Source organism: Bradyrhizobium ferriligni (assembly GCF_056837965.1).
Map to the genome: position 1 here is coordinate 55111 of NZ_JBXEJO010000032.1, position 44342 is coordinate 99452.

The window sequence follows — 44342 nt, forward strand, 5'->3', positions numbered from 1 at the left end:
TCGCTCGACGGCACCAGGATCATCGGCCGCAAAACGCTCGAATTCATGGCCTCCGATCACCTCGGCGCCGGCGTCACGATCCAGGGCACGCTGGTGTCGCCCGGCCACAGTTTCGGCCTCGGCTTCGCCGTGCGCATGCAGCAGGGCATCGCGCCGTTCTCCGGCTCGGTCGGCCAGTATTTCTGGAGCGGCATGGCCGGCACGTTCTTCTGGATCGATCCGAGCGAAGACCTGATCGCGGTCTTCATGATGCAGGGCCCGGGCCAGCGCGAATATACCCGCTCGCTGGTGCGCAACGGGGTGTACGCGGCGGTGGAGTGATTGGGACACTACTCGCTCCGCATCCAAGGCTGTCATCGCCCGGCTTGTCCGGGCGATCCAGTACGCCGCGGCCTCTCGGCTCAAGCACTGCCGTCTCTGGAATACTGGATCACCCGCTTTCGCGGGTGATGACGAGTTAAGTGTGTGGCGCGCTTTGCGCGCCAATAACGCGCGTCAGCTGATCGTCGCGCCGCCGTCGATCACGATGGTCTGGCCGGTCATGAAGTCGCCGGCCCGCGAGCCCATCATCACGGCGGCGCCCGCGATCTCGTCCGGCACGCCGATCCGCAGCAGCGGCGAGCGCGCGGTCGAGGCCTTCAGATTGTCCGGATTGTCCCACAGCGCCTTCGCAAAGTCGGTCTTGATCAGGCCGGGCGCGATGCAGTTCACGCGGATATTATGCTTGCCGTATTCGCAGGCGAGGTTGCGCGCGAGCTGCATGTCGGCGGCCTTGGAGATCGCGTAGGCGCCGAGGATGGTCGAGCCCTTCAGGCCGCCGATCGAGGACACGATGATGATCGAGCCGTCCTTGCGCTCGATCATCTGCGGCACCACCATCGAGATCAGCCAGTTGTTGGCGACGATGTTGTTGTCGAGAATCTTGCGGAACTGATCGTCGGAGATGCCGGCGAGCGGACCGTAATAAGGATTGGACGCGGCGTTGCAGACCAGCACGTCGATCTTGCCGAAGGCGCGGTTGCTCTCGTCGACCAGGTTCTGCAGGTTTTCCTTCGACGAGATGTTCGCCGCGATGGCAACCGCGGTGCCCTTGCCGTAGCTGTCGTTGATCTCCTTTGCCACCTGTTCGCAGACGTCGGCCTTGCGCGAGGAGATCACGACCTTGGCGCCGTGCTCGGCCATGCGCTCGGCGATCGCGCGCCCGATGCCGCGCGTCGAGCCGGTGATGACGGCGACTTTTCCCTTCATGTCGAACAAGGTCATGTTTCTCTCCCTGATGTTACGATGTTTGAATTCTGCGTTGAGCTTAAGCAGCGTCGTGGTGTTGCGATAGCAGCAATCACGCAAGCTTGCTCGCCGGCCTGACTTCGGGTCCGGACGGCTGATGCATCGCGGCGTGGCGCGGATCGGCGATCCACGGCTGCTGGTTCACCATCGGCAAGCGCCAGGTCGACAGGCCCGCACTCGCAATGTGATCAAGTCGCGTCACCGAGACGTTATCGATATCGAACGACAGCCCCCTGTCCGGCTGGCCGCCGAGCGCCAGCCCGACCGCGGCCTTGATCACGCCGCCATGGCCGACGGCGATGATATTCCTGCCCGCTTCCGCCGCGGTGATCCGCACAATGGTGCGGCAGACGCGGGTATAGAGATCCATGTAGCTCTCGCCGCCGGGCGCGGGCTCGTTGACATCGGCGAACCAAGCCGTGCCCGGCGGACGGCTGGCGAGAAACGCGGCGCGGTTCATGCCCTGCCATTGGCCGAGATGCTGCTCGGCGAAGTCGCGTTCCTGCGTCATGTTTTCCGGCTTTGGAAACCCGGCAGCCCAGATCGCGTCGGCGGTCTTGTGCGTGCGTTTCAGATTGCTCGAATACCAGACCGCATCGCGCGGTAGCATCTTGGCGACCGCCTCGAACACTTCGGTGTCGCCGGTGTCGCAGTCGATATCTTCTTGTCCGTAGATGTTGCCGCCGTCGCTGCGCACCGGCGCGTGGCGAACCCACCACCACCGCGTCACCTTCACGTCAGGCTTGTCTGGATTGGACATCGGATGAGCCCTTCAATAGTGTCCCGTCTCGCTGTACGTCACGCGGCACATCGCCTCAAGTGCTTCGGACGTTTGAAATTTTGTTTGAATTCCGTCGCGCGGCAGACGCGTCGGGGATCACGTGAACAGGGAGAAAATCATGGGCCGCCTCGAAGGCAAATCCGTCATCATCACCGGCGCTGGCAGCGGCATCGGCCGCGCCGCCTCGCTGCTGTTCACCAGGGAAGGCGCCAAGCTGATCGCGGTCGATCGCACCGAAGGCGTGAACGAGACCGCCAAGCTGGTGCGCGACGCCGGCGGTACCGTCGAAGCCGTCACCGCCGATGCCGGCTCGGAGAGCGACGTGAAGGCCTTCATCGAGAAGGCGGTTTCGAAGTACGGCAAGCTCGATGCGATCTGGGCCAATGCCGGCGTCAGCGGCGGTCTCGTCCCGCTCGCCGACCAGACCGTCGAGCATTGGCAGGAAGTGCTGCGCGTCAATCTGATCGGCCCGTTCCTCGCGATCAAGCACTCGATCCCGCACATGACCAAGCAGGGCTTTGGCTCGATCGTCTGCACCGCCTCCGTCGCGGGCCTGAAGTCGGGTGCCAGCGGACATCCCTATGGTGCGAGCAAGGCCGGCGTCATCAGCCTGGTGCAGACCACCGCCTATTCGCTCTCCGGCACCGGCGTGCGCATCAATGCGGTGTGTCCGGGCCTGATCGAAACCGGCATGACCAAGCCCGTGTTCGATCGCGCCAAGGAGCGCGGCACCCAGGACAAGATCGGCCAGCTCAATCCGCTCAAGCGCGCCGGCCAGCCGCACGAACTCGCCGCGATGGGATTGTTCCTGGCGAGCGATGAAGCGTCCTACGTCAACGGCCAGGCCATCCCGGTCGACGGCGGCCTGACGGCGTCGATGCCGTATACGGGCAAGCCGATTTAGCAGGGGCTCTCCAAGCCATCGTCCGCGGTGGCGCCGCATACACCAGCGTCGTCCCGGCGAAGGCCGGGACCCATACGCCGTGGCCGGGGTTGTGAACAGGACTCGTCGTTCCAGCAACTGCAACAATGACCACTTGTGGTAATGGGTCCCGGCCTTCGCGGGGACGACGGCGGTGGATGGTCCTCGATTCATGATGACAAACACGCGGTGTCATCACCCGCGCAAGCGGGTGATCCAGTATTCCAGAGACGTCTGTGCTTGAGCCGAAAGGCCGCAGCGTACTGGATCGCCCGGTCAAGCCGGGCGATGACAGCCGAGAATGGGGATACAGTTTCGCATTCTCGCGACATGAATCATCCGAGTCTTGCCTTTCGTTCCGCCCTAGGTCCGCGCAACACGCGCGACCCGATGATAAACTCCACGAAACCAATCATCTCACCGCGCGGACATATTTGATGGGTTTCGCTTCGCTCTACCCATCCTACACGCCAGTGCCGCGCAATAACCGCCGGCAACGGTCCGAATATTGCTTGGCCTCGGCAGGCCAACCAGCTGTTATACTTCGCTGGCAGGATCGCCCGCACACTCGTCATTCCTCGCAAGTCCCTCGCAAACGAACAGGCAATGCAAAATCAACGTCCCGACCGCATCCGCAAGCTCTTGGCCGACCTCGTCGCCTTCAACACCGTCAGCGACCGCAGCAATTTGCCTCTGATCGACTACATCGAGCGCTACCTCGCCTCGGTTGGCCTCACGGGCAACGCATCGTCGATGAGACCGGACAGAAGTCCTCGTTGTGGGTCACGATCGGCCCCGAGGACAAGGCCGGGCTGGTGCTGTCGGGGCATACCGATGTCGTGCCGGTTGTGGGACAGGACTGGAGCCACAACCCGTTCGAGCTCGTCGAGCGCAATGGCCGGCTCTACGGCCGCGGCACCACCGACATGAAAGGCTTTGTCGCCGTCTGCCTCGCGATGGTTCCCGAGATGCTCGCGGCCGATCTGAAGACGCCGATCAATCTTGCCATCTCCTATGACGAGGAGATCGGTTGCGTCGGCGTGCGGCCGATGCTGCGCGAGGTCGCGCGGAGGCCGATCAAGCCGCTCGGCTGTTTCGTCGGCGAGCCGACCCAGATGCAGGTGATCATCGGGCACAAAGGCAAGCACGGCGTGCGCGCCACGTTCCGCGGGCTCGCCCGCCACTCCTCGATCGCGCCCGACGGCGTCAACGCCATCGAATATGCCGCCGACCTCATCACCGAAATCCGCCGCCGCGCCGCGTCGCTGGCCGCGGATGCCGAACAAGGCAGCCTCTACGATGTCCCGCACTCGACCCTGCTCACCAGCATCGTACATGGCGGCGCCGCGCTGAACATCGTGCCCGACAGTTGCGTGGTGGAATTCGAATGCCGCGGTATCGGCATCACCGAGTCGAGAGAAGTGACCGATGCGATCATCGCCTGGGCGAAGGCCGAGATCGAGCCGGCGATGCGCAAGCGGCACCCCGACTGCGGGATCGACTTCGAGGAGATCCTCGACTACCCCGCGCTCGACACCGCCGCCGACGCTGCGATCGTCACGCTCGCCAAGCAATTTGCCGGCCGCAACGACCACGCCAAGGTCGCCTTCGGCACCGAGGCCAGCCTGTTCGTCAGCATGGCGGATGTGTCCTCCGTCGTGGTCGGCCCCGGCTCGATCGCACAGGCGCATACGCCGGACGAGTTCGTCGAGATGTCGCAGCTCGAGGCGTGCGGCGCATTCGTCGCGCGGCTGATCGCACATTGCGCGAAGTGATTTGCAAATGACTGCGTAGGATGGGTAGAGCGAAGCGAAACCCATCATCTCGTATCCGCGGCGCCATGATGGGTATCGCTGCGCTCCACCCATCCTACGGATCACGGATGCCTCACAAACCGTCCGGCGGCAATCCCGGTCCGGTCGCGGCCGGACGAAGCTTGTCGCGCTTGCGCTCGCGGTAGAAGGCATAAAGACCCGAGGCGACGATGATCGCGGCGCCCGCGAGCATTGGACCGTCGGGCTTGTGGCCGAAGGCGAGATAGCCTGTCAGCATTGCCCACGGCAGCGCGGTGTAGCGGAACGGCGCCACCGCCGAGATATCGCCTGTGCGCAGCGACACGATGATGCATTGATAACCGATCAGGATCAGCACCGCGGCGAAGGTGAGCAGGCCGAGCGCATTGCCGGACGGCGGCCGCCAGCCGCCGAGCGGGACAAGGACCACAGCACCCGCCGTCGTCACGGTCACGGTGGTGAGCAGCGTGATGAACACGGTCGGCAAGTGCTTCGGGATGCGGCGCGTGGCGAGATCGCGTACCGCGCAGAAGCCGACCGACGCCAGCGCCAGAAGCGCAGCCTGGCTAAAGCCTTCCGCGCCGGGCCGAACAATGACCAGCACGCCGATGAAGCCGGCGGCGATCGCCAGCCATCGCCGCCAGCCGACCGGCTCTCCGAACACCAGCGCGGCGCCGAGCGTGATGACCAGCGGCAGCGCCTGGAAGATCGCCGAGGCGTTGGCGAGCGGGATCTGCGCGATCGCCGAGAGATAGGTCAGCGTGCCGCCGATCTCGCCAAGGACGCGCAGTCCGACCGGCCAGATCAGCAACGCGCCAAAACTACGCAGCGCGTCGCGGTACCAGGCGAGCGCCGCCACCAGCACCATCGCGACCAGGCCGCGGACGAGCAGGATCTCCCCGATGTTGAGCTCCGCCGACACCGCCTTGGTGATGGTGTCGTTGACCGTGAAGCTGGCCATGGCCGCAGCCATGAACAGGCTGCCGCGAAGGTTCGAGGAGAGGGTCAAAATGAAAATGTCCGATCAGGACCAGGGCGGGCGTTGACCGGACTGACTTGCCAAAGCGGCAGCGCGAACTCAAGTCACAGATGGCTACAATGCGGAAACATGCCGCACCTTGCAGCGGCGGCGCCGCATCAACGGCGACAGATGTGTTTGCGGAGACTCCCCCTCACCCGGATCGCATCTGGCGATGCGACATAGTCTAAGCTGCGCTTCGGCGTTCTTGAAGACGGCCGCCGCAGGCGGCCTCTGCCTCTCCCCGCAGGCGGGGCGAGGTGAACGCAAAGCGGCGCGAACCCTATGGGATCGCGCCGCGTTCCTGGATCAGGTTGCGCCGGCCTTCTGCGCGTATTCCCATGACGCCTGCGACAGCGGCACGGTGCGCTTGGCCGACTCGAGGGCCTTGGCATTCGACGCGGTGCCGTCGCGGACCCGCCCCGCAATGCCCTGCGTGATGCCCGCGAGGCGGAACAGATTGTAGGAGAAATACCAGTTCAGATCCGGCACCGGGATGCCGGTCACGTCGCAATAGATCTGCGCCGCCTCATCCTGGCTCGGAATGTTCAATGCCTTGAGGTCGGCATTGACGAGGCCCGGCATGGTCCACTGCATCAGCAGATAGGTGAAGTCGGCCATGGGATCGCCGAGCGTCGACAATTCCCAGTCGAGCACCGCCTGCACCCGCGGCTCGGTGGCGTGGAAGATCATGTTGTCGAGGCGATAGTCGCCATGCACGATCGAGACGCGCTTCTGCTCCGGAACGGTTTTCGGCAGCCACTCGGCGAGCTTCTCGAATTCGGGAATGTGCTGGGTTTCGGAGGCGCGGTACTGCTTGGTCCATCGATCGACCTGTCGCGCAAAATAATTGCCGGGCTTGCCGAAATCGCCGAGGCCGATCGCCTCGGGATTGAACAGATGAAGCTTGGCCAGCGTCTCGATCTTGCTGGCGAAGATCTTGCGGCGCGCGTCGGGCTCCTGGGTCGGCAGCGTCGGATCCCAGAACACCCGCCCCTCCTCCATCGACATGATGTAGAAGGCCGAGCCGATCACCGCGTCGTCGGTGCACAGCGCATAGGCTTTCGCGACCGGGAAATTCTGCTTGCCGAGCGCCGCGATCACGCGGAACTCGCGATCGACCGCATGCGCCGACGGCAACAATTTACCGAACGGCTTGCGCCGCATCACATAGTTGCGGCCGGGGGTCTCGAGCTTGTAGGTCGGGTTGGATTGGCCACCCTTGAACTGCAGGACCGTAAGCGGGCCCTGATAACCCTCGACGTGTTCCCTCATCCAGGCGTCGAGACTGGCCTCGTTGATACGATGGCGCTCCTCGACTTCCCTTGTGCCGGAAAATTCTTCGTCTTTCCTGACGCCGTCCGCCACGATGACGCTCCCTCAACTCGATTTTTCAAGGAGCACGTCGGGGCGCTCCCTCAATCAGGCTGGCACGCCAGCCTGATCTCTCTTTTTCATTCTGAGCACGTTGTGCGCGCGAACGCCATGCGTTCCGCATCATGCTCAGTGCGACGTGTTTGCATACTTCCGAAGTTCAAGTCTGGCAATGGCGCGATTGTGCACCTCGTCCGGACCGTCGGCGAGACGGAGCGTGCGGATGTGGGCATAGGCGCGGGCGAGGCCTGCGTCGTCGGAGACGCCGCCGCCGCCATAGGCCTGGATCGCCTGGTCGATGATCTTCAGCGCCATGTTGGGAGCCGCGACCTTGATCATCGCGATCTCGGCCTGCGCGGTCTTGTTGCCGACCTTGTCCATCATGTCGGCGGCCTTGAGGCAGAGCAGACGGTTCATCTCGATGTCGGTACGGGCGTCGCCGATGCGCTGCTCCCAGACCGAATGCTCGATGATCTTCTTGCCGAACGCGGTGCGCGAGGCGAGCCGCTTCACCATCTTCTCCAGCGCCTCCTCGGCCTGGCCGATGGTGCGCATGCAGTGATGGATGCGGCCCGGACCGAGACGGCCCTGCGCGATCTCGAAGCCGCGGCCTTCGCCGAGCAGGATGTTTTCCTTCGGCACGCGCACATTCTCGAGCAGCACCTGGGCGTGGCCGTGCGGCGCGTCGTCGAAGCCGAACACCGGCAGCATCTTCTCGACCTTGATGCCGGGGGTGTCGAGCGGCACCAGGATCTGCGACTGCTGCTGATGCTTGGCGGCGTTGAAGTCGGTCTTGCCCATCAGGATCGCGATCTTGCAGCGGGGATCGCCGACGCCCGACGACCACCATTTGCGGCCGTTGATGACGTAGTGGTCGCCGTCCTTCTCGATGCGGGTCTCGATGTTGGTGGCGTCGGAGGAAGCGACCGCCGGCTCGGTCATCAGGAAGGCGGAGCGGATCTCGCCGTCCATCAGCGGGCGCAGCCATTTGCGCTTCTGCTCCTTGGTGCCGTAGCGGATGAACACTTCCATGTTGCCGGTATCGGGGGCGGAGCAGTTGAACACTTCGGACGCCCAGGAGATGCGGCCCATCTCTTCCGACAGCAGCGCGTATTCGAGATTGGTCAATCCCGCGCCGTGGAATTCATCGTTCTCATGCGAGGACGGCGGCATGAACATGTTCCAGAGCCCTTCGGCCTTCGCCTTCTTCTTCAGATCCTCGAGGATCGGGATCACCTTCCAGCGCGGGCCTTCGGCGTCCTGCTTGTCGTAGATCGGCACGGCGGGGCGAACATGCGTTTTCATGAAAGCCTGAACGCGCTCCAGCCATTCCTTCTGCTTGGGCGACATCGTGAAATCCATGGGACGCTCCTCGTTTCCTAGACTTGGGCCGCTGACCTGGGCGGATGACCTGGGCCGTAGCCATTTGTCGACATTGTTGTCCCCGCCTCCGCGGCTCGCAAGGGCGTTCGCGGAAGGGCGGCGGTGGTGTGCCAGAAGACCGCCCGCGATCAGCGGATTGACATTTCCGGCTCTTCAAACGATAGTTTCATACAAATGTTTGAAATGCAACTCCCTGTCGTCTTCGTCATTCCCCGGCGTACCGCGGAATAACGGAAAGGCTCTCAGCCATGGCCAGCGACCAGACCCGATCCGCCATTCTCGCCGCCGCCGAACGGCTCTATGCCGACCGCGGCTTCGGCGACGTCACGCTGCGCGACATCGTCGCGGAGGCGAACGTCAACCTCGCGGCGGTGAACTATCATTTCGGCTCCAAGGACGAATTGATCGCGGAGCTGTTCGTCACCCGCAGCATCCAGACCAACCGCGAGCGCCTCAACGAACTGCGCGCGGCGGAGGAAAAAGGCGGCGGCCGCGCCGCGATCGAGGACATCATGCGCGCCCTCGTCGGCCCCACTTTGCGCGGCTGCCTCGGGCCGGATCGCGAGGGCTCGACCGCGGCGCGCTTCATGATCCGCGCCTCGATCGAATCCGTGCCGCCGATCCGCCGCATCAAGAATCGCGAGGTCGATCACTTGCGCAAGTTCGCCGCCGCGATGCGCCGCGCGATGCCGGCCAGCAGCGACACCGAGCTCTATTGGGGCCTGCACTTCGCGCTCGCGATGGCGCATCACACCATCCGCGAGAAGGAACGCCTGCTGCGGCTGTCGGAAGGCAAATGCGACCTCGACGACGTCCGCGCCATCATCGATCGCGTGGTCACGGTCTCGGTGATGGCGCTGACGATGGGCGACGTGCCGAGCAGGCCGGCCGCGCGGCCGGTCGCGATGCACGGTCGGCTGACTCGCCAGGATCTGTGAAGCGAGGTCGCCGCTGCGGCGCCCTGCCCTTACACCATCGCGATGCAGTCGATCTCGACGTCGAACGGCCCGGTCCATTCCGGGATGCAGACGAAGATCCGCGCCGGCGGCTGGTGCGGGAAGTACCTTGCATAGACTGCATTGAAGGTCGTGAAGTGCTTTGCCGAGGTGCAGAACACGTTGCACTTCATCACATTGTCGAGCGTGGCGCCGGCCGCCTCGAGGCATTGCTTGAGCTGCTCCATGACCAGCTCGCTTTGCCGCTCCATCGACGCACCGGCGGCGAACTCGCCGGTCGCGGGATCGAACGGCGGCAGGCCCGAGACGAACACCATGTTGCCGGCCCGGGTCACCGGCGATGCCGGCGCCTTCCAGCGCTCCAGCCAGCTCGAGATCGGCTCGACGCGGACCACTTCCCGTTTCATGATTGGCACCTTGATGAGGGATCGATGGCGCCAACCTAGCAGGCGGATGTCAATTATGATTCGATATGGATCGAAGTGTTATCGCGCGGGCTCCACTATCGTACCGTCATCCTGAGGAGGCCGCGCAGCGGCCGTCTCGAAGGATCGACGGCCACCAGCCGGGCCGTTCATCCTTCGAGACGCGGCCAAGTGGCCGCTCCTCAGGATGACGGAACGGTGGCCCGCGGCCTCGAAGTCAGCGCCTACAATATCCCCTGCTCCTTTAGGCCTTCGACCTTGGCGTCGTCATAGCCGATGGTCGCCAGGACCTCCTTGGTGTCGGCCCCTAACAGCGGCGGGGCGCGGTATTCGGTGATCGGCGTGCCCGAGAAGGTCAGCGCGTTGCGGATCAGCGACAGGTTCGGCTCGAACGGATGGTCGACCTTGACCCGCATGCCGCGCGACTGCACGTGCGGATCGCTGAACACCTGCTCGAAATTGTTGATCGGGCCGGACGGCACGCCGGCCTCCTCGAGCTTCTCCAGCCAGTAGGCCACCGGATGCTTCAGGAACAGCCCGGCGAAGATCGCCATGATCTCCTTGCCGTGCACGACGCGGTCGTTGTTCTTGACGAAGCGCTTGTCGTTCGCGAGCTCGGGCTCGCCGAGCACGGCGCAGGTGCGCTGGAACTGGCCGTCATTGCCGACCACCAGCATCAGCTCGCCGTCGGTGCAGCGGAACACGCCGGCCGGCATGCCGCCATTGCCCCAGGTGCCGCGGCGCGGCGGGGTCTTGCCATTGACGAGGTAGATCTGCAGCCAGTGCGACAGCGATGCGATCACCGTGTCGAACAGGCAGACGTCGATATGCTGCCCTTCCCCGTTATTGGCGTCGCGATGGTAGAGCGCCGAGAGGATGCCGATCGAGGTGTTCATGCCGGTCATGTAGTCGACGATCGAAGGGCCGACCTTCATCGGGCCCTCGCCGGGCTCGCCGTCGATATGGCCGGTGACGCTCATCAGCCCGCCCATCGCCTGCAGGATCGCGTCGTAGCCGGCGCGCGGCGCGTAAGGTCCGGTCTGGCCGAAACCGGTGACCGAGCAATAGATGATGCCGGGGTTGAGCTGCCTGATGGTCTCGTAGTCGAGGCCGTAGCGCTTGAGATCGCCGACCTTGTAGTTCTCCATCATCACGTCGGCCGTCTTGGCGAGCTCGCGGATGATCGCCTGCCCTTCCGGCTTGGCGATGTTGACGGTGACCGACTTCTTGTTGCGGTTGGCGCAGAGATAGAACGAGTTGTTGTTGTTCTGCTTGCCTTCGGGGTCGGCGAGATAGGGCGGGCCGAAGGCACGGGCGTCGTCGCCGCCGCCGGGCCGCTCGATCTTGATCACCTCAGCGCCGAGATCCGCCAGCATCTGGGCCGACAGCGGGCCCGCGAGCACCCGCGTCAGGTCGAGAATCTTGATGCCCGAGAGTGGCAGAGCCGACATGAACGTTCCTCCAAAATCTTGCGATATCTTGATTGTGTGGCGTCGGGCCGCTGCCCAAGCGCACTCAAGCCTGCCGATACACCATTTTGGTGTGACGAGCACTGCATTGTCGGCATGAAGCCATCCCCGGGCGGCCTATGTGCGGCGCACCGGCGGTATTTGGCCGGAACCGGCCGGCCCTTGCCCCGATTGCCGCCACGCGAAATTGTGAAGATGGCCGACACCGATTTGCCTCGGCGTCAGCGGTATTTTGCGGCGACGAGGAGGAAAACATGCGGACGATCACGACGGTCGCGCTTCTGACGTTGCTTGCGGCCGCAATGCCGGCGGTGGATGCGCGCGGCAGCCACGACCATGGCGGCGGGCACGCGATGCACGGCATGCACGTGGGCGGCGCCACTGGCGCCGGCGGTTTTGCCGACGACAAGCGCCACGGCAACGACCCCTACACCAAGGCGGCCTCCGACGAAGAGGACCGCCTGCTCAACAGCAAGCTGAAGAGCATCTGCCGCGGCTGCTAGGACGACGTCCAGCGAAGCCGCGCCAGGATCGCGCGGCCCATGATCCAGTCCTTGTCGCTTTCGCTGAGGAACGGAAGCTCCTCCGTGAATTGCGTCACGCGTTGCCGGTAGGTGGCCCGGGCGAATGAATTGGTTATATCGGTCCCCCAGTGGCAGCGCTCCGGGCCGTAGGCGTCGAACAGGCGCTGGATATGCGGGGTCACGTCACGGAATGGGTACGGCTCAGTCGAAATCAGCGGGACCGACGACAGCTTCACCGATACATTCGCATATTTTGCGAGCGCGGCCGCCTGGACGATAGCTTCCGGCACCATGTTGTTTTTCGATGAGCCGGGACGAGGGCGAAGTCCCGCGCCGACGCCCATGTGATCGATGATGAGCGTAAGTTGCGGATGCCGCTCGGCGATGCGGGCGAACAGCGACGTCTGGCCCTCGGTGAGAAACATCACAGGCAGGCGGGCCTTCTCCGCCGCCGGCCAGAACCAGTCCGCGGTCCCGTCTGTCAGCCACGCCGCTTCGCCGGGGCCGAAGTTCAACCTCACGCCCAGTACGCCTGGCCGGTCGCGCCAAGTCGCAAGCCGTGTCGCGCGGTCGGGCTTGTCGAGGGCTGCACGCGCCATGATGGCGAAGCGGCCCGGGTACCGTCTGACTGCCTCCTGGGCATAGTCGATGCGCTCACCTTCAAGCGACACTGGCGGAACGATAATGACGCGGTCGACGCCGGCCTCGTCCATCAGTGGAATGATTCGCTCGATGGTGAAGGGCTCCGGAAGCTGCGGCTTGGCACCGGGGAGCCAGGGTCTCTCTGGAGTGCTTGCCGGCCACAGGTGAACCTGCGAATCGACGATCACTCGTTTTTCCTGCGCGACTGCTACCGTGGCGCGTTGCATTGACAGCGCGACACCGGTCGCGACGGCGCCGGTCAGAAAATGACGGCGAGAAGGCATGTAATGTCCTTCCAGTTCTTTAGCTTTGGTCACGACGTGATGGTGATCGGCACGGCGCGCCTCAGCAGGGTCACCGCAAAATGGCTCGCAATATTGAAGATCACATCAGGAAATTGCGGCCATAGAAATAGGGCTCAAGGTCAATTTGCGCCGCAACAATCCTGAACCGCGCATGTCTCGGTTGGACCCTGGCGCGGCTGCGATGCGCAGCGACTTACGACGCGATCGCCTGCCGCGGCTGCGCGGTGGCGCCGATAAGCTTGCCGATCTCGGGCTTGCAACCGCCGCAATTGGTGCCGGCCTTCAGGCAGCGGCCGATCGCATCGACGCTGTCGGCGCCCTTTTTGATCTCGGCGGTGATCTGGTGCCGTCCGACGCTGAAGCAGGAGCAGACGATCGGGCCGACATCCTCGCCCGCGCCGAACGGCCGTCCGGCCAGCAGCGACATCCGCGCATTGGCCGACAATTGCTGCTCGGCGAACAGCCCGGTCAGCCACGCCCGCGACGGCAGCGTGTGATCGGGCGCGATGAACACACAGCCCTCGAGCCGGCCGTCGCGCACCGCCGCGTAGCGGAAGCGGCCCGCGGCCGGATCGCGATAGGCGATCCATTCGATCTCGACACCTTCGAGGCCGAGCTGCGCGCGCGCCCAGTCGCGCCAGCTCTCCGGGCGCGCATCGAGCGCAAGTTCGAGCCGCGTGCAATCGCCGGCCTTGCCGTAAACCCAATAGCCGCTTGCCGGCCGCCTGATCGCGTCGCGGCTCAGGATGAAGGCGTGCCATTTCGGCGCGTAGGGATCGGCCTTGACCGGCGTGTGCTTGGACTCCGGCTGACCGGACAGCGGATCCGTCGCCGGATTGACCAGTGCGTTGACGCGGCCCTCGCCGGCGAACTCCGCGTTCCAGTGCATCGGCACGAACACGCAGCCGCGGCGCTGGTCGGCGCTGACCACGACGCGCGCGACCATCTCGCCCCAGCTGCTGGTCAGCCGCACCAGCCCTTCGTTTTGCAGCCCGGCCTGCCGCGCGTCCTCGGGGTGGAACTCGGCATAGGGCTCGAACACATGCGCCAGCAGCCGGCCGGTTTTTCCGGTCCGGGTCATGGTGTGCCACTGATCGCGCACGCGGCCGGTGTTGAGCACCAGCGGAAAGTCGCGGCTGGTCGCGTTGCGCGCCGCGCGCGGCGCCACCGGCACGAAGCGCGCCTTGCGGTCCGGCGTGAAGAATTGCTGGCTCTCGAACATCCGCGGCGTGCCGGCCGGATGGTCCGCCGTCACCGGCCACTGCACCGGCGCCAGCGCGTCATAGGCGTCATCATCCAGCGTCGCCAGCGCCGAGATGTCGAAATCGCGCCGGCCGCTATTCTCGAAGCCCGACAGTTCGGCGTGCTCGCGGAACACGTCGGCGGCCGAGGCATAGTCGAAGCCGGAATATCCCATGCGACTGGCGACGTCGCAGATGATGCGCCAGTCGGCGCGCGCATCGCCCGGTACTGCGAGAAACGGCCGCTGCCGCGAGATCCGGCGCTCGGAATTGGTGACGGTGCCGTCCTTCTCGCCCCACGCCAGCGCCGGCAGCAGCACGTCGGCATGGCGCGTGGTGTCGGTGTCGCGCATGCAATCCGTCACCACGACGAGCTCGCAGGCGTCGAGCGCGGCGCGGGCGCGATCGGCATCCGGCAGGCTCACCACCGGATTGGTCGAGATGATCCACACCGCCTTGATGCGGCCGTCGGCGATTGCGTCGAACATGTCGACCGCCTTCAGCCCGGCCTTCTCCGCGATCACAGGCGCGCGCCAGAACCGCTGCACCAGCGCGCGGTGCGCGGGATTCTCGATCTCCATATGCGCGGCGAGCTGGTTGGCGAGCCCGCCGACCTCGCGGCCGCCCATCGCGTTGGGCTGGCCGGTCAGCGAGAACGGCCCCATGCCGGGACGGCCGATGCGCCCAGTCAACAGATGGCAATTGATGATGGCGTTGACCTTGTCGACCCCGCTCGACGACTGGTTGATGCCTTGCGAATACAGCGTGACGACGCGCTCGGTCCGGGTGAACCAGTCGAAGAACAGCCCGACCGCGCCTTCGGTCAGGCCGCAGGTCGCCGCGGTCTGCGCCACGGTCTGGCCGCCGACCTGCTTCAGCGCGCCGACGACACCAGTGGTGCAATTGCCGACAAAGCCGCGGTCGACCGCGTTGCTGCCGGCAAGGAAGGCGAACAGCCCGTTGAACAGCACGGAATCGCTGCCCGAGCGCAGCGGCAGATGCAGATCGGCGCCCTCGCAGGTCGCGGTGCGGCGCGGATCGATCACCACGATCTTGCAGGCCGGATTCTTCTCCTTCGCCGCCAGCATGCGCTGGTGCAGGATCGGATGGCACCAGGCGGCGTTGGAGCCGACCAGCACCAGAAGGTCCGCCTGCTCGAGATCCTCATAGCAGCCCGGCACGGTGTCGCTGCCGAACGCGCGCTTGTGCCCGGCGACGCTGGAGGCCATGCACAGCCGCGAATTGGTGTCGATATTGGCGGTGCCGACGAAGCCCTTGGCGAGCTTGTTGATGACGTAATAGTCCTCGGTCAGCAGCTGGCCGGAGACATAGAACGCGACCGCGTCCGGGCCGTGCTCACGAATAATGCGATTAAAGCCATCGGCGACGCGATCGAGCGCGTCGTCCCATGCCGCCGGCGCGCCGTCCACCATCGGCTCGAGCAGACGCCCGTCGAGATCGATGGTCTCGGCGAGCGCCGAGCCCTTGCTGCAGAGCCGGCCGAAATTGGCCGGGTGCTGCTTGTCGCCCTCGACAGTGACGGCACCCGCCGCGTCCTTCGACGCGATGACGCCACAGCCGACACCGCAATAGGGACACGTGGTCTTGACCGACATTGCCTGACCGCTCAGCTCACCGCAGCCGCCTGCCGCACCGACAGCCAGACAACGCCGTTCTCGACCTTGGCCGGATGGGTATGGGTGCAACCTTCGTCGGGCGCGACTGCCTGCCCGCTCGCCAGCTCGATGACGAAGTTATGCAGCGGACAAGTCACGCGCTTGTTGTGCACGATGCCCTGCGACAGCGGCCCGCCCTTGTGCGGGCAGCGGTCGTCGAGCGCGAACACCTCGTCGCTCTCGGTCCGGAACACCGCGATGTTGCCGCCCGGCGTGCGCACCACGCGCGAGCCGAGCCGCGGAATGTCGGCCAATGCGCCGATTTCGATCCACTGGGTCATGCGAGCTCCAATTCGGCGAGAGGCGCGAACTCGTTGCGGTCGACGCCGCGGCTGGCGCGCTCGGCCCACGGATCGGTCTGCGCGAACTGCTGCGAATAGGCAAAGCGGGCGAACAGCGCCTTGCGGTTCGCAACGTCGTCGACCACCCGCTTCCTGATCTGCTCGAGACCGACGCGGTCGCACCATTTGTACATGCGCTCGAGATACCAGCCCTCCTCGCGGTAGAGCTGGGTCAGCGCCACGATCACCTCGAGGCATTCGTCCTCGGTCTCGACCTTGGTCAGGAACTCGGTGCCCTTGATGTGCAGTCCGGCGGCGCCGGCGAAATGGATCTCGTAACCGGAATCGACGCAGACCACGCCGACGTCCTTGCAGGTTGCCTCCGCGCAGTTGCGCGGGCAGCCGGAGACGCCGAGCTTGACCTTGGCCGGCGTCCACGAGCCCCACATGAACTTCTCGAGCTTGACGCCGAGGCCGGTGGAATCCTGGGTGCCGAAGCGGCACCACTCCGAGCCGACGCAGGTCTTCACCGTGCGCAGGCCCTTGGCGTAGGCGTGACCCGACACCATGCCGGCGTCGTTGAGGTCGGCCCACACCGCCGGCAGATCCTCCTTCTTGACGCCGAGCAGGTCGATGCGCTGGCCGCCGGTGACCTTCACCGTCGGGATGTTGAACTTCTCGGCGACGTCGGCGATCGCGCGCAGCTCGCTCGGCGTCGTGACGCCGCCCCACATCCGCGGCACCACCGAATAGGTGCCGTCCTTCTGGATGTTGGCGTGGACGCGCTCGTTGATGAAGCGCGACTGCTGGTCGTCGCGGTATTCGCCGGGCCAGGTCGCGAGCAGGTAGTAGTTCAGCGCCGGACGGCAGGAGTGGCAACCGTTCAGGGTCTTCCACTCCATGAAGCGCATGACCGCGGGAATGGTCTTGAGCTGCTGCTCGACGATGACTCGGCGAACGTCGTCGTGGCTGTGATCGGTGCATTTGCACAGCGGCTTGACCTTCGGCGCCGCCGAATAGTCGCCGCCGAGCGTGAACGCCAGCACCTGCTCGACGAGGCCGGTACAGGAGCCGCAGGACGACGACGCCTTGGTGTGGGCGCGGACATCGTCGAGCGTGAACAGCTTCTTCTCGCTGATCGCCTTGACGATGGCGCCCTTGCAGACGCCGTTGCAGCCGCAGATTTCGGTCTCGTCGCTCATCGCGGCAACCGAGCTCTGGCCGCTGACGCCGCCATCGCCGAGATTGGCAGCGCCGAACACCAGGCGCTCGCGCATATGCGAGACGTCGGTGCCGTCACGCAGATGCTGGAAGTACCAGGGGCCGTCGATGGTGTCGCCATAGAGCACGGCGCCGACGATCTTCTTGTCCTTCAGGATGATGCGCTTGTAGACGCCGCGGTTGGCGTCCTGCAGCACGATCTCCTCCTTGTCCGGCCCCGGCGCGAAGTCGCCGGCCGAGAACAGGTCGATGCCGGTGACCTTCAGCTTGGTCGAGGTGACCGAGCCGTCATAGGTGGCAAAACCCTTCATGGCGAGGTGGTTGGCGCAGACCTTGGCCTGGTCGAACAGCGGCGCGACGAGACCGTAGGTCTGGCGGCGGTGCTGCACGCACTCACCGACCGCGTAGATGCGGCCGTCATAGGTCTGCATGGTGTCGGAGACGACGATGCCGCGCTCGCAATAGAGCCCGGCCTTCTTGGCGAGCTCGAAATTCGGGCGGATGCCGACCGCCATCACCACGAGATCGGCCGGCAGCTCGGTGCCGTCGCCGAAGCGCACGCCGGTGACGCGGTCCTCGCCCAGGATCGCCTGGGTCTGCGCCGGCATCTTGAACACCATGCCGCGCTCTTCCAGCGACTTGCGCAGAAGCCCGCCGGCCACCGGATCGAGCTGACGCTCCATCAGCGTGTCGAGCAGATGCACGACCGTGACGTTCATGCCGCGCTTCATCAGCCCGTTGGCGGCCTCGAGGCCCAACAGGCCGCCGCCGATCACGACCGCATTGCGGTAGTCGGTCGAGGCCTTGATCATGCGATCGACGTCATAGATGTCGCGGAAGCCGATCACGCCCGGCAGGTCCTTGCCCGGTAGCGGCAGCATGATCGGATTTGAGCCCGTCGCGATCAGCAGGCGGTCATAGGGCACGCGCTCGCCGGCTTCGGTGACGACCTCACAGGTGCGACGGTCGATCATGGTGACCGTCTCGCCCTTGCGCAGCGTGATGTTGTTGTCCTCGTACCAGTCGACGGTGTTGAGCATGATGTCGTCGACGGTCTTCTCGCCGGCGAGCACCGGCGACAGCAGGATGCGGTTGTAATTGCCGTAGGGCTCGGAGCCGAACACCGTGATGTCGTAGAGATCGGGCGCGCGCTCCAGCAGCGCCTCGACCGTCCGGATGCCAGCCATCCCGTTGCCGATCACCACGAGCTTCTGCTTGGTCACTTTGTCGAGCATGGTCTGCCTTTCAATTCCGACGGCGCTGCGCAGCGACGCGGCGTGCGTCGTTGATGGGCACCGATAAAGGTTTGGAGTTGTAGGAAGCCCAGCCGCGGGCGCAGATCGTCTTCGATGACGACCGATGTTCCGTTATTGATTGATATTCAAAACGCGTGCCAACTCGTGGCGGGCGAATCCGGCTGCAAAATCAACAGGTTTCCGGCCGATCAAAATCCGCGGGGTCGCGCGCCGCGCCGACAGCCGGCCGAAATTTTAGCCACGCCGATGATCTCTTGTGCATCACAGCATCGCCGGCGGTGATGGCGATCGCGAAGTCGCATTTGATGCGCGATCGCGCGGGCTTGGCGCATCGCACAAAAAAGCACCAGCGTGCGCGTTTGCGCGGCGGCACTTGCCGCAAGCCACGCCACGTGCGGCCGCGGAACGCTGTTCGCGATGCGCGGCAACGTCTTGCGACTGCACGGCAAAGCGACGCGACCCGATCGATGGCACGGTAATTGCTGACCACAGCTGTTGACGGAGTGCGTCTCAACGACGAGCGCGCTCAGCATTCACCCACATTCCATTTGTCTGCGCTTGAGACGGCCGCGCGTTGATGCGGCTGCCTCCGCCGCATCAACGCGAGATGCTTGCGATGAAGCTAGCCGAGTTCAAGAAGGCAGGTCACTGGCCGACACTGCTTGCCGCGTTCCTGTACTTCGACATCAGTTTCATGGCGTGGGTCGCGCTTGGACCGCTGATCGTCTACATCGCGCGCGACATGAATCTGGCGGTGAACGAAAAGTTCACCCTCGTTGCCATTCCCGTGCTCGCCGGCGCGCTGCTGCGCGTGCCGATGGGCATTCTCGCCGACCTCATCGGCGCCAAGCGCACCGGCATCATCGCCCAGCTCGTCGTGATCGCCGCGACCGCGGCGGTGTGGCATTTCGGGTTGACCAGCAAGCTCGCGATCGAACTGTTCGGGCTGGCGCTCGGCGTCGGCGGCGCCTCCTTCGCGGTCGCCCTGCCCCAGGCGAGCCGCTGGTATCCGCCGCAATATCAGGGCGTGGTGATGGGCATCGCCGGCGCCGGCAACATGGGCGTCGTGCTCGACACGCTGCTTGCGCCGACCATTGCCGAGCATTGGGGATGGCAGGCCGTGTTCGGCTGCCTCTTGATTCCGATGCTGATGGTGCTCGCCTATTACGCATTCGCAGCCAAGGACGCGCCGGGCGAGCGCAAGAGGATCTCGCTCAAGGCTTACGGCGCGCTGCTGAAGGATTCCGACAGCCGCTGGTTCATGTTCTTCTACTTCATCACCTTCGGCGGCTTCGTCGGCCTCGCCAATGCGCTGCCGCTCTATTTCACCGTGCAGTATCATGTCTCCGGGGTCGCGGCGGGCATGCTGGTCGCGCTGATCGTCGCGTTCGGCTCGGGATTCCGTCCGGTCGGCGGCATGATCGCCGACCGCATCGGCGGCATTCGCTCGCTGTCGATCCTGTTCGGTGTCGTGGTCGCAGCCTATCTCGTCATCGCCTTCATGCCGGAGGGACCGACGGCGCCGACGCCGGCCGGCTGGGCCTTGACCGAACTGCCGCGCATTGCCTGGATCTCGGTGCTGCTGTTCTCGATCGGCGTGCTGGCGCTCGGCATGGGCAACGGCGCCGTGTTCCAGCTGATCCCGCTGCGCTTCCGTCACGAGATCGGCCTGATGACCGGGCTCGTCGGCTGCGCCGGCGGCGTCGGCGGCTTCTTCCTCGCCCAGACGCTCGGCGCCGCCAAGGGCATGACGGGCGGCTTCGGCGCCGGCTTCCTGTTCTTCGGCGGGCTGGCGTTGCTTGGCTTCATCGGACTTGCCATGGTCAAGGTCCGCTGGCGCACCACCTGGGGCGCGGTGTCGGGAGCGCGCGTCTGAGGACTCCGCTCCGCAACTTGACGGGGCTCGAACGTGGCGAACGGTTCGCAACGGGACTTGGGGGTGCGCGTCGGCTTCGCCAGCGAGACCGGCAAGCGCGCCGCCAATGAGGACTATGTCGCGGCCTGCTTGGGCCAGCCCGGCACGGTCCATCGCGACGTCGTCGCCGCGGTCGCCGACGGCGTCGGCGGCCACAAGGGCGGACGCGAGGCCGCGGAGGTCGCGGTCCGCAGCTTCATCGACGCCTATTATTCGCTGCCCGAGACGCTCGGCGTCCGCCGCCGCGCCGCGCGGGCGCTGGAAGCCGCCAACAGCTGGATCTACGGCCAGGGCCGCGTCGATGCCGCACGGAGCGGCATGGCCTGCGCGTTCTCCTCGATCATCCTGTCGCGGCGGCAATGCCATGTGATCCATATCGGCGACACCCGCGCCTATCGCTTGAGCGACGGCCGGCTGGAACGTTTGACGCAGGACCACATCGCCGGCCGCGGCGACCTCGCCCACATGCTGAACCGGGCCATCGGTTTCGAGGAATTCGCCCGCTTCGACTACACGTCCCTCGGGCTCCGGCAACATGATCGCCTGCTGATCTGTAGCGACGGGGTTCACGGCGCGCTCGGCGATTTGCGCCTCCAGCAATTGCTGGAGGAACGCACGCCACCCGACGAGTCCGCGCGCAGCATCGTCGATGCCGCCCTCGCGGCCGGCAGCAGCGACAACACGACGGCGCTAGTGCTCGACGTCGTCGACCTGCCGCCGGCGGATCGCGACGATCTTACGCACGCGATCGCGACGCTGCCGATTCTCGACCTGCCGGTGACCGGCGACACGATCGACGATTTCAGCCTCGGCGACGTCTTGTCCGACGGACGCTACAGCCGTCTGTTCAAGGCGACCGACAAGCGCGCCGGCCGCGAAGTGGCGCTGAAGTTTCCCCATCCACGGGTCGCGAGCGAAGGCTCCTACCGCCTCGCCTTCGTGCGCGAGGCCTGGGTCGCCGCGCGCGTGCGCAGCCTCTGGATCGGCGAAATCATCGAGGTGCCGGCGGAGCGGCAGACCAGGCTCTATTCGGCGATGCCGCTCTACGAGGGTGAAACGCTGGAGCAACGGCTTGGCCGCCCGCCGAGGCTGTCGCTCACCGAGGGCATCGCGATTGCAACCAAGCTGGTGCGCGCGGTCACCGCGCTGCACCGCGCCGGCATCATCCATCGCGACATCAAGCCCGACAACGTGATCCTGCTGAAGGACGGCGGGTTACGCCTTGTCGATCTCGGCGTAGCGCGGGTGCCGCTGCTCGAGGATTTTCCCGCCGAGGACATTCCGGGCACCGCGAGTTACATGGCGCCCGAGCTGTTCGGCGGCAAGGCCGGCGACGAGGCCTCCGACCTGTTCGCGCTCGGCGTCACGGTCTACCGCATGTTCACCGCGAACTATCCGTTCGGCGAGATCGAGCCGTTCTCGCGGCCGCGCTTCGGCAAGCCGGCGCCGCTGTCGCGCTACCGGCCGGACCTGCCGGCCTGGCTCGACGCGGTGATCGGCAAGGCGCTCAGCGTCGACCCGGCACAACGCTTCGGCGATGCCATCGAGTTCGCGCACGAACTGGAAAACGGCGCGACCTGGGCCGGCCCCGCCGTCACGACCCGCAAATCGCTGCACGACCGCGATCCCGTGACCTTTTGGAAGGTGCTGTGCGCGATCCTGGCCCTGATCATCGTGGTGCTGCTGGCGCGGCATTAGACTAGCTCCGTCATGCCCGGCCTTGTGCCGGGCATCCACGTCTTCGCTGCAATCGCGCAAGAAAAGACGTGGATGGCCGGGACAAGCCCGGCCATGACGAAAAGAAAGAGAGTCATTTTAGATCAGTTAGGCAACTGGAATTTGGCTATTCCAGTTCGCGGCTCAGGACCCGGCGCGGCGGATCGTGATCCGGGTCTCGTCGGTCATGTCCTTGAGCTCCTTGTTCGGCTCGCGATAGAGATGACGCTCGATCTCGACCGTACGGCCGTCGATGGTCTTGGTGCATTTCTCGTCGACAAATACGCCGCCGACCTCCTGTTTGTCGGCGCCCGGCTGTGCCTTTGAACAGGTCCAGCCATCCTCGCCATAGCGCGACCTCGCCTGCAGGCCGAGCAGGAACGCCTTCTTGCGCAGATAGAGCCGCGCCTTCGGATCGGTCTCGATCATCAGCGCCGCGATCTTGGCGTCCTTGTCGATCATCACGGTGAGGATCGCGGGATGGCCGCCGACCATGGTGCCTTCCCGCCCGCTCTCGCGATCATACTCGAAGCGGATGCCGCGCAGCTGGTCCGGTCCGGCCTGGCAAGCCTGCCACTGTGCCCAATCAGCCAATCTGTGGGTCTTCTCTCCAACGCAGGTCAGGTTGATGTAGCCCGCGTCCGGCACGCTGCTGATCGCCATTCCGACGCTGATGTCGCGCAGGTCTCCCGCGGTCGCCATCGCCGGCACCGCTGCCGTGACGGTGACAGCGAAGACCAAGCCACGGATTGCCAATCCTTGCTTGCTCATGGCTTTGCCTTCTCGTTCTGGTCGGACGGCGCGGTGGCGTGGCCGGCCTCCTTGTAGATGTTGCAGACCCGCGAGCCATCGCCGAAGAACGCGATGCATTCATCGTAGGTCGGCTCGCCCTTGCCCTTGACACGGGCGAGCACATAATCGGCGACGGCCTCGATCTCGTTCGGCCGCAGGAACACATTCGCCTCGGGCGGCATGCGGTCCGCGACGTCCTGCCGGGTCATCTCGTAGCATTTCGTGGTGTCGTAGGAGCCGCGCACGAAGAACGGCATGCCGGTGCCCGGCCGGCCGCACGTCACGGTCTCGATGATCTGCTCGCGGGTCAGCTCGGTCTTGCGCAGCGACAGCGCGTCGCCGCCATAGCCGCCGCCGCCATTGCCATGCCATTTGTGGCAGCCGACGCAATTGCCGCGCTTGAACACCGCCTTGCCCGCGTCGGTCGGATCGCTCGCCGACTGCGCCTGCGCGGTACCGATAAATCCCATCACCAGCGCACAGCCGAGCCACGCGCCAATCAGACATATTTTTTTCATTTGTCTTGTTTCTTGTCTTTTTTCTTGTCTTTCTCGGCCAAATCGACGCGGGAGGCCTCTCACCGAGGCCTCCCGCGCTGCGACGTCAAAGGGCGAACACGTAGAGCATCGAGCCCGGCTGCATCCGCTTCAGCTCGGGCGTGGCATCGATGAACCACTTGTCCCAGGCACCGCCGAGGCCGACCAGGATCGCGACGTACTGCTTGCCGTCCACCGAGAACGTCATCGGGGGCGCGTTGACGCCGCCGCCGGTGTTGAACTGCCAGAGCTGCTGCAGCGATTTCGCGTCATAGGCGATCACCTCGCCGGACGGCTGTCCGGAGAACACGAGGTCGGGCGTTGCCAGAATGCCGCCGAGGTTCGGGAATTCGGTCTCCGCCTTCCCTGCCACCTTGCCGGTGGTAACGTCGATCGCGGTGACGCTGCCGGTGATCTTGACGGGCTGGCTCGGTCCGCCGCCCGTGAAGAACTCGCGCTTCTTCAACTTGTCCGGCGTCGTCTCCTCGACCGTGATCCGGTTGCAGCTCTCGATCACCGGGATGTACCAGAGCTTCAGGTTCGGATTATACGCGGTCGGCGGCCAGTTCTTGCCGCCCATGTTGCCGGGGCAGATGTCCGTCACCTTGTTGGTCCGGCTTGGCGTCACCGCCGCGTTGTAGCGCTGCACGCCCTGCTTCGGATCATACTCCACCGGCTTGCCGGATTCGGGGTCGAGACCCTTGGTCCAGGTCACCTTCTTGACGAACGGCAGACCCCAGATGAACTTGCCGCTGTTGCGGTCGATCGCATAGGCAAAGCCGTTGCGGTCGGCCTCGAGCGCGAGCTTCTGCGTCGTGTTGTTCGGACCGGGGACGTCGACCAGCACGTTCTCCGCCACGCTGTCATAGTCGTAGGGATCGTTCGGCGTGTGCTGGTAGTGCCACTTGATCTTGCCGGTGTCGGCATCGAGACCAAGCGAGGAGTCGGTGTAGAGGTTGTCGCCGGGCCGGTACTCGTTGTCCCAGTCCGGTCCGGGATTGCCGACGCCCCAGACGATGGTGTTGGTCGAGGGGTCGAAGCTGCCGGTGACCCAGGTCGATCCGCCGCCGCTCGCCTTGGCGTCCTTGTCGTCCTTCCAGGTCTCGTGACCCGCCTCGTCCTTGCCCGGGATGGTGTGGGTGCGCCACACTTCCTTCTGGCTCTTCAGGTCGGTCGCGGCGATCCAGCCGCGAATGCCGTATTCGGCGCCGGCAACGCCCGTGATCGCCATGTCCTTGACGATCAGCGGTGCGCCGGTGATCACCTCGCCCTTGTCGGGATCGGCGACCTGGCGCTGCCAGGCGACCTGCCCGGTCTCCTTGTTGGTCGCGATCAGGCGGCCGTCGAGCGTGTGCGAAACGACGAGGTTGCCCCACAATGCGACGCCGCGGTTGTCGACGCCGCAGCAGGCGACCGCGCCGGCCCAGTCATGGTCGGTCTTCGGGTCCATCTTCCAGAGCAGCACGCCTTTGCCGGCATGCGCATCGATCTTGTAGACCGAACCCCAGCCGTCGGTGACGTACATGAAGCCGTTCTCGACGATCGGCGTTCCCTCCAGGCCGCCATGCGACCAGATTCCGCCGCCCTCGACGCCGCCGAGATGCATGGTCCAGGCGACCTTCAGGTTCTTGACGTTGTCCTTGTTGATATCGGCCAGCGACGAGAAGCGCGTCGCCGAATAGTTCTTGTGGTGGTGCAGCCAGTTGCCTGCTTCCTTGTCAGCATTGAGCAGACGGTCCTGGCCGACATCGTCGGCGAGCGCGAAAGAGCCCGCGAAGGTCGCTGCGGATGCTACTGCCGCGGCGAGCATATGCGACTTTACCCAATTCAACCTTGTCATGAGTTCATTTCCTCCGGATCTAGCATTCTTCATTGATCGAACCGCCCGTCACACACGGGCGATCACGCGAGAAGCCTTGAGTCCCGGCGCGTGGCTGTGCACCACCCGCCGCCTTCTTGAGTCACTTGTGTTAGGTCACTTCTGGACCTGTACCTCCGTCTCGATGGTGCCTGCTTTCTGAAAAACGATCGCGCATTTGAAGGTCTCGCCCGGCGTGAGCGCCTGACGCATCTGCAGAAGCATGACGTGATAACCGTCACGCTTCAGCTCGAGCATTGCCTTTGCCGGCACTGGTATATTGGATATCGAGCGCATCGCTGGTGCGCCCTCGCCGCGATCCACAGTATGACGCTCGGAAAAATTCGCAACCGGGCAGCGGACACGAAGCAGCGCATCGGCGCTGTCGGCCTCGTTCTTGATCGTCATCGTCAACGGAAGGTCCCCGCCCGCTTTGTCGACCGCCGGCACGCGCGCGTCCACAATCTGCAAGGACTCGTTCGCGGCGGCGTTATGCACCACTCCGAACGTGCTGATCAGGCAGAATAATGGCAACGCGATCCATGATCGGCACGCAACGGCGCAATGCAACCCCCGCTCGAACGACATCAAGTTCTCTCCCAACATGATTTTTGCAGCATTGTTTCACGCTTCGTCGTGCGCTGCCAGCAATAGATCGCGAACGCTCCATCAATGCGATTTCGGCACGCATGGCGGCCATGCTAACTTCTTGCGCATGAGTGCTCTCGATAAACTTCCGCCGATAGAGCGCGACGCAGCACATGCCGCACTGCGTCAGGTGATCGGCACCGCGGCGATCGACGCCGTCACATCCGTCTCGGGCGGCGCAACGTCGGCGCAATTGTTCCGGATCGATGCAGGCGGCGAGAATTATTTGCTCCGAATCGAAGGAATGCCGAGCCCGCTGCGCAATCCGTTTCAGTATGTGTCGCTCAGGATCGCCGCTAAGGCCGGCATCGCGCCGCGACTCCATTATGTCGACGAGGCCTCGCGCGTCGCGGTGATGGATTTTGTGCAGCGGCAGCCGCTCGGCCGCTATCCCGGCGGCCTGCCGGCGCTGGCGAAGGCGCTCGGCGAATTGCTGGCGGGCCTGCAGGCGACCCCGACCTTTCCCGCTTTCGTGCGCTACCCCGACATCGTGGCCCGGCTCTGGGCCCATGTCGGCCGCACCGGCCTGTTCGCGCCCGGCGTGCTTGAGCGCTGCAACGCGCAGCTCGCGCGGATCCGCGCGGCTTATGCCTGGGACGAGGCCAACTCGGTGTCGAGCCACAACGACTCGCTCCCTGCCAACATCCTGTTCGACGGCAACAGGCTCTGGATGATCGACTGGGAATCCGCCTATCGCACGGATCCGCTGGTCGACCTTGCGATTGTCGGCGACAGCCTGGCGCGGACGCCGGAGCTGGAAAACATCCTGCATCGTGCCTGGCTCGGCCGCCCGCTCGACGAGGCGCTGCGCGCACGGCTCGCACATGTCCGCGCGCTCACCCGGCTCTACTACGCCGGCGTGCTGCTCAGCGCATCGGCGACGGCGCCGCGCGCCACACCCGACACGAGCCTCGCGGCACCGACGCTTGCCGAGCTCGCAGAGGCTACACGCGCCGGCCGGCTCAAGGCCGGCACGCCGGCGGCCAAGCACGTGCTGGGCAAGATGTTCGTCGCCGCGTTCCTGACCGAGGTCGCGACGCCCGGCTTCGATCTTTCGGTCTGACGTTCACCCCGGCGGATTGAACGTCGACGGAAACAACTGCGGCGCAGCTCACTGCGGCACCGGGTGCAGCCTTGCGAGCTGGTCGAGCGACAATTCGGCCTCGCCATCGCTCAGGGGAAAACGCACGATCACGTCCTGACGCGCCAGCTGGCCCCACAGCGCGTCCGACGACCATTTCTGCGGCTCCGGTCCGCGCGGACCATCGACCCAGATGAAATACCATTCCGCCATGGACGCGACCAAAGCTCCTCGCCGGAACATTGGTCCTTCGCCGGCCAATCCGCAACGCCCGATTTCGGGCGCGGCGCGGCAGGTGGGCTATTCGTACGGCGTGCCGTCCTTGTGCAGGAAGCGGCCGTCGGAGCTCGGGCTCATCATGTCGATGTCGGAGCAGGTGATGACGTCGGCGCGCGAGCGCGAGCCGACCTCGAGATAGGTCGCCGTCATCTGCGACCTGTTGATCAGATGATGCCCGTTGCCGGAATTTTTCGGAAACGCCGCGCAATCGCCGGCCCGCAGCACCGTCTCGCCGCCGTCTTCCACCAGCACGACTTCGCCCGCGAGCACATAGACGAACTCGTCTTCATCCGAATGCCAGTGGCGCTGGCTCGACCAGTTGCCGGGCGGCAGCCGCATCAAGTTGACGCCGAAGTCGGCGAGCCCGCCGGCATCACCGAGACGCTGCCGCACCCGCTCGGCGCACGGCGCGGCGAACTCCGCCGGATAGCCGGTCCCCTTGCGTTCCGGTACGTTTGCAAGGTCGATCCTGGGCATGGCGTCTCTCCGGCGGTTGGCGGGCGAACGAGCGATCGGGCTGGCGGTAATCCGTTTCATGGAAGGCGGCAGCAAGGAGATTCCGAGATCAGCCGCCAAATCGCTTCACCAGTTTTGAACTTTTGGCCGTGCTGATCTGCTGACCGGTCAAATCGCTTCCCACGCTCAATCCCTTCGTCATCAAGTTGCTGCGCAGGGCGGCCTGCTTCTCATCGGCGTAGTCTACGTCGACGTGGTCGAGACTCATCAAATGCCCAAGTTCATGGGCCCACGCGCGTCCGTTGGCAAAGTCATTGCCATACCATTGGACAAAGCTTGCCGGCTCGGGATCGCTATGAAGGTATGAGCTGCCACCGGCCGAGAGATTGGCAATCGGGTTGACGAGATAAATGTGGACCGCGTTGTCAGGAGCATGCCGAAGACTGAGAACATCCAGCACGCGCTGGTCATTGTTGCGCGCGCTCTTCGCCATATCGAGCGGTTTATCTTCCACGTAGTCATTGATCACGAACGCGATCTTGGCCTTAGCCCAGATCTTGTTGACCACATCCAGCGCCTTCTTGGCGGCCTCGCCACTCCATTTTTGAGGCTCGGCGACACCTTTCTCGGCAAATGGCGTGATGTAGATTTTCAGCGGAATTGACATGTGCGTCTCCAACGCTAGAGATTTCGACGACACCTGCGGTGGGCGTCCACGCGTCGACGTCCGGATCCCGAGGACGCAGATTTCGATTCTTTCGGGACTCGCACGTCTCAGCTGGAGCGGATCGGCGTTGCTTCCAGATAGACGCAGTTCGCGCTCCTATGGAAGAGGCCCGCGGCGCGGCAAACAGTCGAAACGAGCCGGCCGAACCTTGTCGACGCCACCGAGACTAACGGCGCGGCCGTCACACCCTGACGATCCGCGCGAGCATCGCTTGAGCATGCGGGTCAATTCCGAGATCACTATCGAGAGATGGAACTCCGCTTGGCGAAGCCACCCGGATGGCGGCACTGCCAGCCATTCCGGCGCCAAAGATAAAAAGCAGCTATTTCAACATCTTACAGGTCAGCCGACATTTGTTCGGCCGTCCGCCACCGGCCCTACACGCTTCGGTGTATCCTTGAACATTCTCGCTTCCCCAAGCGACAACATCAGGAATGGATTGGACTCAGGATTGTTACTGTACGGAGGCATGCCGGCGCTCGTAACGCTTGACGCAGTGGAGTTTGCGCGCGGCCACCTTCGATAAAGCTGCCGTTGTTTCGAGCCGATTTTGGACGTTCGCCATGCGCTACACGCTCCTCCGAGTTCTTGTCGTTCTTGCTGCTTCAGTTCTCCTGGCGTCTCAGCCAGCCTGGGCAACGAAGCGGGTGGCTTTGGTGGTCGGAAATTCGAACTATCAAAATGCGCCATTGCTTCCAAATCCTGCCAATGATGCTACCGCTATCGCCGCGACCTTAAAGGGCGCCGGGTTCGATTTGGTGGAGTCCCGGCTGAACCTGACCTCGAGCGACATGCGGCGGGCACTGAGGGATTTCGCCGACCAAGCTCGCGATGCAGACATCGCCATCGTCTACTATGCAGGTCACGGAATCGAGATCGACGGGACGAATTATCTGATTCCGACGGATGCCAGGCTTGAACGCGACACCGATATCTATGACGAGGCCTTCTCGCTCGATCGCGTCCTGCTGGCCATCGAGCCCGCGAAACAGCTCCGCGTCGTGATCGTTGACGCCTGTCGCAACAATCCATTCGCCGACACGATGAAACGAACCGTCGCTTCGCGCGCGATCAGCCGCGGGCTCGCCCGGGTAGAACCCGCCGTATCCAATACGCTGATCGCGTTTGCGGCGAAGGCCGGACTGACCGCGCTCGACGGCAACAGCACGAACAGTCCCTACGCGACAGCGCTGGTGAAATATATCGCAAAGCCTGGACTGGACCTGCGCAGGGCTTTCGGCTTCGTCCGCGATGATGTCCTGCAAGCCACGGGTAATCGACAGGAGCCCTACGTTTACGGATCGCTGGGCGGTGAGGACGTTGCGCTCGTACCAAAGGCAGAGGAGCCGGCGCCGCCGCCGGCTAGCGCCTCGTCGGAAATTCGTCGCGACTACGAATTGGCCTTGCAACTGGGTAACAAGGCCGCTATGAGCGCGTTCCTCGCCCAGCACCCCGACGGCTATTACGCAAATCTGGCCAAGCTTCAGCTCAATCAGATCGACGCGGAGGACGCGCGGGTGACCGCCACCAGGAAAGCGCAGGAAGCGGAGCAGCAGAAGGCTCGGCTTGCGTCCGAAGGTGCCCAGCGAGCGGAGCAGGAAAAGGCGGCCGCAGATTTCAAGGCTGCGGAGGATGCCCGCATCGCGGCAGAAAGAACAAAGCAGGCAGCGCAGGACCAAGCTGCTGAGGCTGAACGGAGGCGGACCGCATCCCAAACCTCGACGGTCGCCATGCTTTCCGCGAACGGACCCGCGCCCGACAGAGCCAAGCCGGATAGTATTGCAACCGCTACCCCATCGCAGAATAGCGAGGGCGCGAAGGTTGCCGCCTTGAACACGGCGTCGCCGCAGGAGGATCTTGCCAAATCGGTGCAGAGCGAATTGAGCCGGGTTGGCTGTTTCACAGGCTCCATCGACGGCGAGTGGAACGCGGCCTCGCGTCGCTCCCTGACCCTGTTCAACCGGCACGCCGGAACCAAATTTGACGTCAAGCTTGCAAGCCTCGATGCGCTCGATGCGATCAAGCTGAAGCCGGCCCGGGTTTGCCCGCTGATCTGCGAACACGGCTACAAAGCCGACGGCGACCAGTGCCGCAAGATCACCTGCGTCGAAGGCTCGTTCCTGAACGAGGACAACGAATGCGAGAAGCGGCGCGGGAAAAAGCCGGTGGCGAAGCGCAACACGGATGAGCGGCCGTCGCGTGCCGATCGTCCGGTCCGCGAGAGGCCCGAGCCGCAAGCCGACGTTCCCCGACGACAGGCGACGGCCAGACCCTCGGGTGGCAGCGGCCAGATCGTGTGCGATGCTTATCTATGCCGCCCGGTCCGTCGCGGATGTCATCTCGATTACCGTGGCGGCGGAGGTCCCGGCGGCGGTACCGGCAATGTCGAGGTCTGCAACTAGGACGGCATGCAGGGCGGCGCGCTCGAGATCGGGCCGCCGTCTCCTCCGCAATCGGTCATGCCGGGGCAACGAAGCCAAACCGCAGGGCCCTGCACGCAAGAAGCCGAACAGCAGCCTCGGCCACAAGGATATTCACCACATGATCGCGCCGGACGGTCTCCTCAACCGCCCGGGTAGCCGTAGCAACGCAATCGCTGACCTACTTGATGGAGTATGATTTGATGTCGAACGACCAATTGTTCGGCAACAGTCTTCCGCCGCCACTGTCCGGTATCCGCAGCTGACTGGTCCAATCCGACAGATAGCTCAACGTGTCGGCCGGCCCCTGAAGCTTGCGCTGAACGTCCGGCAAATCGAGCAATTGCACACGTCGCTCGCTCAGGATCGCAACGATGACAGCGGACCCGGCCGGCGGCGCGACAACATATTCAAATCCACGCTGCTGTGCCGCCGGGGTCGGAACAATGAATTGGACGCCGGGCTTGACAAGGTTCATGTCGGGTCCGACCGACTGCGCCAATAGCTCGGCGGTCGGGAAGATCTGGGACATCCGCCCTTCCGCATCCACATCCACCAGCATCAGATAGCCGGGCTTCCGGGCGGTTACGCCGAATGACACCTTGCCGCCAATGTTGACAGTTGGACCCGGCAGGATCTCAAGCGCCACGCCGGCAGCATTTGCCGGGCCGCGCGGGGCGGCCTGTACGCGCCAGAGCAGCGGAGCATTCGTCGCACCTGCCGATGGAGAGGCCGATGGCGGCGGCGCCGCGAACGCGACGCCGCTTCCCGCCAGCAACAGCACGATCGCGAACCCTGATTGCTTGCGGCAAACCAGTTCCGCTGGCGACATGACCCGCTGCCCCAGGATTGTCAGGGAACGCTGAAGAAGCCGATTGACGCGATCCGCGCGTCCGCCGGCAGGTAGCGCTCCAGACTCTTGATCACCTGCCCCGAGGCACGGCGCCGGTTGAGCTGCATCAGGACCGTCTCCAGATCGACCATCCGCTGCTGCGAGGTCACCGCGACGATCTGTTCGGCGCCGAACGGCTCGCCCACCCGAAGAGGCAGCCGCAGATTTGCCGATCGAGCCATCGCGGCATCGGACCCCACCGGATACAGCATTTGGATGGTTCCATCACCGGACACGTTGAATAGCAGCACCGCCCGCGAACCGACGTCGGACAATTCGACTTCGACGGTCTGGCCGCTGCGCTGTTGTCGATCATCCGGCCAAATACGCATCAGCTGCGGCGACTGCGTCGCCATGCGCTTAAGCTCCCGAATTGCCGCGGTTCGGTTGACCACTGTCGTCAAACCGCCAACGTCAACGCCGTAGGCCACCACATCGCCCCAGGCGATGACGTCATGGGACACGGGGTCCCAGATCAGGTCAGGATTATCAGTCGGTTGAACGGCCTGCACACTGGCGTCCTGCGGCTTGAGGCTCGTGAAATAGCTCATTTTGCCGTCAAGCGCTGCCAAGCGGATCGGCGTGGTGAGGCGGAACGGCGGCAGCGCGGCACTGGGCGCGGCCGGGGCGGTCGCAGCGGCACTGGTTGGAGCAGTTTGCGACTTAGCCGTAACGGCCGGCGGCGCAGGAGATTGTTTCTCGGCGGACGCGACGTTAGCAACCTGGCCGGAGGCAGCTCTCGCGGCCGTCCCCTGGATCAACACCACGCCGCGGGTCAATTCGAAGGCGACCTCGGTTTCCGGCGTCTGCGCCGGCGACGAGACCGTCACGATGTTCTGGCGCTGGTCGGACAGTTGATAGACCACCTGCCGAACATTGCTGAAAAGCTCCTTCAGGGTCACCTTGCCATCATGATTGATGTCTGCGTTGCCCTCCATGGCCCGCGCAACGGCATAACTCAGGGCGCCGCGCAGGCCGTCGATCCCGGGAATCCGCACTTCCGGAGCCTTGGTGTGACGATCGACCGCGGCGATGAACGCGGTGTGGTCGAGATCGAGTTCGGACTTCGGGTCGTCGCTGCTCGACACCGGCTTCAATTCATCGACCAGCAGCGTATAGCGCGGCACCTGTCGAAAGCTCATCTCGGCCGCCCGCGGATCGATATCGCGCACCATTCCGCCACCATGGCAGGTATCCGCAACGAAAATCACCCTTGCGCCGCGCAATTCGAACTGCCGGATGAAATGGTTGAATTCGCTTCCCAGAATGCGTTCGACCGACCCGGCCGGGGTGGTCGCGAATTCGGGCAGCAGGAACACGTTCTCCATTCCGTCCGGTTCCGAGCCCTTGATCCGCTCCGGCTCCTGCGTGCCGTGACCTGCGATCGACAGGAAGACGAGATCGTTGCTCTTGGTCCGCTCCACCAGTGAGCTGATCTCGCGCAGCACGCTTGCCCTGTCGGCCTGTGCATTGGTCAGCTCGACCACATCGCTGACGCCCATGGTCCTCAGGCTGGACACGATGTCATTGGCGTCGGCGACCGCGCCCTTCAATTTGCGTACATGCTGGTAGTCGTCGATCCCGATGACGAGCGCCCGGAGAGCCGCACCGTCGGGATTGCTTATCGACAGTTCACCCGCCGCATGCGCGCGCTGGAGTGGCAGGCCGATCAACGCAGCGAGCAGGATGGCGGCACACAGCCAACCGGTCCTTCGATCAAAGCCCCTGAGCGTTCGCATCGCGATCCACCTCGATATCAACCAGGTCCGCCCTGGAGCCGCACCGGTAAGGCAGAGCAGCAGAAATGCCGTCTGGACCTCTGGAAACCAGCGCGCCGGCGGTGATCCATGTTCATCTGTAGCCTCGGCAAGACCTCAGGTTCAGCGCCGTTTATTCGCCGTCTTGCGGCCTGTCGGCGCCTCGGTCTCCTGATAGGCGTTCGCGGAAACGGTCGTCTGATCATCTGCGAATGCGCGAAAGCGGACCGGAACGTAGCCGCGCGCGAGCAGGCTCGCGAGCGGATAGACGTTGCGGCAGACCCGACCGTTGCAGCCACCCGTCGAGGATTCCATGACCTCAGCCTTGCGATCGGGCGTGAACCGCAGGAATAACATCACGTGGGAACCCGGCTTGTTCAGGGCGTCGCCAGGCTTGAGGTCCCAGGGGTTGGTCACGGGTGCGGCGATCGCGGGGATGGCGGCGGTCGTGTAGTGAACGGAAAGCCCCCACGTTGCACTGACGAATGCCGAACAGTCGACACCGGCCACATCCGGCCGTGGCTCGTTACGGGTGCAGACATTGCCCGCCAGCGTCCCGCTGTCGATCCGCTGCCGGAAGTTCGCGAGCGAACCGTGGCACCCCCAGCAATAGGGCACGCCGCGCACTTCCTGGTTTATCTTGCCCTGCAGGTACCACGGCCGGCGAATACGGCTGAAACCGGAGCATTGGCTGTCGGGATCGCTACCGTAGTTCGCCGGTGCCAGCTTCCACTGGATGCCCTCAAAGGCGAAGGCGGTCTCGATCGCCTGCTGACGATTGGACGGCCGCACGGCGGCGGTCGCATTGAACTTGATATCCGGCCGCGCCGCCGCCGGCGCGGCCGCCGTGCGCGACGGCCTGACGTCGATGACCGATACCTTCCCCAGGGGGCGGAAGCCGACACCGACCACCTCGACACCATCCGGCTTGGTGCGCAGAAAATAGACGTCGCCATCGCCCGAGACGGTGACGAACCGCCGGGTCACGGGCGTATTCTCCAGCGGCAGCTCGTAGATGCCCTCAAGGCGTCCGTTCGCGGCATAGCGTGCGACGAAGGTGGATGCATTCTTGCCCGACGGAGGAATGTCCTCGGCCAGCACGTAGAAGCGGTCGCTGTTGTCGATCTCGAGAAACTCAACGGTGCCGAGCTGGTTGCGGACGCGCAGGCCGAGCTGACCGATGGTCTCGTTGGATACCATGGTCTGGATTTCGACCCGAACGCCGGCATTGCCCTTGTCGGGAATGATATCGGCGATCACCGATCCCTTGCTGCGCGAGGCGATATATTGCCGGTCGGGCTGTCGCGTCGTCCTGACGATGGCCGCGCGCGTATTCTGATCGAGCAAGTCGGTCGGGCTGCTCAGCGCCTGCGAGCCCATCTGGGCGAAGGCCGAAATGGCGACCTGGTCGTCGGTTCCGCGGGATGAGACTTCCTCCAGCTGGATCTCGTCTCCACCCAGCCCGCGTGTGGACTGTCCTGGTGCCGCCTTCAGCATCCGCACGCCGCCGTCCCAAACCATGATGTCGTCGTTATGGACGACGAGGTCGGTGGGCTGCACATCGCCAGGCATCTTCAGGATGTCGGGAGCAGTGTTCGGCTGTTTGGGGTCGAACTGCAGAATGCGGCCGTTGATTTGATCGAGCACAAACAGGTTTCCCTGTCCGTCAGCACTGAGCGCTTGCGGGCCCGCGAGTTCGACGTCCTGGCTGGCCGGGACGATCCCGACCATGGATGCAGCCGAACCGCCGGCAAAGCTTCGCACGACCGCATCGTCGGCCCTGGCCCCAGTGGCAGCCATGACCACGCCGACGATAGAGAGCCAGATCCAGCTAGATCGACGAAGCATATCCGCCTCAATGTAACCGAACCGAATGCGGCGTCAGTCCGACTAATCCAAGACTGCCTAATCCAAGACTGCGCGAGTGCAGCGTCAATTAGTGGCGAGCAACCCCGATCCCGTTCAACTCTTTCACTGGACGGTGATAGTCCGAACTCCTTCAGCTTGCAGTGCAAAATCATGGCCAGAAACAGATTTGAGCAAGTCAGCGAAATCCAGCCAGACGCGATTACTCTGGTTTTGAAGCGCGACAATACCGGCGCCTCCGGGTCAATCGTGTTGCCGGCCGCCGCAAGCGGGGGACGCCTGAACAGCGACCAGGTCAGCGCCCATATGCCGGCGCAGGATGCCTTTCGCGGCGCAATCCGTCTCGCCAATGACATGAAGCTCGCGGTCGTGGTTTGCGACCCCGATGGCGTCTGGAAGCCGGAATGGGGCGACCTCTACCAGGCGATCGATTGACCCACACGGACAGACGCTGCGGCGCCGCATGGAGGCCGGCATGGCAAATGGAGCGTTAAGCGGGCTGTCGTTGAGGTTGCGAGCCTTGATGATCGCCCTGTTGGCCGCAACCGGCTGGCCTGCGCGGGCAAATGATTCCGCGGCCGAATTGTCCATCGGCGGGCTGCAATTCGTCCGCACCAAGGACGTGGCCATGGCGAGCGAGGAGCTTCATATCGGGCTGGACAGGGTCACCGTTCGCTACCAATTCGTCAACCAGACGAGCAAGCCGGTTGCGCTCACCGTCGCCTTTCCGCTGCCCGACATCGATTTGTCCGAAGCCGAGAACATTGCCCTTCCATCGAGCGATCCAGTCAACTTCGTCGCGTTCGAGACCAGGATCGACGGCAACGCGGTGCCGCTGGCCATCGATCAGCGCGCCATGGTCGGCAGCAAGGATGTCACCGCCCTTCTCCGTCAGTTCAAGCTGTCCCTGCTGCCGCTTGGTGATCGGGAGATCCGGGTGGCCGACCTGCCGGCGACAACCCGCACGAAGCTGATCGATGATGGCCTTCTGATGCCTGCGGGCATGAGCGACAACGGTCGCCAGCAATACACGCCCGGCTGGGTAACCAAGACGTCGGCCGTTCGCGAGCAGGTGTTTCCAGCGGCACGTACCGTCACGGTCGAACATCAGTATCGCCCGAGCGTCGGCTCCAGCCCTGACACGGTCCTGCGCTCGGGTCTGCGTCGCAGCGCGGCACTGGGACCGGAAGTCGAGCGGTACAGGAGAGACTATTGCGTTACGGATGCGTTCCTTGCCGAATTGGACAAGCGCACAGGTGACAGCCAGGCCAATACCGCCAAGCTGCAGGAACGGCGCATTTCCTACGTGCTCAAGACAGGTGCGAACTGGGCGGGTCCAATCCGGACCTTCACGTTGACGATCGATCCGGGCGGCGACGACCGTCTGGTCAGTTTTTGTCCGGGGCGGCTCAAGCCGTCATCTGCCGACAACGCGCGGCAATTCACGGCAAGCGACTTCAAGCCGGATGCCGACCTGAAGATCTTGATGATCGGCAAGTTCTGAACAGCGGCTCAATTGGTGAGCATCACATAGCGTCCAGCCGCGGTGATGGCCACGTTGCCGCGTTGAGCTTCGCTCGTCGCCTGCAGGAAGAATGTGTCGGCAGCCATCGGTCGCGGCTGGCGCAATGAATCCAGAACCCGCGGGGCTGCGACGGCCAACAGGAGTTGCGGACCGGTCGTACGCTCCATCGGCAGGGCAAAGGAAAGCGAGTCGACGCCCGGCTTCAGGAGATAGGACAGGCTGCGCACCTCGCCGCGATCCGAGACCATGAGCAGTTCCACCACCCGGTTGGCAAAATTCTCGACGGTCCCATTGAGGGTCTCGCCGGCCTTCAGCTCCGTCGCCGACAGGTTGATGCGCGGCGCACGCGCTTGATCGCTTCCGACCTGACTGAGGAATTTGACGGCCGGACATTGTGCCTGATTCACCTGCCTGACGCCGACCGAAGCCTCAAATCCCTGCTCCTTTCGAAACGCTTTGTCGAAGGTATCGAACGGGGCGGTCGAAGCGCCGAAGCCTTCAATGACGGCTGCGCTTGAGCTCACCGCAACAGGCAGGATGAAGAAGCAGTCGCCGCCCGCATATTGGGCGACATATTTGCGGATGCGCTCGGCTCGACCCGGCCCGTCGGGGGACGGAGACGGCGTCAACGTCGGCTGAGACGGCAGCTTCACCGGCTCCTGACGTGCTGGCGGTGGCGGAACAGGCTCGCTAGGCGGCGTGGACCTCCCGGCAAGTTTCGGAGGTGGCGGCAAAGCCGCCAAGCCCGATGTCCTCCAGACAAATTTATAGAAGGTGTATCCACCGCCGCCCAGCAGAAGCAGCAGTCCCGCGACGCAGGCGCCGAGCCAGATGCGGCGGGAGTTCCGCGTGGTTGATGGTGCCCGCTCCTGCGGCGCAGACATACCAGCCTGCGACTTCGCCAATGGATCGAAGCCGTAGAGCGGTACTGCGGACGGCTGCGCCGAACCCGCCGGCGTCCAGTTGGCGACCTCCGCCATGGTCGGGCGCAAGGCCGGGTCCGGCTGCAGCATCCTCTCGAGAAGCGGCCTGATGCGCATGTCCACTGCGCCGAGATCGGGCACACGCCGACGCTTCTCGACCAGTTGAAACTGGCTCCCGCCCATATCGAGCTTTTGTCCGGTCAAGGCATGGAACAGCACGAGACCAAAGCTGTAGACATCGGATTTCGCGGTGACATCATTGCCGTACAGGCCGACCTGTTCCGGCGACGCGTAATTGTCCTTGCCGGCGAAGCCGGAACCGATGATGGTCTTGTCACCCATCTGCGTTGACCGGGCGATCCCAAAGTCGATGATCTTCGCCCGCCTTACATCGTCGAGCGGCACGATGATGTTGTCGGGCGAGACATCGCGATGGATAATGCCGTGCTCGTGAGCGGCTTGAAGGCCCGATGCGACCCGCTGCATCAATTTGATCAGCGCTTCGAAGGTCAGCGGCCCATCGTCGAGCATGTTCGACAGCGAGCGTCCGTTCACAAACTCCATCGCCAGATACGGGCGCTGCAGTGCGGGTTCGACCGTGAACAGGAAGTAGCGAACGATTGCTTCATGCGGAAGATTGTGGAGTGCCGCTGCCTCCCGCCGGAACAGCGCAAGCGCCGCCTCGTTGTCGACCATGTCGGGGAGCAACATCTTGACCGCAACGGGCGATCCGGTCTGGATCTCGCGGCATCGGTAGACCTCCCCCATGCCGCCCGCCCCGATCATCGTTTCGATCTCGTAAATGCCGTTGAGCCGGGTGCCGGCCGGCACACCGCGGTAGGATGACCGAAACGGATCGTTCGCGGTCATGGTCGTGGCTCCTGATCGAGCGGCGTCCTCGTGGGCTCTGAGGATCGTGGCGCGAGCAATCGCACGATCACGATCGTGACGTTGTCGAGCCCGCCGCGCTCAAGCGCGAGCGCGAGCATGTCGTCGCAGGCTGTCTGGGCAAGTCGAGTGGCCGCGTGCTGTTCGATCTCGTCGTCCCGCACGTGTCGGGTCAAGCCGTCACTGCAAATCACGAAGATGTCTTCCGGTTCGGCCGGACCGGTCACCACCTCGAGCTCGGGGTCGGCGACGACACCAACGGCCCGGGTGATGGCATTGCTCGGCCAGTCCTGGACCTCTTCGCGTGATAGCGCGCCATCAGCGATCAGTTCCTCCAACTCGCTATGATCGTGCGACACCTGTGTGATGCCATGGCGGTTGATCAGGTACACCCGACTATCACCCGCCCAGATACAGGCATAATGGCCGTCGCGTACGAGCAGGACTGCCGTTGTGGTCCCGACAATGGCACCCCGCCTTTCATGGCTGAGGGCCAGGATCTGCTGGTTGGCGCTGAACAGGCGTGCTTCGCATTGCGCCAACAGGTCCGCCGCGGAGTCCGGCGCGCCGATGGAATCAAGCGACTCCACCACGATGCGGCTGGCAAGATCGCCCGCCTCGTGACCGCCCATACCGTCAGCGACGGCCCACAGGCCGACGTCGGTCCTTACCAGGCATGCATCCTCGTTCCGCGCCCGCACCCGTCCGGCGTGTGTGACGCTACCGACATCGAACAAGGCGGGGACGTGTACCATCGCGCGTCATCCCGTCCCTGATACTTCGCGGCCAACGTCGCCGGTCAGCAACGTGGAATAGTCAAACGGATCCGGCAATCCGCGGCAACAGAGTGCGATCGGCGAGAACCCCTCGCCCCCGGTGGTCCACCAGAAACTGGCCGCAGCATAGACTTGAGGGTTGGCGCCGCAGAGCGTGCCGAACGACTCGGCAAACCCATCGACCGTCGAAACCATTCCCAGCGTCGCGTCGCTCAGCGACACGATCGGTGGTCCATCAGTCCCCGGCGTCCGCAGACGTGGAAGCGCGAGACGATCCAGTGCATCGGAGATCTGCTCGAACGTCGCAGCCCGGTCCAGGGTCGAGAGCAGGAACGTCTCCACTTGCCCATACCACCCGTCCTGCGGATCGATGTGCGGCGGCGGCAGCGCGTCGTCACCATCCGGCATCGCATGCAGCGTCAACGGATAGTATCGCCCCACGCCGTCAAGCGACGGCATGATCGCTCCTGCGACGGTGGTGCCGCAGATCTCGGCGCCAAGCCAGAATCGCCAAATCGGCGCGGTCAAGAATGCTTCCTGCCAGGCGGCGCCGAGTTGATGGCGGCTCGCGGAGATGGCAGCTTGCACCCACGGCTCCCAGACTTCCAGGAAGCTGCGCGGCGTCGCGATCGCGATGAAATCACGCTTCGCGCCGATCTTGCCGAATAAGCCGCATCGCATGGTCATATTCCGGTCGGGCAACGAAACTCGCGGAGCACTGACAGGTTTAGCGGATTGCGCAACGATCCGGTCGAAATCTGATAATTGAGCTCACGTCCGGCAACAATGAAAGTTGCGCTGGCGGATTCCGCCTTGGCGACCAGCGAGCCGGCCTCCAGCATTCGGAACAATGACCAGGGACCGATGCGCTCGAGTACGGACGGCGAGCCGGTCTCGTTGCTGACCGAAATTGCCGTCCGCGGCGATGGGCCGGGCCAGAGCACCGTGGTCGGTGAATTGCTCTGCGGCGGCGGCGGCGGAGGAGCGGGTTGCGGCGCGCCAAACATGGAGGGAGCTGCGGCTGGTCCTGGTGTGGTTGGGCTCGTGATCGTCGTGCCGCCGATCTCGGTCTTGACTGTGATGCCCGGTCCGGCCGCAGCCGGTGGCCGGATCGCAAAGGACACCGCCGGCACACCGCCGCCAGTCTGGAAAAAGGCATCGCGGATATAGGCGGCGTTCTGGAACTGCTTCAATGTGTCGGGCGAGAACGATCGGCCGACGGGACTCTCCTTCCGCCAGACCCATTCGGATCGCGAAGTATCCGCATAAGGCGCCAGGAATTGAGTGAAGAACTTGTCCATGATGCCGTTCGGGCTGAACAGCTTGGCGAAATCCGCGAGTGGGACTTCCTGACCACTGCTCCGTACGAACGGGTAGCGGTTGGTCACCGTCTGCTGACAGACCGGCGTGACCTGATCGCGCAACGACTGCAGAATCTGACCGGCGGTGGAGGCGGCGATGCTGCCTTCGAACTCCGCGGCCGCGGCCCGCAGCATATCGGAAAATGGTGGCGGCATACGCGAGGCATTGTTGCGCAGCGCTGCAACCTGGGCCTGAAGCCCCGCCGTTGCTTGCGCCGTCAGTTGTGGATTCTCGACCATCAGCGTCAGATTCTGCGCGATGTCGTTCAGGTTTGCGATCGTCGAGTCGATCGGCCGGCGGGTGCTCTCCCCTTCAAGGACTGCATGGTAGGGTTTGAACTGCGACTCTATCGCCGCACCGGGCGTACCATCCTGGGCATTGTTGAACAGCGCTGGCGTGGTCGCCGCGGGCGGCGCGGCCGGCGTGCCGCCGCTCGCCGGCTTCGGGCGTTCCTTGGTCAGCATCGTCTCGTCGCGCACCGACTCCAGGATTTGCCGCATCGGCGAGGTCGGCGCCGAAAGCGCCCTCAGCACCTCGTATTTCGGCTTGTCCGCGAGCAATTTCTTCAGACGCAGACTGCCGAGCGCAGTCCGCCACGTCGTCACGAACTCATTGGAGTAGATGCTGAGCAGATCGCCGGCCAGATTGTCATACTGCTGGTCGATTGCCGATTGCTGGCCGGCGTCACCCAAGACCCAGCGCTCGCGCTTCATGCGCTCCGACAATCCGGGCAGTCGAGCGATGAACTTCTGATTGAAGCCGTTGTAGGTGAAGAACTCGGGCACCCGCACGTTGTCCAAGGGCTGCCCAGTCGTGGTTTCGAAGACGACTGCCACGTCCGGACCGCCCCGGCGGCTGGCGATCCAGTCGCCGGCGGTCGATCCACGAGCCTCCGACTTCAGGAACTCGTAGGCACGTTGCGAGACGCTGAGGCGCGCCAACGAATTCTGGGCCTGCTTGATCAGCCGTCCGTCGAGCTCGACCAGCGGCGGCTGCTCGGTTTCGAGGTCGAACATGGCAACGAGATTTTCATCCAGCAGACGCCGCCCCTCCGCGTTGGTCGCGCCAGGATAGAGGTTGTCCGCCCAGTCGCGCTGCATCCAGGAACGGATGAGCTCGCGGTCGGGGGATTGCAGGCCGCCGAGCATCAGGTAGACCTTGAGCGCCTCATAGACGAAGGCAGGCTCGTTGATGCGCGCATTGAGCTGCTCTTCCAGGCGGTACAGCAAGCGAGGCCTGAACATGCGTTCAAGCGCGGTGTGATAGGCCGCCTTCGCAGGCGACAACAGGCGCGCGTGCTGACTGAGTCCGTAGCGCGCCGAAAGTGCTACCGGCTCATTCCGTGAGGCATAGCCGGCCGGAGCGTTCCGCAGCCGATAGAGCAGCGGCAGCACCTTGTCGAGATCATGATCGGCGATCAGCGTTTGCTTGATGAGCGGCGCACCTGCGGTTGCATACTCGTTGTCCGCCTGCAAGCTCTGCTCGATCAGCTCGGAGTTGCGCTTGTAGCTGGTCAGCCACGCGCCGATCAGCCCGATCGCCACCAAACCTATCACCGACAGCGCGGCAGTCTTGAGGATCAGGGCGCGACGCACCGCAGCACGGTCGGTCGAGACCCAGTCGGCCTCGCCGATGATGACCTTCGAAATCAAATCGGCGAGAAAATAGCTCTTGCCGGTTCCGGAGTATGATCCGGCCCCGACTTCCTCCGCGCCGAACGTCCGCGCCAACGATCCGATCAATTGATCGATCGGCGTACCCTGCTGGGTACCCGACGTGAAATAGAACCCACGCAGATTGGCGTTCACGTGATACCGCGTCGGCTCAAAAATCTGGTTGAGGAAATCGTGGATCTGCGGCTTGAGCCGCGCCATCTGCGCCGGGAAGCCGAACAACTGCACCCGGTGCTGCGGCGTCGGCTCGTCCTGCAGACGATCGAGCGTTTCCTCGCTCAGACGTTCCAGCAGGCGATCGAACTCGACCGGGACCTGCCCCACCAGATTCTGGGTCTTGTCGGCGGTCTGGAAAGTGGCCCCCCAGACCTGGCGCCGGCCGGCCTCGCCGAGATAGGCGAAATATTCAGTGAAACCGGCGACGAGATCGGCCTTGGTGAACAGCGCGTAGACCGGGAAGCTCACCTTCAGCCTTTGATGCAGCTCGAGGAGCCGCATCCGGATGGCATCGGCATGAAGCGCGAGTTCCTGCTTCGGCAGTGTCAGCACGTCCTCCAGACTGATCGCGACGAGAACGCCGTTGATCGGCTGGCGCGACCGATTTTTTTTCAGGATGTCCAGAAAGGACAGCCAGCTTTCCTTGTCGGCCTTGCTGTTTGAATCCTGGGTTGTGTAGCGACCGGCGGTATCGATCAGCACCGCCTCCTCGGTAAACCACCAATCACAGTAGCGAGTCCCGCCGACCCCGGCGATCGCCGCCGGCGTCGCCCCGCGCGCGAGCGGAAACTTGAGCCCCGAATTGACCAGCGCGGTGGTCTTTCCCGCACCTGGCGGGCCGATGATGACGTACCAGGGTAGATCGTAGAGATAACCGGACTTGTTCCCGCTCGCGGTCTTGAGCGTTGCGAGCGCATCCTTCATGCGCTCCTTGAGCACCGGCTCGTCGCTGACAGCCTGGTCCGCACCGCTGACGCCGTCGGCGATCTCTTTGGCATTCTTGCGTCGCTTGAAGAAATGAAGACCGGTGACGCCTGCTGCCGCGGCGCCGAGCAGCAGGATCGCGATCTGGCGAACGATGTGATTTTCCAGCGGATGCCAGTCGCCGAAAGCAACGAAGGGACCGGCAAGGTAGATCACGGCCCCAAGCGAGCTGAGCCCGACTCCATAGAGAACGATGCGTAGTATGTCCTTAGCGAGCATTTTTACCGGTACCTGTCGCTTATCGCGTGAGCTTCTGGCGTCCGCCTATTCGCTACGTTCGATGAAGATTTCGACCCGACGGTTCTTGGCGCGTCCCTCGGGCGTCGAATTGCTGGCAATCGGTGAATCCGATCCCTTGCCGTCGACATCGACGCGCGAACCATCGGCTAGGCCGGGCTTCAGCGCGGCGGCAACCGCCTTGGCGCGCTCGACCGACAATTCGAAATTCGAGGGGAAACGCACGGTGCGGATCGGCGAGCTGTCGGTATGTCCAACCACCCGGATTCGGCCGGGCTCCTTGTCGAGCGTCGCCGCGACGCGGGCCGCGATCGGCTTGAAACCATCCAGGATGGTTGCCTGGCCCGAGGCAAACAATGCGAGATCGCACACCCTGATCACGATGAAGCTCGCCGTCTGATCCGCCGTCATGGCGCACGCCGTCTTCTCCTGCGCAAGCGCGTTGCGAATGCGCTGCAGCTGGGTGATGCGGTCCGGCGG

At 64.2% G+C, this 44342-nt stretch carries 38 protein-coding genes and 1 pseudogene (1 of these 39 running past the window's edge); 13 read left to right on the top strand and 26 right to left on the bottom strand.

The features are described 5' to 3' along the window. Positions 1 to 321, top strand: the end of a protein-coding gene (locus AC1VNY_RS20190; RefSeq protein WP_482406500.1) for a serine hydrolase domain-containing protein. 903 nt of this gene lie to the left of the window's left edge; 321 of the gene's 1224 nt are visible here — the last part of the coding sequence; the start codon falls outside the window, past its left edge; the stop codon is at positions 319 to 321. Between the two features lie 174 nt (positions 322 to 495). On the opposite strand, the gene AC1VNY_RS20195 is transcribed toward AC1VNY_RS20190, so the two are convergent. Together AC1VNY_RS20195 and AC1VNY_RS20200 are read right to left on the bottom strand one after the other, a co-directional pair. Beyond that, positions 496 to 1263 carry an SDR family NAD(P)-dependent oxidoreductase gene (locus tag AC1VNY_RS20195; protein ID WP_026192903.1) on the bottom strand — a complete coding sequence of 256 codons (768 nt, stop codon included), beginning with the start codon at positions 1261 to 1263 and terminating at the stop codon, positions 496 to 498. A 76-nt stretch (positions 1264 to 1339) separates the two neighbouring features. Then, positions 1340 to 2047 carry a histidine phosphatase family protein gene (locus tag AC1VNY_RS20200; protein WP_482406501.1) on the bottom strand — a complete coding sequence of 236 codons (708 nt, stop codon included), beginning with the start codon at positions 2045 to 2047 and terminating at the stop codon, positions 1340 to 1342. Between the two features lie 139 nt (positions 2048 to 2186). On the opposite strand from AC1VNY_RS20200, the gene AC1VNY_RS20205 reads away from it, so the two are divergent. Beyond that, positions 2187 to 2972, top strand: coding sequence for an SDR family NAD(P)-dependent oxidoreductase (locus AC1VNY_RS20205; RefSeq protein WP_304495821.1), 786 nt, complete (start codon positions 2187 to 2189; stop codon positions 2970 to 2972). A gap of 624 nt (positions 2973 to 3596) precedes the next feature. Then, a pseudogene (argE, locus tag AC1VNY_RS20210) lies at positions 3597 to 4765 on the top strand (acetylornithine deacetylase). 112 nt (positions 4766 to 4877) lie between these two features. On the opposite strand, the gene AC1VNY_RS20215 reads toward argE, so the two are convergent. The 3 genes from AC1VNY_RS20215 to AC1VNY_RS20225 form a co-directional block, all read right to left on the bottom strand. Beyond that, positions 4878 to 5792 carry a DMT family transporter gene (locus tag AC1VNY_RS20215; protein ID WP_482406502.1) on the bottom strand — a complete coding sequence of 305 codons (915 nt, stop codon included), beginning with the start codon at positions 5790 to 5792 and terminating at the stop codon, positions 4878 to 4880. Between the two features lie 318 nt (positions 5793 to 6110). Then, positions 6111 to 7169 (bottom strand): phosphotransferase family protein, encoded by a 1059-nt coding sequence (locus tag AC1VNY_RS20220; protein WP_018272167.1) that lies wholly within the window; start codon positions 7167 to 7169, stop codon positions 6111 to 6113. A gap of 135 nt (positions 7170 to 7304) precedes the next feature. Beyond that, positions 7305 to 8537 (bottom strand): acyl-CoA dehydrogenase family protein, encoded by a 1233-nt coding sequence (locus AC1VNY_RS20225; RefSeq protein WP_482406503.1) that lies wholly within the window; start codon positions 8535 to 8537, stop codon positions 7305 to 7307. A 269-nt stretch (positions 8538 to 8806) separates the two neighbouring features. Here AC1VNY_RS20225 and AC1VNY_RS20230 point away from each other — a divergent pair, with 269 nt between their 5' ends. Then, entirely contained in the window at positions 8807 to 9496 is a 690-nt protein-coding gene (locus AC1VNY_RS20230) for a TetR/AcrR family transcriptional regulator (RefSeq protein ID WP_137479802.1), read from the top strand. 29 nt (positions 9497 to 9525) lie between these two features. On the opposite strand, the gene AC1VNY_RS20235 is transcribed toward AC1VNY_RS20230, so the two are convergent. Together AC1VNY_RS20235 and AC1VNY_RS20240 are read right to left on the bottom strand one after the other, a co-directional pair. Beyond that, positions 9526 to 9921: a RidA family protein gene (locus AC1VNY_RS20235; protein ID WP_028339340.1), complete on the bottom strand. Its 396-nt coding sequence runs from the start codon at positions 9919 to 9921 to the stop codon at positions 9526 to 9528. A 242-nt stretch (positions 9922 to 10163) separates the two neighbouring features. Further along, positions 10164 to 11390, bottom strand: a complete 1227-nt coding sequence (locus AC1VNY_RS20240; protein WP_482406504.1) for a CaiB/BaiF CoA transferase family protein — start codon at positions 11388 to 11390, stop codon at positions 10164 to 10166. 272 nt (positions 11391 to 11662) lie between these two features. Here AC1VNY_RS20240 and AC1VNY_RS20245 point away from each other — a divergent pair, with 272 nt between their 5' ends. Then, entirely contained in the window at positions 11663 to 11911 is a 249-nt protein-coding gene (locus AC1VNY_RS20245; RefSeq protein WP_482406505.1) for a hypothetical protein, read from the top strand. On the opposite strand, the gene AC1VNY_RS20250 is transcribed toward AC1VNY_RS20245, so the two are convergent. Further along, positions 11908 to 12858: an amidohydrolase family protein gene (locus AC1VNY_RS20250; protein WP_482406506.1), complete on the bottom strand. Its 951-nt coding sequence runs from the start codon at positions 12856 to 12858 to the stop codon at positions 11908 to 11910. The genes AC1VNY_RS20245 and AC1VNY_RS20250 overlap by 4 nt on opposite strands. 3 nt (positions 12859 to 12861) lie before the next feature. On the opposite strand from AC1VNY_RS20250, the gene AC1VNY_RS20255 reads away from it, so the two are divergent. Next, the gene (locus tag AC1VNY_RS20255; protein ID WP_482406507.1) at positions 12862 to 13023 is read left to right on the top strand and encodes a hypothetical protein; all 162 of its coding nucleotides are present in this window, start codon (positions 12862 to 12864) and stop codon (positions 13021 to 13023) included. 49 nt (positions 13024 to 13072) lie between these two features. Here AC1VNY_RS20255 and AC1VNY_RS20260 read toward each other — a convergent pair whose 3' ends face one another. The 3 genes from AC1VNY_RS20260 to nirB are packed head-to-tail and all read right to left on the bottom strand — an operon-like array spanning position 13073 to position 18533. Then, the gene (locus AC1VNY_RS20260; RefSeq protein ID WP_482406508.1) at positions 13073 to 15736 is read right to left on the bottom strand and encodes a nitrate reductase; all 2664 of its coding nucleotides are present in this window, start codon (positions 15734 to 15736) and stop codon (positions 13073 to 13075) included. An 11-nt stretch (positions 15737 to 15747) separates the two neighbouring features. Continuing rightward, a complete protein-coding gene (nirD, locus tag AC1VNY_RS20265; RefSeq protein WP_038380484.1) occupies positions 15748 to 16077 on the bottom strand; it encodes a nitrite reductase small subunit NirD in 330 nt (109 codons plus the stop codon). Continuing rightward, positions 16074 to 18533, bottom strand: coding sequence for a nitrite reductase large subunit NirB (gene nirB, locus AC1VNY_RS20270; RefSeq protein WP_069275658.1), 2460 nt, complete (start codon positions 18531 to 18533; stop codon positions 16074 to 16076). Before nirB ends, nirD begins: the two co-directional genes overlap by 4 nt. Before the next feature lie 114 nt (positions 18534 to 18647). Here nirB and AC1VNY_RS20275 point away from each other — a divergent pair, with 114 nt between their 5' ends. From AC1VNY_RS20275 to AC1VNY_RS20285, 3 genes are all read left to right on the top strand, one after another. Beyond that, complete coding sequence (locus tag AC1VNY_RS20275; RefSeq protein WP_482406509.1) at positions 18648 to 18836, top strand: hypothetical protein; 189 nt, start codon at positions 18648 to 18650, stop codon at positions 18834 to 18836. A gap of 334 nt (positions 18837 to 19170) precedes the next feature. Next, entirely contained in the window at positions 19171 to 20430 is a 1260-nt protein-coding gene (locus tag AC1VNY_RS20280; protein ID WP_482406510.1) for an MFS transporter, read from the top strand. Between the two features lie 63 nt (positions 20431 to 20493). Beyond that, positions 20494 to 22167, top strand: a complete 1674-nt coding sequence (locus AC1VNY_RS20285) for a bifunctional protein-serine/threonine kinase/phosphatase (RefSeq protein ID WP_482406511.1) — start codon at positions 20494 to 20496, stop codon at positions 22165 to 22167. A gap of 162 nt (positions 22168 to 22329) precedes the next feature. On the opposite strand, the gene AC1VNY_RS20290 is transcribed toward AC1VNY_RS20285, so the two are convergent. From AC1VNY_RS20290 to AC1VNY_RS20305, 4 genes are all read right to left on the bottom strand, one after another. After that, positions 22330 to 22956: a hypothetical protein gene (locus tag AC1VNY_RS20290; RefSeq protein ID WP_482406512.1), complete on the bottom strand. Its 627-nt coding sequence runs from the start codon at positions 22954 to 22956 to the stop codon at positions 22330 to 22332. Next, a complete protein-coding gene (locus AC1VNY_RS20295) occupies positions 22953 to 23495 on the bottom strand; it encodes a c-type cytochrome (RefSeq protein WP_482406513.1) in 543 nt (180 codons plus the stop codon). Before AC1VNY_RS20295 ends, AC1VNY_RS20290 begins: the two co-directional genes overlap by 4 nt. Before the next feature lie 85 nt (positions 23496 to 23580). Then, positions 23581 to 25353: a PQQ-dependent dehydrogenase, methanol/ethanol family gene (locus AC1VNY_RS20300; RefSeq protein ID WP_482406514.1), complete on the bottom strand. Its 1773-nt coding sequence runs from the start codon at positions 25351 to 25353 to the stop codon at positions 23581 to 23583. Positions 25354 to 25488: 135 nt separating this feature from the next. After that, a complete protein-coding gene (locus AC1VNY_RS20305; protein WP_080583245.1) occupies positions 25489 to 25959 on the bottom strand; it encodes a copper chaperone PCu(A)C in 471 nt (156 codons plus the stop codon). A gap of 127 nt (positions 25960 to 26086) precedes the next feature. Between AC1VNY_RS20305 and AC1VNY_RS20310 the strand changes: the two genes are divergently transcribed. Then, positions 26087 to 27082, top strand: a complete 996-nt coding sequence (locus tag AC1VNY_RS20310; protein ID WP_482406515.1) for a phosphotransferase — start codon at positions 26087 to 26089, stop codon at positions 27080 to 27082. Positions 27083 to 27130: 48 nt separating this feature from the next. On the opposite strand, the gene AC1VNY_RS20315 is transcribed toward AC1VNY_RS20310, so the two are convergent. The 3 genes from AC1VNY_RS20315 to AC1VNY_RS20325 form a co-directional block, all read right to left on the bottom strand. Continuing rightward, a complete protein-coding gene (locus AC1VNY_RS20315) occupies positions 27131 to 27313 on the bottom strand; it encodes a hypothetical protein (RefSeq protein WP_482406516.1) in 183 nt (60 codons plus the stop codon). 87 nt (positions 27314 to 27400) lie between these two features. Then, positions 27401 to 27856, bottom strand: a complete 456-nt coding sequence (locus AC1VNY_RS20320; protein WP_038380493.1) for a cupin domain-containing protein — start codon at positions 27854 to 27856, stop codon at positions 27401 to 27403. 88 nt (positions 27857 to 27944) lie between these two features. Then, positions 27945 to 28502: a zinc metalloprotease gene (locus AC1VNY_RS20325; protein WP_482406517.1), complete on the bottom strand. Its 558-nt coding sequence runs from the start codon at positions 28500 to 28502 to the stop codon at positions 27945 to 27947. Positions 28503 to 29125: 623 nt separating this feature from the next. On the opposite strand from AC1VNY_RS20325, the gene AC1VNY_RS20330 reads away from it, so the two are divergent. Next, on the top strand, positions 29126 to 30964 hold the full coding sequence (locus AC1VNY_RS20330; RefSeq protein WP_482406518.1) for a caspase family protein: 1839 nt from the start codon (positions 29126 to 29128) through the stop codon (positions 30962 to 30964). A 199-nt stretch (positions 30965 to 31163) separates the two neighbouring features. Here the strand turns inward: AC1VNY_RS20330 and AC1VNY_RS20335 are convergent, their stop codons facing one another. The 3 genes from AC1VNY_RS20335 to AC1VNY_RS20345 all read right to left on the bottom strand — a co-directional run bounded on the left by AC1VNY_RS20335 (position 31164) and on the right by AC1VNY_RS20345 (position 35479). Further along, entirely contained in the window at positions 31164 to 31814 is a 651-nt protein-coding gene (locus AC1VNY_RS20335) for a DUF4384 domain-containing protein (protein WP_482406519.1), read from the bottom strand. 20 nt (positions 31815 to 31834) lie between these two features. After that, complete coding sequence (locus AC1VNY_RS20340) at positions 31835 to 33613, bottom strand: caspase family protein (protein WP_482406520.1); 1779 nt, start codon at positions 33611 to 33613, stop codon at positions 31835 to 31837. Positions 33614 to 33754: 141 nt separating this feature from the next. Beyond that, on the bottom strand, positions 33755 to 35479 hold the full coding sequence (locus AC1VNY_RS20345; RefSeq protein WP_482406521.1) for a hypothetical protein: 1725 nt from the start codon (positions 35477 to 35479) through the stop codon (positions 33755 to 33757). 171 nt (positions 35480 to 35650) lie between these two features. On the opposite strand from AC1VNY_RS20345, the gene AC1VNY_RS20350 reads away from it, so the two are divergent. Both AC1VNY_RS20350 and AC1VNY_RS20355 read left to right on the top strand, forming a co-directional pair. Continuing rightward, complete coding sequence (locus tag AC1VNY_RS20350; RefSeq protein ID WP_482406522.1) at positions 35651 to 35932, top strand: hypothetical protein; 282 nt, start codon at positions 35651 to 35653, stop codon at positions 35930 to 35932. 88 nt (positions 35933 to 36020) lie between these two features. After that, entirely contained in the window at positions 36021 to 37001 is a 981-nt protein-coding gene (locus AC1VNY_RS20355) for a DUF4424 domain-containing protein (protein WP_482406523.1), read from the top strand. An 8-nt stretch (positions 37002 to 37009) separates the two neighbouring features. On the opposite strand, the gene AC1VNY_RS20360 is transcribed toward AC1VNY_RS20355, so the two are convergent. The 5 genes from AC1VNY_RS20360 to tssL form a co-directional block, all read right to left on the bottom strand. Beyond that, the gene (locus tag AC1VNY_RS20360) at positions 37010 to 38815 is read right to left on the bottom strand and encodes a serine/threonine-protein kinase (RefSeq protein ID WP_482406524.1); all 1806 of its coding nucleotides are present in this window, start codon (positions 38813 to 38815) and stop codon (positions 37010 to 37012) included. Further along, positions 38812 to 39588 carry a PP2C family protein-serine/threonine phosphatase gene (locus tag AC1VNY_RS20365; protein ID WP_482406525.1) on the bottom strand — a complete coding sequence of 259 codons (777 nt, stop codon included), beginning with the start codon at positions 39586 to 39588 and terminating at the stop codon, positions 38812 to 38814. The genes AC1VNY_RS20360 and AC1VNY_RS20365 overlap by 4 nt, the downstream gene beginning before the upstream one ends. 6 nt (positions 39589 to 39594) lie before the next feature. Beyond that, positions 39595 to 40296 carry a type VI secretion system-associated protein TagF gene (gene tagF / locus AC1VNY_RS20370; protein WP_482406526.1) on the bottom strand — a complete coding sequence of 234 codons (702 nt, stop codon included), beginning with the start codon at positions 40294 to 40296 and terminating at the stop codon, positions 39595 to 39597. Next, positions 40293 to 43844, bottom strand: a complete 3552-nt coding sequence (tssM, locus tag AC1VNY_RS20375; RefSeq protein WP_482406527.1) for a type VI secretion system membrane subunit TssM — start codon at positions 43842 to 43844, stop codon at positions 40293 to 40295. The genes tagF and tssM overlap by 4 nt, the downstream gene beginning before the upstream one ends. A gap of 45 nt (positions 43845 to 43889) precedes the next feature. Beyond that, positions 43890 to 44342 (bottom strand): type VI secretion system protein TssL, long form (gene tssL / locus AC1VNY_RS20380; RefSeq protein WP_482406528.1); only part of this gene is annotated, 453 nt, incomplete at its 5' end.

Coding starts and splice junctions, on each gene's coding strand:
- AC1VNY_RS20195 (WP_026192903.1), bottom strand. CDS start 1,263: ATGACCTTGTTCGACATGAAGGGAAAAGTCGCCGTCATCACCGGCTCG.
- AC1VNY_RS20200 (WP_482406501.1), bottom strand. CDS start 2,047: ATGTCCAATCCAGACAAGCCTGACGTGAAGGTGACGCGGTGGTGGTGG.
- AC1VNY_RS20205 (WP_304495821.1), top strand. CDS start 2,187: ATGGGCCGCCTCGAAGGCAAATCCGTCATCATCACCGGCGCTGGCAGC.
- AC1VNY_RS20225 (WP_482406503.1), bottom strand. CDS start 8,537: ATGGATTTCACGATGTCGCCCAAGCAGAAGGAATGGCTGGAGCGCGTT.
- AC1VNY_RS20230 (WP_137479802.1), top strand. CDS start 8,807: ATGGCCAGCGACCAGACCCGATCCGCCATTCTCGCCGCCGCCGAACGG.
- AC1VNY_RS20235 (WP_028339340.1), bottom strand. CDS start 9,921: ATGAAACGGGAAGTGGTCCGCGTCGAGCCGATCTCGAGCTGGCTGGAG.
- AC1VNY_RS20240 (WP_482406504.1), bottom strand. CDS start 11,390: ATGTCGGCTCTGCCACTCTCGGGCATCAAGATTCTCGACCTGACGCGG.
- AC1VNY_RS20245 (WP_482406505.1), top strand. CDS start 11,663: ATGCGGACGATCACGACGGTCGCGCTTCTGACGTTGCTTGCGGCCGCA.
- AC1VNY_RS20250 (WP_482406506.1), bottom strand. CDS start 12,858: ATGCCTTCTCGCCGTCATTTTCTGACCGGCGCCGTCGCGACCGGTGTC.
- AC1VNY_RS20255 (WP_482406507.1), top strand. CDS start 12,862: ATGTCCTTCCAGTTCTTTAGCTTTGGTCACGACGTGATGGTGATCGGC.
- AC1VNY_RS20260 (WP_482406508.1), bottom strand. CDS start 15,736: ATGTCGGTCAAGACCACGTGTCCCTATTGCGGTGTCGGCTGTGGCGTC.
- nirD (WP_038380484.1), bottom strand. CDS start 16,077: ATGACCCAGTGGATCGAAATCGGCGCATTGGCCGACATTCCGCGGCTC.
- nirB (WP_069275658.1), bottom strand. CDS start 18,533: ATGCTCGACAAAGTGACCAAGCAGAAGCTCGTGGTGATCGGCAACGGG.
- AC1VNY_RS20275 (WP_482406509.1), top strand. CDS start 18,648: ATGACGACCGATGTTCCGTTATTGATTGATATTCAAAACGCGTGCCAA.
- AC1VNY_RS20280 (WP_482406510.1), top strand. CDS start 19,171: ATGAAGCTAGCCGAGTTCAAGAAGGCAGGTCACTGGCCGACACTGCTT.
- AC1VNY_RS20290 (WP_482406512.1), bottom strand. CDS start 22,956: ATGAGCAAGCAAGGATTGGCAATCCGTGGCTTGGTCTTCGCTGTCACC.
- AC1VNY_RS20295 (WP_482406513.1), bottom strand. CDS start 23,495: ATGAAAAAAATATGTCTGATTGGCGCGTGGCTCGGCTGTGCGCTGGTG.
- AC1VNY_RS20300 (WP_482406514.1), bottom strand. CDS start 25,353: ATGACAAGGTTGAATTGGGTAAAGTCGCATATGCTCGCCGCGGCAGTA.
- AC1VNY_RS20305 (WP_080583245.1), bottom strand. CDS start 25,959: ATGTCGTTCGAGCGGGGGTTGCATTGCGCCGTTGCGTGCCGATCATGG.
- AC1VNY_RS20310 (WP_482406515.1), top strand. CDS start 26,087: ATGAGTGCTCTCGATAAACTTCCGCCGATAGAGCGCGACGCAGCACAT.
- AC1VNY_RS20315 (WP_482406516.1), bottom strand. CDS start 27,313: ATGGCGGAATGGTATTTCATCTGGGTCGATGGTCCGCGCGGACCGGAG.
- AC1VNY_RS20320 (WP_038380493.1), bottom strand. CDS start 27,856: ATGCCCAGGATCGACCTTGCAAACGTACCGGAACGCAAGGGGACCGGC.
- AC1VNY_RS20325 (WP_482406517.1), bottom strand. CDS start 28,502: ATGTCAATTCCGCTGAAAATCTACATCACGCCATTTGCCGAGAAAGGT.
- AC1VNY_RS20330 (WP_482406518.1), top strand. CDS start 29,126: ATGCGCTACACGCTCCTCCGAGTTCTTGTCGTTCTTGCTGCTTCAGTT.
- AC1VNY_RS20335 (WP_482406519.1), bottom strand. CDS start 31,814: ATGTCGCCAGCGGAACTGGTTTGCCGCAAGCAATCAGGGTTCGCGATC.
- AC1VNY_RS20340 (WP_482406520.1), bottom strand. CDS start 33,613: ATGCGAACGCTCAGGGGCTTTGATCGAAGGACCGGTTGGCTGTGTGCC.
- AC1VNY_RS20345 (WP_482406521.1), bottom strand. CDS start 35,479: ATGCTTCGTCGATCTAGCTGGATCTGGCTCTCTATCGTCGGCGTGGTC.
- AC1VNY_RS20350 (WP_482406522.1), top strand. CDS start 35,651: ATGGCCAGAAACAGATTTGAGCAAGTCAGCGAAATCCAGCCAGACGCG.
- AC1VNY_RS20355 (WP_482406523.1), top strand. CDS start 36,021: ATGATCGCCCTGTTGGCCGCAACCGGCTGGCCTGCGCGGGCAAATGAT.
- AC1VNY_RS20360 (WP_482406524.1), bottom strand. CDS start 38,815: ATGACCGCGAACGATCCGTTTCGGTCATCCTACCGCGGTGTGCCGGCC.
- AC1VNY_RS20365 (WP_482406525.1), bottom strand. CDS start 39,588: ATGGTACACGTCCCCGCCTTGTTCGATGTCGGTAGCGTCACACACGCC.
- tagF (WP_482406526.1), bottom strand. CDS start 40,296: ATGACCATGCGATGCGGCTTATTCGGCAAGATCGGCGCGAAGCGTGAT.
- tssM (WP_482406527.1), bottom strand. CDS start 43,844: ATGCTCGCTAAGGACATACTACGCATCGTTCTCTATGGAGTCGGGCTC.